This window comes from Pseudomonas sp. 51_B, from assembly GCF_017491595.1.
Lineage (GTDB): Bacteria > Pseudomonadota > Gammaproteobacteria > Pseudomonadales > Pseudomonadaceae > Aquipseudomonas > Aquipseudomonas promysalinigenes.
In genome coordinates this window covers 395,041-452,711 of sequence record NZ_JAFGYW010000002.1, presented here as the reverse complement: position 1 = coordinate 452,711, position 57,671 = coordinate 395,041, and the positions used below count along the sequence as shown (strand labels likewise).

The 57,671-nt window shown below is 59.4% G+C and carries 47 protein-coding genes and 1 pseudogene (2 of these 48 only partly in view); 34 read left to right on the top strand and 14 right to left on the bottom strand.

Going from position 1 to position 57,671, the window contains the following annotated elements; genetic code table 11:
- The 9 genes from mdcA to madM form a co-directional block, all read left to right on the top strand.
- Positions 1 to 1,550, top strand: the 3' portion of a protein-coding gene (gene mdcA / locus J5M56_RS05135; protein WP_207870130.1) for a malonate decarboxylase subunit alpha. It extends 112 nt beyond the left edge of the window; 1,550 of the gene's 1,662 nt are visible here — the last part of the coding sequence; the start codon falls outside the window, past its left edge; its stop codon occupies positions 1,548 to 1,550.
- On the top strand, positions 1,551 to 2,435 hold the full coding sequence (locus J5M56_RS05130) for a triphosphoribosyl-dephospho-CoA synthase (RefSeq protein ID WP_207870128.1): 885 nt from the start codon (positions 1,551 to 1,553) through the stop codon (positions 2,433 to 2,435).
- Between the two features lies 1 nt (position 2,436).
- Positions 2,437 to 2,736, top strand: a complete 300-nt coding sequence (locus J5M56_RS05125) for a malonate decarboxylase subunit delta (protein WP_186477174.1) — start codon at positions 2,437 to 2,439, stop codon at positions 2,734 to 2,736.
- Positions 2,729 to 3,577: a biotin-independent malonate decarboxylase subunit beta gene (locus tag J5M56_RS05120; RefSeq protein WP_207870126.1), complete on the top strand. Its 849-nt coding sequence runs from the start codon at positions 2,729 to 2,731 to the stop codon at positions 3,575 to 3,577. The genes J5M56_RS05125 and J5M56_RS05120 overlap by 8 nt, the downstream gene beginning before the upstream one ends.
- Positions 3,574 to 4,365, top strand: a complete 792-nt coding sequence (gene mdcE, locus J5M56_RS05115) for a biotin-independent malonate decarboxylase subunit gamma (protein ID WP_207870124.1) — start codon at positions 3,574 to 3,576, stop codon at positions 4,363 to 4,365. Before J5M56_RS05120 ends, mdcE begins: the two co-directional genes overlap by 4 nt.
- A gap of 1 nt (position 4,366) precedes the next feature.
- Complete coding sequence (locus J5M56_RS05110; protein WP_207870122.1) at positions 4,367 to 4,981, top strand: malonate decarboxylase holo-ACP synthase; 615 nt, start codon at positions 4,367 to 4,369, stop codon at positions 4,979 to 4,981.
- Positions 4,978 to 5,895: a malonate decarboxylase subunit epsilon gene (mdcH, locus tag J5M56_RS05105; protein ID WP_207870119.1), complete on the top strand. Its 918-nt coding sequence runs from the start codon at positions 4,978 to 4,980 to the stop codon at positions 5,893 to 5,895. Before J5M56_RS05110 ends, mdcH begins: the two co-directional genes overlap by 4 nt.
- A 63-nt stretch (positions 5,896 to 5,958) precedes the next feature.
- On the top strand, positions 5,959 to 6,360 hold the full coding sequence (madL, locus tag J5M56_RS05100) for a malonate transporter subunit MadL (protein WP_207870117.1): 402 nt from the start codon (positions 5,959 to 5,961) through the stop codon (positions 6,358 to 6,360).
- 5 nt (positions 6,361 to 6,365) lie between these two features.
- Positions 6,366 to 7,130 (top strand): malonate transporter subunit MadM, encoded by a 765-nt coding sequence (madM, locus tag J5M56_RS05095; protein ID WP_186477180.1) that lies wholly within the window; start codon positions 6,366 to 6,368, stop codon positions 7,128 to 7,130.
- An 18-nt stretch (positions 7,131 to 7,148) separates the two neighbouring features.
- Here the strand turns inward: madM and J5M56_RS05090 are convergent, their stop codons facing one another.
- Positions 7,149 to 8,063 (bottom strand): LysR family transcriptional regulator, encoded by a 915-nt coding sequence (locus tag J5M56_RS05090; protein ID WP_186477181.1) that lies wholly within the window; start codon positions 8,061 to 8,063, stop codon positions 7,149 to 7,151.
- A gap of 250 nt (positions 8,064 to 8,313) precedes the next feature.
- Here J5M56_RS05090 and J5M56_RS05085 point away from each other — a divergent pair, with 250 nt between their 5' ends.
- The 3 genes from J5M56_RS05085 (at position 8,314) to J5M56_RS05075 (ending at position 12,150) form a co-directional block, all read left to right on the top strand.
- Positions 8,314 to 9,669 carry a PAS domain-containing methyl-accepting chemotaxis protein gene (locus J5M56_RS05085; protein ID WP_207870115.1) on the top strand — a complete coding sequence of 452 codons (1,356 nt, stop codon included), beginning with the start codon at positions 8,314 to 8,316 and terminating at the stop codon, positions 9,667 to 9,669.
- A 153-nt stretch (positions 9,670 to 9,822) separates the two neighbouring features.
- On the top strand, positions 9,823 to 10,671 hold the full coding sequence (locus tag J5M56_RS05080; RefSeq protein ID WP_060476458.1) for a helix-turn-helix transcriptional regulator: 849 nt from the start codon (positions 9,823 to 9,825) through the stop codon (positions 10,669 to 10,671).
- Between the two features lie 84 nt (positions 10,672 to 10,755).
- Positions 10,756 to 12,150: an aspartate aminotransferase family protein gene (locus J5M56_RS05075; RefSeq protein WP_186477183.1), complete on the top strand. Its 1,395-nt coding sequence runs from the start codon at positions 10,756 to 10,758 to the stop codon at positions 12,148 to 12,150.
- 92 nt (positions 12,151 to 12,242) lie between these two features.
- On the opposite strand, the gene J5M56_RS05070 is transcribed toward J5M56_RS05075, so the two are convergent.
- Positions 12,243 to 14,243, bottom strand: coding sequence for a U32 family peptidase (locus J5M56_RS05070; protein WP_207870113.1), 2,001 nt, complete (start codon positions 14,241 to 14,243; stop codon positions 12,243 to 12,245).
- Positions 14,244 to 14,339: 96 nt separating this feature from the next.
- Here J5M56_RS05070 and J5M56_RS05065 point away from each other — a divergent pair, with 96 nt between their 5' ends.
- From J5M56_RS05065 to J5M56_RS04970, 20 genes are all read left to right on the top strand, one after another.
- Positions 14,340 to 14,609 carry a hypothetical protein gene (locus J5M56_RS05065; protein ID WP_207870111.1) on the top strand — a complete coding sequence of 90 codons (270 nt, stop codon included), beginning with the start codon at positions 14,340 to 14,342 and terminating at the stop codon, positions 14,607 to 14,609.
- A 517-nt stretch (positions 14,610 to 15,126) separates the two neighbouring features.
- Positions 15,127 to 15,630: a type VI secretion system contractile sheath small subunit gene (gene tssB, locus J5M56_RS05060; RefSeq protein ID WP_207870109.1), complete on the top strand. Its 504-nt coding sequence runs from the start codon at positions 15,127 to 15,129 to the stop codon at positions 15,628 to 15,630.
- Between the two features lie 33 nt (positions 15,631 to 15,663).
- Entirely contained in the window at positions 15,664 to 17,202 is a 1,539-nt protein-coding gene (tssC, locus tag J5M56_RS05055) for a type VI secretion system contractile sheath large subunit (RefSeq protein WP_186477187.1), read from the top strand.
- Between the two features lie 23 nt (positions 17,203 to 17,225).
- On the top strand, positions 17,226 to 18,581 hold the full coding sequence (gene tssK, locus J5M56_RS05050) for a type VI secretion system baseplate subunit TssK (RefSeq protein ID WP_207870106.1): 1,356 nt from the start codon (positions 17,226 to 17,228) through the stop codon (positions 18,579 to 18,581).
- A complete protein-coding gene (gene tssL / locus J5M56_RS05045) occupies positions 18,578 to 19,258 on the top strand; it encodes a type VI secretion system protein TssL, short form (protein WP_207870102.1) in 681 nt (226 codons plus the stop codon). The genes tssK and tssL overlap by 4 nt, the downstream gene beginning before the upstream one ends.
- A gap of 1,007 nt (positions 19,259 to 20,265) precedes the next feature.
- Positions 20,266 to 20,994: an OmpA family protein gene (locus J5M56_RS26705; RefSeq protein WP_243430504.1), complete on the top strand. Its 729-nt coding sequence runs from the start codon at positions 20,266 to 20,268 to the stop codon at positions 20,992 to 20,994.
- 16 nt (positions 20,995 to 21,010) lie between these two features.
- The gene (locus tag J5M56_RS05035; protein WP_186477191.1) at positions 21,011 to 21,514 is read left to right on the top strand and encodes an Hcp family type VI secretion system effector; all 504 of its coding nucleotides are present in this window, start codon (positions 21,011 to 21,013) and stop codon (positions 21,512 to 21,514) included.
- A 150-nt stretch (positions 21,515 to 21,664) separates the two neighbouring features.
- The gene (gene tssH / locus J5M56_RS05030; RefSeq protein WP_207870100.1) at positions 21,665 to 24,319 is read left to right on the top strand and encodes a type VI secretion system ATPase TssH; all 2,655 of its coding nucleotides are present in this window, start codon (positions 21,665 to 21,667) and stop codon (positions 24,317 to 24,319) included.
- A gap of 2 nt (positions 24,320 to 24,321) precedes the next feature.
- Positions 24,322 to 26,826 (top strand): type VI secretion system tip protein VgrG, encoded by a 2,505-nt coding sequence (gene vgrG, locus J5M56_RS05025; RefSeq protein ID WP_207870091.1) that lies wholly within the window; start codon positions 24,322 to 24,324, stop codon positions 26,824 to 26,826.
- 17 nt (positions 26,827 to 26,843) lie between these two features.
- On the top strand, positions 26,844 to 29,114 hold the full coding sequence (locus J5M56_RS05020) for a hypothetical protein (protein ID WP_207870089.1): 2,271 nt from the start codon (positions 26,844 to 26,846) through the stop codon (positions 29,112 to 29,114).
- A gap of 21 nt (positions 29,115 to 29,135) precedes the next feature.
- The gene (locus J5M56_RS05015; protein ID WP_207870087.1) at positions 29,136 to 30,152 is read left to right on the top strand and encodes an SUMF1/EgtB/PvdO family nonheme iron enzyme; all 1,017 of its coding nucleotides are present in this window, start codon (positions 29,136 to 29,138) and stop codon (positions 30,150 to 30,152) included.
- An 83-nt stretch (positions 30,153 to 30,235) separates the two neighbouring features.
- Positions 30,236 to 30,499 (top strand): PAAR domain-containing protein, encoded by a 264-nt coding sequence (locus J5M56_RS05010; protein ID WP_186477196.1) that lies wholly within the window; start codon positions 30,236 to 30,238, stop codon positions 30,497 to 30,499.
- 73 nt (positions 30,500 to 30,572) lie between these two features.
- Positions 30,573 to 31,706, top strand: a complete 1,134-nt coding sequence (locus J5M56_RS05005; RefSeq protein WP_207870083.1) for a hypothetical protein — start codon at positions 30,573 to 30,575, stop codon at positions 31,704 to 31,706.
- 343 nt (positions 31,707 to 32,049) lie between these two features.
- Complete coding sequence (locus J5M56_RS05000; RefSeq protein WP_243430503.1) at positions 32,050 to 35,049, top strand: ImcF-related family protein; 3,000 nt, start codon at positions 32,050 to 32,052, stop codon at positions 35,047 to 35,049.
- A complete protein-coding gene (gene tssA, locus J5M56_RS04995; RefSeq protein ID WP_207870081.1) occupies positions 35,046 to 36,632 on the top strand; it encodes a type VI secretion system protein TssA in 1,587 nt (528 codons plus the stop codon). Before J5M56_RS05000 ends, tssA (J5M56_RS04995) begins: the two co-directional genes overlap by 4 nt.
- 23 nt (positions 36,633 to 36,655) lie before the next feature.
- The gene (gene tssF, locus J5M56_RS04990; protein ID WP_207870077.1) at positions 36,656 to 38,425 is read left to right on the top strand and encodes a type VI secretion system baseplate subunit TssF; all 1,770 of its coding nucleotides are present in this window, start codon (positions 36,656 to 36,658) and stop codon (positions 38,423 to 38,425) included.
- Positions 38,389 to 39,486 carry a type VI secretion system baseplate subunit TssG gene (gene tssG / locus J5M56_RS04985; protein ID WP_207870159.1) on the top strand — a complete coding sequence of 366 codons (1,098 nt, stop codon included), beginning with the start codon at positions 38,389 to 38,391 and terminating at the stop codon, positions 39,484 to 39,486. Before tssF ends, tssG begins: the two co-directional genes overlap by 37 nt.
- The gene (tssJ, locus tag J5M56_RS04980; RefSeq protein WP_207870075.1) at positions 39,467 to 40,003 is read left to right on the top strand and encodes a type VI secretion system lipoprotein TssJ; all 537 of its coding nucleotides are present in this window, start codon (positions 39,467 to 39,469) and stop codon (positions 40,001 to 40,003) included. The genes tssG and tssJ overlap by 20 nt, the downstream gene beginning before the upstream one ends.
- A 4-nt stretch (positions 40,004 to 40,007) precedes the next feature.
- Positions 40,008 to 40,448, top strand: a complete 441-nt coding sequence (gene tssE, locus J5M56_RS04975; RefSeq protein WP_207870073.1) for a type VI secretion system baseplate subunit TssE — start codon at positions 40,008 to 40,010, stop codon at positions 40,446 to 40,448.
- A 21-nt stretch (positions 40,449 to 40,469) separates the two neighbouring features.
- Positions 40,470 to 41,636, top strand: coding sequence for an OmpA family protein (locus tag J5M56_RS04970; RefSeq protein WP_207870071.1), 1,167 nt, complete (start codon positions 40,470 to 40,472; stop codon positions 41,634 to 41,636).
- A gap of 84 nt (positions 41,637 to 41,720) precedes the next feature.
- Here the strand turns inward: J5M56_RS04970 and J5M56_RS27215 are convergent.
- From J5M56_RS27215 to J5M56_RS04960, 3 genes and pseudogenes are all read right to left on the bottom strand, one after another.
- Positions 41,721 to 41,976 (bottom strand): annotated as a pseudogene (locus J5M56_RS27215) (hypothetical protein); the annotation flags it as partial.
- A gap of 72 nt (positions 41,977 to 42,048) precedes the next feature.
- Positions 42,049 to 44,145: a TonB-dependent receptor gene (locus tag J5M56_RS04965; RefSeq protein ID WP_207870069.1), complete on the bottom strand. Its 2,097-nt coding sequence runs from the start codon at positions 44,143 to 44,145 to the stop codon at positions 42,049 to 42,051.
- A 74-nt stretch (positions 44,146 to 44,219) separates the two neighbouring features.
- Entirely contained in the window at positions 44,220 to 44,579 is a 360-nt protein-coding gene (locus J5M56_RS04960) for a RidA family protein (RefSeq protein WP_207870067.1), read from the bottom strand.
- Between the two features lie 140 nt (positions 44,580 to 44,719).
- Between J5M56_RS04960 and J5M56_RS04955 the strand changes: the two genes are divergently transcribed.
- Positions 44,720 to 45,415 (top strand): tRNA (adenine(22)-N(1))-methyltransferase TrmK, encoded by a 696-nt coding sequence (locus J5M56_RS04955; protein WP_060476621.1) that lies wholly within the window; start codon positions 44,720 to 44,722, stop codon positions 45,413 to 45,415.
- Between the two features lies 1 nt (position 45,416).
- Here the strand turns inward: J5M56_RS04955 and J5M56_RS04950 are convergent, their stop codons facing one another.
- A complete protein-coding gene (locus J5M56_RS04950) occupies positions 45,417 to 45,677 on the bottom strand; it encodes a DUF2790 domain-containing protein (protein ID WP_207870065.1) in 261 nt (86 codons plus the stop codon).
- A gap of 123 nt (positions 45,678 to 45,800) precedes the next feature.
- Here J5M56_RS04950 and J5M56_RS04945 point away from each other — a divergent pair, with 123 nt between their 5' ends.
- Entirely contained in the window at positions 45,801 to 46,733 is a 933-nt protein-coding gene (locus tag J5M56_RS04945) for a LysR family transcriptional regulator (protein ID WP_207870063.1), read from the top strand.
- 81 nt (positions 46,734 to 46,814) lie between these two features.
- Here the strand turns inward: J5M56_RS04945 and J5M56_RS04940 are convergent, their stop codons facing one another.
- The 8 genes from J5M56_RS04940 to tssM form a co-directional block, all read right to left on the bottom strand.
- Positions 46,815 to 47,120 carry a hypothetical protein gene (locus J5M56_RS04940; protein WP_060476452.1) on the bottom strand — a complete coding sequence of 102 codons (306 nt, stop codon included), beginning with the start codon at positions 47,118 to 47,120 and terminating at the stop codon, positions 46,815 to 46,817.
- A gap of 213 nt (positions 47,121 to 47,333) precedes the next feature.
- A complete protein-coding gene (locus J5M56_RS04935) occupies positions 47,334 to 48,632 on the bottom strand; it encodes an MFS transporter (protein WP_060476451.1) in 1,299 nt (432 codons plus the stop codon).
- A gap of 326 nt (positions 48,633 to 48,958) precedes the next feature.
- Positions 48,959 to 50,101 (bottom strand): HlyD family secretion protein, encoded by a 1,143-nt coding sequence (locus J5M56_RS04930; protein WP_207870061.1) that lies wholly within the window; start codon positions 50,099 to 50,101, stop codon positions 48,959 to 48,961.
- Positions 50,098 to 51,747: an MFS transporter gene (locus tag J5M56_RS04925; protein ID WP_207870059.1), complete on the bottom strand. Its 1,650-nt coding sequence runs from the start codon at positions 51,745 to 51,747 to the stop codon at positions 50,098 to 50,100. The genes J5M56_RS04930 and J5M56_RS04925 overlap by 4 nt, the downstream gene beginning before the upstream one ends.
- A gap of 117 nt (positions 51,748 to 51,864) precedes the next feature.
- Complete coding sequence (locus J5M56_RS04920) at positions 51,865 to 54,393, bottom strand: excinuclease ABC subunit UvrA (protein ID WP_207870057.1); 2,529 nt, start codon at positions 54,391 to 54,393, stop codon at positions 51,865 to 51,867.
- A gap of 109 nt (positions 54,394 to 54,502) precedes the next feature.
- The gene (gene tssA, locus J5M56_RS04915; protein ID WP_207870055.1) at positions 54,503 to 55,597 is read right to left on the bottom strand and encodes a type VI secretion system protein TssA; all 1,095 of its coding nucleotides are present in this window, start codon (positions 55,595 to 55,597) and stop codon (positions 54,503 to 54,505) included.
- 95 nt (positions 55,598 to 55,692) lie between these two features.
- On the bottom strand, positions 55,693 to 56,211 hold the full coding sequence (locus J5M56_RS04910; RefSeq protein WP_060476446.1) for a type VI secretion system tube protein Hcp: 519 nt from the start codon (positions 56,209 to 56,211) through the stop codon (positions 55,693 to 55,695).
- A 143-nt stretch (positions 56,212 to 56,354) separates the two neighbouring features.
- On the bottom strand, positions 56,355 to 57,671 hold the 3' portion of the coding sequence (gene tssM, locus J5M56_RS04905; RefSeq protein ID WP_207870053.1) for a type VI secretion system membrane subunit TssM. Its footprint extends 1,176 nt past the window's final position; only the last 1,317 of its 2,493 coding nucleotides appear in the window; the start codon falls outside the window, past its right edge; it ends in the stop codon at positions 56,355 to 56,357.

The following is a 57,671-nucleotide window of genomic DNA, read 5'->3' as shown; positions in this document are numbered from 1 at the left end:
GGATCACCGAAGCCCTGGAATTGTTGATCGCACCAGGCGACCGCGTGGTGCTGGAAGGCAACAACCAGAAGCAGGCCGATTTTCTTTCCCGTTCGATGGCCAAGGCAGACCCTGAGCGCCTGCACGACCTGCACATGATCATGCCTAGCGTCAGCCGTGCCGAGCACCTGGACCTGTTCGAGCGCGGCATCGCCCGCAAGCTCGATTTCTCCTTTGCAGGCCCACAGAGCCTGCGCATTGGCCAATTGCTGGAAGACGGCCTGCTCGAAGTGGGCGCTATCCACACCTACATCGAGTTGTACTCGCGGTTGCTGGTCGACCTTATTCCCAATGTCACGCTGGTGGCAGGCTTCATGGCTGACCGCCAGGGCAACCTGTATACCGGCCCTAGCACCGAAGATACCCCGGCGCTGGTCGAGCCGGCTGCTTTCAGTGACGGTTTGGTGATCGCCCAGGTCAACCAATTGGTCGAGCGCGTGGACGATCTGCCGCGCGTGGACATTCCTGCGTCCTGGGTCGACTTCGTGGTGGTGGCGGACCAGCCGTTCTACATAGAGCCGCTGTTCACTCGCGACCCGCGTCATATCAAGCCGGTCCACGTGCTGATGGCGATGATGGCCATCCGCGGAATCTACGAAAAGCATCAGGTCCAGTCGCTGAACCACGGCATCGGCTTCAACACTGCCGCCATCGAATTGATCCTGCCGACCTACGGCGAGTCGCTGGGGCTAAAAGGCAAGATCTGCCGCAACTGGACCCTCAACCCACACCCGACCCTGATTCCGGCCATCGAAAGCGGGTGGGTCCAGAGCGTGCACTGCTTTGGCACGGAACTTGGGATGGAAGACTACATTGCCCAACGCCCGGATGTGTTCTTCACCGGCCGCGACGGCTCCATGCGCTCGAACCGGATGATGTGCCAGCTGGCCGGGCAATACGCAGTGGACCTGTTCATCGGCGCCACCCTGCAGGTCGATGGCGATGGCCACTCCTCGACCGTCACCCGCGGCCGCCTGGCAGGCTTCGGCGGTGCGCCGAACATGGGCCACGACCCACGTGGCCGGCGCCATGCGACCCCCGCCTGGTTGGACATGACAGTGCCTGACACCCTGCTCGAACGGGGCCGCAAGCTGGTGGTGCAGATGGTCGAAACCTACCAGGAGGGGGGCAAACCTACTTTCGTCGAAACCCTCGACGCGGTGCAAGTCGCGAAAAAGACTGGCATGCCTCTGGCGCCGGTCATGATCTACGGCGACGACGTCACCCACTTGCTCACCGAGGAGGGCATCGCCTACCTGTACAAGGCGCGCAGCCTAGAGGAGCGCCAGCAAATGATCGCGGCCGTGGCCGGGGTCACTGCCATCGGCTTGCGCCACGACCCCAAAGACACCTTGCGCATGCGCCAGCAGGGCCTGATCGCGCTGCCCGAGGACCTTGGCATCCGCCGTACCGATGCCAGCCGCGAACTGCTCGCGGCGCGCAGTATTGCCGACCTGGTCGAGTGGTCTGGGGGCCTCTATAACCCGCCAGCACGTTTCAGGAGTTGGTGAATGAGCGCATACCCGAATCTTTCAGCAGCGGCTTGCGCCGTGATCAGGCCGCTACGCCGCCCCCAGCTCGGCCTGGCTGACCAACTGGCCGACCTGGCGGTGCAAGCCCTGATAGATGAAGCCGAGCTGTCGCCCAAACCAGGCCTGGTCGATCGTCGCAGCAGTGGCGCCCACAGTGACATGACGCTGGGCCTGATGCACGCCTCGGCGCTGGCCGTGTGGCCTTGCCTGCGGCAAATGGCCCAGGCCGCCGAGTATCACAGCGAAATTGGCCTGGCGCTGCGCGCTGAGTTGGGCCGCCTGGGCCGCGAGGGCGAAGCGGCCATGCTCGCCACTACTGGGGGTGTCAATACCCACCGCGGCGCAATCTGGGCGCTGGGGCTGCTGGTCGCAGCCCAAGCGCTACAGCCCCAGGCCGATGCCATGGCAGTGGCGGCTTGTGCCGGGCGCATCGCCCTGATCGATGACCCGGCGGCGCCGAGTCAGAGCAGCCACGGTGCCCAGGTACGCCAGCGCTATGGCGCCAGCGGCGCCCGCGAGCAGGCCCAACAAGGTTTCCCGACTGCCCTGGAACATGGCCTGCCGCAACTGCGCCGCAGTCGTGCCAGCGGGGCCAGTGAAAGCCAGGCCCGGGTCGATGCCTTGCTGGCGATCATGGCCGCGCTCAGTGATACCTGCGTGCTCTGGCGCGCCGGCCCGCAAGGCCTGCACCAGGTGCAAAGCGGTGCCCGTGCGGTGCTCCAAGCTGGGGGCAGCGCCACGCTGCAAGGCCGGCGCAGGTTGCGCCAACTGGACGCGCAACTGTTGCAACTCAACGCCTCACCGGGCGGCGCCGCCGATCTGCTAGCGGCCTGCCTGTTTCTCGACAAAGCCGGGAGCCTGTGACATGGAAACCTTGAATTTTCAATTCCCCGCCGCCCAACCCGGTCGCGGTCGGACGCTGGTCGGCTGTGTCAGCTCGGGCGACCTCGAAGTGCTGATCGAGCCTGGCCTGGCTGGCAGTCTGGACATCCAGGTGGTGACGTCGGTGAACGGCAGCGCTGCGCGCTGGCAGCAGTTGTTCGACCGCCTGTTCCAAGGCCGCGCATTACCGGCGGTGAAGATCGATATCCATGATTTCGGCGCCACGCCTGGGGTTGTTCGCCTGCGCCTGGAGCAAGGCTTGGAGGAGATAGCCCATGACTGACAACGCCCGTCTGCTGCAAAGCCGCAGCTTCGTCGAACTCGGTGCCCGCCAGCGTGCCCGCGCGTTGCTTGATGCGGGCAGTTTCCGAGAGTTGCTTGGGCCATTCGAGCGCCTCATGTCCCCCTGGCTGCCGCTTCAGGGCATCGTGCCCCAGGCCGACGACGGCGTGGTGATTGCCAAGGGCCTGCTCGCAGGTCGGCCTGCCGTGGTGGCGGCCATCGAGGGCGCGTTTCAGGGTGGCAGTATGGGGGAGGTGGGTGGCGCCAAAATCGCAGGCGCCTTGGAACTGGCTATCGAAGACAATCGTAATGGCATCCCTACCTGCGCCGTGCTGTTACTGGAAACCGGCGGGGTAAGGCTGCAGGAAGCCAATCTTGGCCTGGCAGCCATTGCCGAAATTCAGGCAGCGATCGTCGAACTACGGGGCTATCAACCGGTGATTGGCCTGGTAGCAGGCGCGGTGGGGTGCTTCGGCGGTATGTCCATCGCGGCGGGGTTGTGCAGCCATCTGTTGGTCACCCGCGAGGCTCGCTTGGGGCTCAACGGCCCACAGGTGATCGAGCAGGAAGCCGGCATTGTCGAGTACGACGCCAAAGACCGGCCGTTCATCTGGAGCCTGACCGGAGGCGAGCAGCGTTACGCCAGCGGTTTGGTGGATGCCTATGTGGCCGATGACGTCGAGCGCATCCGCGAGCAGCTGCTGCAACTGCTGGATAAGCCATCGGCAGATCGCGCTGGCCGCCATGCCTGGTTCCTGCAGCGCTTGGCCAGCCTGGGCGGCGACTGCCCTCAGCTGGACGCGGCTGCCGTGCGTGCCCTTTACCAAGGAGAAGCCCAATGAACCGTGCCTTGAATTGGCTGCCAGGCCTTGCTGGTGGTGAGCCGCTGGCAGGTTACCCACCGTCAGTGCAGGTGGTCGATGGCGAGCTGGATAACCGCCCGGCGCGCTTCATCGCTGTAGTCCCCGATGCCCACAACCCTTTCCCGCGGGCGCGTGCCGGTGAAGTCGGCCTGCTCGAAGGCTGGGGCTTGGCCAAGGCTGTGGCCGATGCCGTCGAACAAGACCGCGCAGGCCAGAAGCGGGCCATCGTCGCAGTCATCGATGTCCCCAGCCAGGCCTACGGCCGCCGTGAGGAGGCTTTGGGTATTCACCAGGCTTTGGCCGGGGCGGTGCAGGCCTATGCGCAGGCTCGTCTGGCCGGGCATCCGGTGATCGGCTTGCTGGTCGGCAAGGCCATGTCAGGTGCCTTCCTGGCCCATGGCTACCAGGCGCAACGGCTGATCGCACTGGATGATAGCGGGGTCATGGTGCATGCCATGGGCAAGGCCGCGGCAGCGCGCATTACCCTGCGCAGTGTCGAACAGCTCGAGGCGCTGGCCGCCGAGGTACCGCCGATGGCGTATGACCTGGCCAGTTATGCCTCCTTGGGCTTGCTCTGGCGGCGCCCGCAGGTCGAGCGTGCCGACGCACCCACTGCCGCTGACATTGCCCAGGTGCGCGCTTGCCTGAGCGAGGCTGTGCGCGACATTGGCCAGTCGACTGATCTCACATCCAGGCTCGCCGGCGAACACCGCAAAGCTTCCCGTGAAGTGCGGGCACGCCTGCGCAGCCAGTGGCAGGAGGCCTGAGATGAACCTGCCACAACCCCATGACCTGCTCTGGGGCATGCCGGCGGCCGGCCTGCCTGACGATGCCCCAGCCTGGGCGGTGCAGGCACTGACCGCCGGGCAGCCAGTGGTAGTCAGGCGTGCCAGCTGCGACGCGGGTTGGGTGGCTGTGGGCGTACGCGGGCAGGGGCGCGCGCAGCGCTTGGGCGTGGTGATGCGCTTGGGTGATATCCAGCGGCAAGTGCGGCCAGAGGCACTGCGCTGGTCGGCGCCAAGCCCCTGGCCTGCGCTTGAGGCGCTGGCCTCGGTGGCAGCCGTGCTGGATGCCAGCGGGCTGGCCTGGGGGCCAACCGGCGGCGTCGGCTACCAACTGGCGACCGGTTGCCCGGTCGTGCATCAGGCCAGCGACCTCGACCTGTTGGTACGTACCCCGCAATCGATGAACCGTGCCAAGGCGCGCGAGCTGCTGGATATCTTCGCCTGCGGCCCATGCCGTATCGATGTGCAATTAGAGACCCCGGCAGGGGCCGTCGCCCTGCGTGAGTGGGCCGGCCAGGCGCGCCGAGTGTTGCTCAAGTCAGCCTTGGGCCCGCGCCTTGTGCAAAATCCTTGGCACCCCATGGAGTGCGCAGCGTGAGCAGCCTTTGGGCGTTTCCCGGCCAGGGCGCGCAGCAGCCCGGCATGCTGCAGCGTCTGCCGGAGGGCGGCGCAGCGGTACTGGAAGAGGCCAGCGATGTGCTGGGCGAGGATGTTTCGACGCTCGATAGCGCTCAGGCTTTGCAGTCTACCCGTGCCGTGCAGCTCTGCCTGCTGCTGGCCGGGGTTGCCTGGGCGCGGTGGCTGCTGCAGCGCAGCCCCGCCGCGGATTACGTTGCCGGGTTGTCCATCGGTGCGTACCCGGCCGCGGTAACGGCCGGGGCGCTGGCATTGGCCGATACGGTACGCCTGGTCGCCCTTCGCGGCGAACTGATGCAACGTGCCTACCCGCAAGGCTACGGCATGACTGCACTGAGCGGCCTTGACCTGGCATCGGCCGAACGCCTGCTGGCCGAAGTCGGCGGTGAGGTGTACCTGGCCAACCTCAATAGCGACAACCAGATCGTCATAGCCGGCAGTGACACCGCCATGGCCGAGGTCGCGGCCCGGGCCCGCGCGCGCGGGCAGGGCGTGGCCCGGCGCTTGGCGGTGAGCGTACCCTCACACTGCGCCTTGCTCGACGGCCCAGCCCAACAACTGGCGACGGCCTTTGCCGGTATCGAGTTACGCCGCCCGCGCATCAGCTACCTGAGCGGTAGCACTGCGCGCCCCATCCACGACCCGCAACGCCTGCGCGATGACCTGGCCGGCAACATGGCCCGGCTGGTCGACTGGCGTGCTACGTTGCGCAACGCCTATGAACGCGGTGTGCGCCTGCACCTGGAAATGCCACCGGGCAGCGTGCTCAGCGGCCTGGCCCGGCCGGTGTTCGAGCAAGGCAGGGTGTTGGCGCTTGACGCCACGCGCTGGGACACCGTCGATGCGCTGATGCGCCAGGAGGTGGGCCGATACTGAGCGGTGCCGTGTTTTTCGAAGGACAACAACAAGCAACTTCGACCCAACGCGAGGACAATAACAATGATTATCTACGGTGTAGCTTTGCTGGCCTTGTGCACCTTGGTCGGCCTGTTCATCGGCGAGCTGCTGGGCAAGCTTTTGGGCGTGCCTGCCAATGTCGGCGGTGTGGGCATCGCCATGCTGCTGCTGATCTTCATAGGCAGTTACCTCAACAAACGGGGCCTGATAACGGCCAAATCCGAACAAGGCGTGGAGTTCTGGAGCGCCATCTACATCCCCATCGTGGTGGCCATGGCCGCGCAGCAGAATGTATTCGGTGCCCTGTCGGGTGGGCCGATGGCAGTGCTTGCCGGCACCGCCGCCGTGGTGGCCAGTTTCGCCATGGTGCCGTCGCTGGACCGCCTGGGCCAAAAAAAGCCTGAGCCGGTTGCCGACAAACCTCTGACCACGCCACAACGGTGACCGCCATGTACGAATCGATGATGAAAGTGATCAGTGGCTACGGCCTGGTGAGCGGCTTTGCAGTGATTGGCGTGACCATGTGGCTGTCTTACTGGCTGTCGGCAAAGCTGACCCATGGCCGCCTGCACGGCTCGGCCATCGCTATCTTTCTGGGCCTTGTGCTCAGTTACTTTGGCGGCGCAATAACAGGTGGCCAGAAAGGCCTGGTGGATATTCCGCTGCTTTCGGGTATTGGATTATTGGGCGGTGCGATGTTGCGAGACTTCGCAATCGTTGCCACGGCCTTTGGTGTGAACATCGAAGAGCTCAAGCGTGCCGGTGTTTCTGGCATCATTTCGTTGTTCTTCGGCATTGGGGTGTCATTCGTGGCGGGCGTGGGGGTTGCGCTGGCCTTCGGTTACACCGATGCGGTCAGCCTGACCACCATCGGCACGGGCGCAGTGACCTATATCGTTGGCCCGGTAACCGGTGCGGCCATCGGCGCCAGTTCCGAAGTCATGGCCTTGTCGATTGCCGCAGGGCTGGTCAAAGCCATCTTGGTGATGATAGCCACACCCTTCGTGGCGCCGATGATCGGCTTGAACAACCCGCGCACCGCCGTGATTTTCGGCGGCTTGATGGGCACCTCAAGTGGTGTGGCTGGTGGGCTGGCCGCCACCGACCCGAAACTGGTGCCTTACGGTTGCCTGACTGCAGCGTTCTACACGGCGTTGGGTTGCCTGCTTGGGCCTTCGTTGTTGTTCTTCATCATGCGTGCGGTAGCTGCATGAGCCCAGCGCTGCTGCGGCTCAGGCCAAGGCGGCGCTGTACATCCGGCACTCGGCCAGCAAGGCCAGCAGGTTCGGTTCGCGCTCGCGTGCCTTGAGGAATACCACACCAATATGCTGCTGCAGGCGGTAGCGCGCCTGCAGGGCTATCAGCTTGACCCGGTTTTCGTACACGGCTGCGATACGCCCCGGTAACAGTGCAAAGCCTACGCCTGAGCTGACCATGCTCAGCAGGGTGAAGATGTCGTTAACCTGCATCGCCACCTTCGGTTCGAAACCTGCCTGCTGGAACACCCGCGCACCGTCGCGATGGGTGGCGAAGCCGGGAGTCAGGGTGATGAAGGTGGAGTCGGCCAGGTCCGCCAGGTCCACCTCTTGTTGCTCGGCGAACGGCGAGTCGGTAGGCACCGCGAGGAAGATATCGTCGCAGAACAGCGCCAGCTGTTCGCAGGCCGGATCTGCCGCGCCGTCGTCCAGCGATACCAGAATGGCTTCCAGTTCGTGGTTTTTCAGGCGCTGCAACAGGTCGACATTCGAGCCCAGGGTCAGGTCGATGTTCAGCTCGCTGCGCCGAAGCTTCAAGCCCATCACCAGCTTCGGTACGGTCTTGACGGTCAGCGAGTACAGCGCGCCAAGACGAAAACGCTCGGCATAGAAACCAGCCGCCTCGCGGGTGTGGCGCACCATCTGTTCGGCGTCCTGAATCAGCTGCCGGGCTTTTTTCTCCAGTACGTAGGCGCTTTCCAAGGGGATCAACTGGCGGCCTTCGTGCTTGAACAGCGGGCAGCGCAGGGCACTTTCCAGGGAATGGATGGCCCGGTGTACGCTGACCGCACTGGTCGACAGGTCGGCGGCCGCCCGGCCGAGGTTGCCGCTGCGCATGAAGGCCAGAAAGGTCTCGAGCTTTTTCAGAGTCAGTTCTTCGTCGATCAGCATGCCGATTGGGCCAGCGCGGTTAGGGGGCCTTGATCATGCCACAGGCGTAAGCCTGACAGCGTCATCGAAATCAGCCATGTGCCCGTCGGGACTTGCATGGCGAACTGGCCCACCGTCGCCCTCGCCGGATGCCAGGGTGGGCGATTCAATGACGTCAAATAATAATCCGCCCCGTTACCATTCAGGCGCGCGATGGCGCGCCGATAGCAAGTTACGTCGAATCCCTTGACGGTTACTCCGAGGTCACTCCATGTTCAATAAATCACTCAAAGATGAACTAGAGGCCAGGAAGGCTGAAGTCCAAAGTTACAAGGGATTGTTCGAAGCGCTGGGTCGCTCCATGGCGGTTGTGGAGTTTGGCCTGGATGGGAAGGTGCTGCGAGCCAATGACAATTTTCTCGCCACCATGGGCTATGCCGCCGAGCAATTGCTCGGCAAATCGCATCGAGACTTCTGCACGCCTGCGCTGGTTGGCAGTGCCGATTACAGCCAGTTCTGGTCTGAGCTGCGCGCTGGTAAGTTCGTGTCGGGGACGTTCCAGCGTGTCAACGCGTCGGGGAAGAACGTCTGGCTGGAAGCCAGTTACAACCCTGTGCTGGACGAGCGCGGCCGGGTGAGCAAGATCGTCAAATATGCCTTGGACGTCACCGAGAACGTGGGTCAGCAAGCGCTGACGCGCGGTAAGCTTGCGGCGCTCGACCGCGCCATGGCCGTGATCGAGTTCGACCTCGATGGCAATATCCTTTGGGCCAACGACAATTTCCTGAGGACCATGGGCTATGGCCTGAACGAGCTCAAAGGCAAGCACCACCGCCTGTTCTGTGAAGCCAGCCTGGTCGGTAGCAGCGAATACAGCGACTTCTGGCGTCGGTTGAACACGGGTGAGTTCTTCAGTGGTCAGTTCAAACGCCTTGGTAAGCACGGTCGAGTGGTTTGGCTGGAAGCGACCTACAACCCGGTGTACGACGCCGCTGGCAAGTTGTCGAAAATCGTCAAGTTCGCCAGTGATATCACCGAGCGCGTCGAGCGCTTTGAAGAAGATTCTCGCAGTGCTTCCCGGGCGTACCATATTTCCGCTGAAACCGAGAGGGTGGCCGAACACGGTGCTCAAGTCATTGGCGATACAGCCAAGGAGATGCGTCAGATCGCTGAAAAAATCGGCGCTTCCGCCAGGCTGGTTGGGCAACTGGGGGACCGCTCCGAACAGATCACGGCCATCGTCAATACCATTCGTGGCATTGCCGACCAGACAAACCTGCTCGCACTCAATGCGGCGATCGAAGCGGCGCGGGCAGGCGACCAAGGCCGAGGCTTTGCGGTCGTAGCCGATGAGGTCCGGCAACTGGCCGGACGCACCAGCCGCTCCACGGCAGAAATTGCCGAAATGATCGGCAAGATCCTTGCTGAAACCCGTGATGCCGTCGCTAGCATGAACGCCACCCAGGAAGGCGCCCAACGCGGCGTGATGCTGGCCGATCAGGCAGGCGCTGTGATCGTGCAGATTCGTAGTGGCACCAGCGATGCCGTAGAAGCGGTAAGTATGTTCGCATCCAAGCTCGATGAGTCAGACGTGATCCCCAAAACAGCGGTTGGCTGGGTCGGGTAAACGGCGGTTGCGGGTGCGCACTGCATGCTTTCAGTGCGCACTCGACTGCCACCTGAAGCTGCTGGCTGTAGCTCACCCCGAAGGGTGATGGTCGGCATCTGCGGCCCCATGCAAGAATGCCAACCATAACAACCCCGGCATGGGACCACGACAATGAGCAAAGACCGGCTGAAATCGCCCGACTGGTACGCGCAAATGGCCCGTGTCGTCGACGCTCAGGGCTCTGCGGGGTTCGTCGAGGCGTTGTTCGCCGCCCTCAAGCTCATCGCGCCGTGCCAGGCCATTACCGTATTTCTCTACCCCCGCAAAGGCTTGCCCTCGGCATTGTTCGAAAAGGACGAGGAGGGCCCTTGGCTGCCGGAAGGCAACATCCACAAGTACCTCGAAGGTTACTACCTGCTGTGCCCGTTCTACCGCGCGTGCATGGAGGGCATCGCCCCTGGCTGCTACCGCCTGAGCGATGTAGCCCCTGACCACTTCAAGCGCAGCGAGTACTACCTGGCGTTCTATCAGCACGCGCACCTGGAAGACGAGCTCAATTTCATCGTGCCACTCGACGAGCACCTGACCATCGCCGTCGCCCTGGGCAGCACCGGCCGGTTGGATCGCCAGCAGGTCAATGACTTGAAGTGCGTGGCACCGTGGGTGGTCGCGACGGTGCGCCGGCAGTGGAGCCACCTGGACGTCGACGCCCTGGGCGGGCGTTTCGAAAGCGCGCTGGGCCGCCAAATCAGCGCCGCCCTGAACAATTTCGGCTCCTCGGTGCTCACCGAGCGCGAGTGCCACATCGCCCAGTATCTGCTGCGCGGCCACTCGACCCGCTCGTTGGCCGAACGCCTGGGCATCAGTGAAGACACGGTGAAAACTCACCGCAAGAACCTTTACACCAAGCTCGATATCGCCAAGCAATCCGAACTGTTTTCACTGTTCATCGACTCACTTGCCCAAGCGCAGGAAGGGCTGAGCAAAGACCCACTGGAAAGCTACCTGCGCAGGCGCTGAAGGCGCCATTTCAGCCAACCCGTTTTTACTGTCAGCGGCCTGGCAGGGCCAACTGCACGCCGCGTTTTACCCCGGAGAACAACAATGAACGCACCGTTTCAAGCCAAGCTGCACACCCTGCGTGAAACCCGTGATTACCAGGCGGGCGACGCTGCGCACCACATCCACGCTTTCCTCGATCAAAAAGCGCTGAACGCCGAGGGCCCGCGAGTGATGGTTGGTGGCGAACGTTTGCATTTGTGGGACAGCGACGGCAAGCGTTACCTGGATGGTATGTCTGGCCTGTGGTGCACCCAGCTCGGCTATGGCCGCAAGGACCTGACGGCAGCGGCCGCTGCGCAGATGGACCAACTGGCCTACTACAACATGTTCTTCCACACCACCCACCCGGCGGTGATCGAACTGTCCGAGCTGTTGTTCAGCCTGCTGCCAGGCCACTACAGCCACGCCATCTATACCAACTCAGGCTCCGAAGCCAACGAAGTGCTGATCCGCACCGTGCGGCGTTATTGGCAGGTGGTCGGGCAGCCCAGCAAGAAGATCATGATCGGCCGCTGGAACGGCTACCACGGCTCCACCTTGGCCGCCACTGCGCTGGGCGGCATGAAGTTCATGCACGAGATGGGCGGCTTGATCCCGGATGTGGCGCACATCGATGAGCCTTACTGGTATGCCGCAGGGGGAGATTTGACCCCGGCCGAGTTCGGCCGCCGCTGCGCCCTGCAACTGGAGGAGAAAATCCTTGAGCTGGGTGCCGAGAACGTTGCCGGCTTCATCGCCGAGCCGTTCCAGGGCGCGGGCGGCATGATTTTCCCGCCAGAAAGCTACTGGCCCGAAATCCAACGGATCTGCCGTCAATACGATGTGCTGCTGTGTGCCGATGAGGTCATCGGCGGTTTTGGCCGCACTGGCGAGTGGTTCGCCCACGAATACTTTGGCTTCGAGCCGGACACCTTGTCGATCGCCAAAGGACTGACCTCAGGTTACGTGCCAATGGGCGGCCTGGTGCTGAGCAAGCGTATTGCCCAGGCCCTGGTGGAGCGCGGCGGCGTGTTCGCCCATGGCCTGACCTATTCCGGGCACCCGGTGGCGGCTGCGGTGGCCATCGCCAACCTCAAGGCCCTGCGCGATGAAGGCATCGTGCGCCAGGTCAAGGAAGACACAGGCCCGTACCTGCAGCGCATTCTGCGCGAAGTGTTCGCCAACCATCCGCTGATCGGTCAGGTACAGGGCGCAGGCCTGGTGGCGGCGCTGCAGTTTACCGAGGACAAGGGCAGCCGGAAACGTTACGCCAATGAAAACGATTTGGCCTGGCAGTGCCGCACCTATGGCTTCGAGGAGGGGGTGATCATCCGTTCCACCCTGGGGCGGATGATCATGGCGCCGGCCTTGGTGGCCAACCACAGTGAGCTGGATGAACTGGTGGAAAAAACCCGCCTTGCAGTGGATCGCACCGCCCGAGGGTTAGGGGTTCTCTGAGGTCGAAGCGGGGCCGCCGCGGGGCCCATTCGCGGCTCAAGCCACTCCTAAAAGGAGCGTTTCAAGGTGCGAATGGGCCTGAAGGGCGGTGATCAATGCGGTGCGCGCGGTATGGTCTTGAGCAGGTCTTCGGGACTGATGTGCCCGACAACCTGCGCCACCGCGCTGCCTGGGGTCGGCAGGTCGATGATATGGCTCTTCATCTTGCCGATGACATGCATTTCGCACGGCTTGCAGTCGAACTTCAATGTCAGCACTTCATCGCCCTGGATCAGCTGCATAGGCGCCACCTTGGTACGTACACCGGTCACACCCTTGGCCTGTTTGGGGCACAGGTTGAACGAGAAGCGCAGGCAGTGCTTGGTGATCATCACCGGCACTTCGCCGTGTTCTTCGTGGGCTTCATAGGCGGCGTCGATCAACTGCACACCATGGCGGTGGTAGAAGTCGCGGGCCTTCTGGTTGTAGACGTTGGCCAGGAACGACAGGTGCGACTCCGGGTACACCGGAGGCGGCGAGGTTTCGGCCTTGCGCCCGCCACGGGGGTGGGCCTTCACGCGGGCGTCGGTCAGCGCTTCGATGGCTTCACGGCGCAGGGCCTTGAGCTGCGAGTTAGGGATGAAGAATGCCTGCGGCGCGTCCAGCTCGATAGCGGTAGCGTGGTACATCGTGGTGCCCAGCTGGCCCAGCAGGTCGTGCAACTGCTCCAGTGCCTGCTGTGGCTTGTTGGCAACGCCGAACGGGCCATTCAGGGCCACCTGCACGCTGACGCCTTCTTCGCTGCTGACGCTCAGCATCAGCCGTTGCTCGCACAGTACTGCATGCCATTGCACGCCAACCCGGCGCTCGGACGAGGTGCGTTGCAGCGCCTGCTGCCAGTTGTGGTCGAGGTTGCGTGAAAGCGGGTGGTTCGGCCGCAGCTTGTGCAGGCCTTCGGGCATCTCATTAGGTTCGACGCGGTAGCGATAGCGCTTCTGGCCGTCTTCCTCGAACTCGCCACGGGGCTCGGCGATGTTGGCGCGAAACCCCACCACTTCACGCTTGACCAGCACATTGAGGCCGTCACCGTTGGTCAACGGCACTTGGGTGACCACGTGCAAGTCACGCTTGCCGACTTTTTCCACCACGCCAACTTCAAGGCCGGTGAAGGTCGGCGAGTCGAAGGCGCCGATGTCGACTTTGCGGTCAGTAACGAAATAATCGGTGCTGCCACGGTGGAAGGTCTTGTCCGGGTCGGGCAGGAAAAAATGCTCGGTGCGGCCGCTGGAAGCGCGGGCCAGTTCTGGTCGCCCTTCGAGAATGGCATCGAGCTCTTTACGGTAATGGGCAGTGATGTTTTTCACATACCCCATGTCCTTGTACCGACCCTCGATCTTGAACGAGCGCACGCCTGCATCCACCAGGTCCGCCAGGTTGGCGGTCTGGTTGTTGTCTTTCATCGACAGCAGGTGCTTCTCGAACGCCACGACGCGGCCTTGGTCGTCCTTGAGGGTATACGGCAGGCGGCAAGCCTGGGAGCAGTCACCGCGGTTGGCGCTGCGCCCGGTCTGGGCATGGGAGATGTTGCACTGGCCCGAGAACGCCACGCACAACGCACCGTGGATGAAGAATTCGATGGCCGCGTCGGTTTCGCTGGCGATGGCGCGAATCTGTTGCAGGTTCAGCTCGCGGGCCAGCACCAGTTGGGAGAACCCGGCCTGGTCGAGGAACTTGGCCCGCTCCAGGGTGCGAATGTCGGTCTGGGTGCTGGCATGCAGTTCGATCGGCGGGATATCCAGCTCCATCACCCCCAGGTCCTGCACGATCAGGGCGTCGACGCCAGCGTCGTAGAGCTGGTGGATCAGCTTGCGCGCCGGCTCCAGTTCGTTGTCGTGCAGGATGGTGTTGATGGTGGTGAACACCCGGGCGTGATAGCGATGAGCGAACTCGACCAGTTCGGCGATATCACCGACTTCATTGCAGGCATTGTGGCGAGCACCGAAGCTCGGGCCACCGATGTAGATGGCATCAGCACCGTGCAGGATCGCCTCGCGGGCGATGGCGACGTCACGGGCGGGGCTGAGCAGTTCCAGGTGATTCTTTGGCAGGGACATGGCGTTATAGGTTCGGGCTGTCACGGTTTAGGGCGGCATTGTAGCGGTGAAATGCCTGCCTGACACCTTCGGGTGCCAGGAGGTGCATCGGCCGTTGTGACGCATTTAGCGGGGAAGGGCGCCGGCGCTCAGCTCAAAGTCGGCGCAGGCCCGCTGGGAGATTCCAGATTTTCAGCAAGACGGTTTGGCACCTTTGCTGATGCGTTCGCTATGGTTTTTCATCAGGGCGAACGCCGCGTGGGCGAGTTTCTGGCGAGGATTACCAGCGCTTGGATCGTTGCCTTTTCACTGTTTCGCTACCGCTCGTTGTCCCTCTTTCCCGCGCGTGACTTGCTGGCTGCCGTCCCCTTTTTGCTGGGCGGCTGAATAGAACACGGGTAATTATCCCTACAGAACTTTTCTAAAATTCTTGGAGTTGCCAGCGTGAATAGCGCAGAGGGAAATCAAGATTGAGATAGTGAATGCGTACCATTGGGCTGTAATCAAACTAAATGTTTCTGGTTTTTATTGTAGGATGCTTCCGAAATTTTTAGGTTGTATGGATTTCACGTAGAGTTTGTGCATCTGTGGCATTTTTTATCGACTTGGGCGTGTATTGATCTAGATCAATGCGCTGTCGGTTGCGGTCATTGGTATTTTGTGAAAAAGCGCGGTTGGTCTGACAGCAAAAAAGTCCGGTTCCTTCACTCCAAAGCCAGCTTTTGTAGGACGTTTCCTAGTTTTCCTTGAGGGGTGGCGGAACACATAAAAGTCGTTCAAATTTACTAAGGAAATATTTCGGGATGCCGGAAGTCGAGGCGTCATTGCTGAGTTGAGTCCTGTTTTATCAGGTGCATGAACTTGACTCGGGGCATCTATGTCGGGTACTGGTTTGGGGGGAATCATGGCTTCAAATAGCTTTCAGAATGAAGTGCCCAAGGCACGCGTCAATATCAAACTGGACCTGCATACGGGTGGCGCTCAGCGTAAGGTGGAGCTTCCGCTCAAGCTACTGCTGATGGGGGACTATAGCAACGGCAAAGAGCAACGCCCGCTGTCAGAGCGTCCGAAGGTAAATATCAACAAGAATAATTTTGACAGTGTGCTGTCAGAGCTTTCTCCGAGTCTCAAGCTAATCGTTGAAGATACGCTATCGGGGGGCGGAAGTGAGGCGCCGGTCGAGCTGAACTTCAAGCGCATGAAGGACTTCGAGCCAGAGCAGGTTGCGCGGCAGATGCCGCAACTGCGTGCACTGTTGGCTATGCGGAATTTACTGCGCGAGTTGAAGGCCAACTTGTTGGATAACGCAACGTTCCGTATAGAGCTGGAGCGGATACTCAAAGACGAAGTGCTGAGTGACGAGCTGCGTGAGGAACTGGCGGCCCTGCCACCTCAAAACGATCGCTAGAAATCCATCCAATCGATTGACGGGAAGCTAATAATGTCCGAAGAACAATCTTCTGCGCAATCGCGTGGCGCCATCGTGCAGGTGGAAGAAAGCCAGAGCGTTTATCATGCGCTGTTCGAAAGAATAAATCTTGAGCCACTTGATCAAATGGGAGGCATTGAAGCGTTCCAAAGTGTCGAGGCGCTATCGGATGCGACGCCTAATGAGCGCGTTACTGCATCTGTCAGCGTTTTCCTCGATCGGCTCAAGCGTGTCTCTCCGAAGGTGGAGCGGCTGGATAGAGCGCTGCTGGATGAACACATTGCCTTGATTGATGCCCAGATCAGCAGTCAGTTGGACGCAGTCATGCATCACCCGGATTTCCAGCGGGTCGAATCCATCTGGCGTGGAGCGAAGTCGTTGATCGATCAGACGGATTTTCGTCAAAACGTCCGGGTCGAGCTGCTGGATATCAGTAAGCAGGATTTAGCGCAGGACTTTGAGGACGCACCGGAGATCGCTCAAAGCGGTATGTATCTGCATACCTATACCCAGGAGTACGACACGCCCGGCGGTGAGCCCATCGCGGCGGCGGTTTCGAACTACGAGTTTGGGCGCGGGCCGCAAGACATAGCGCTGTTGCGGAATATTTCGAAGGTGGCTGCCGCAGCCCATATGCCTTTCTTGTGCTCAGTGGGTGCTGCGTTCTTCGGGAAGAACACCATGGAGGAAGTGGCTGCTATCAAGGATATCGGCAACTACATGGATCGTGCGGAGTACATCAAATGGCACGCGTTCGCTCAGAGCGATGACGCTCGTTATGTGGGCGCAACAATGCCAAGCACCCTGGGTCGTCTACCTTACGGGCCTGACACCAATCCGGTTCGGCTGTTCAATTATGTAGAGCGCGTCAAGGGGCCGGACCATAGCAAATATTTGTGGGTAAGCTCGACATTCGCGTTCGCGGCGAACATGGTTAAAAGCTTTATCGCCAATGGTTGGTGTGTACAAATTCGAGGTCCGCAGTCAGGAGGAGCGGTCACAAACCTGCCGATCCATTTGTACGACATGGGGACAGGCAGTCAAGTCAAGATTCCCTCGGAAGTGATGATTCCAGAAACACGCGAATTCGAGTTCGCCAATTTGGGCTTGATTCCGCTCTCCTATTATAAGAATCGTGATTACGCCTGCTTCTTCTCGGCCAATTCGGCCCACAAGCCCGCTATTTATGATACTGCAGAGGCCACGGCGAATAGTCGCATCAACGCGCGGTTGCCCTATGTGTTTCTGCTTTCTCGCATTGCGCACTATTTGAAGCTGATTCAGCGCGAGAACATCGGTACAACCAAAGACCGTCGCCTGTTGGAGTTGGAGCTCAATAGGTGGATAAGCGGCCTGGTCACCGAAATGACCGATCCAGGAGATGACCTGCAGGCCTCTCACCCATTGAGGGAAGCAAAAGTGGTTGTCGAAGACATTGACGACAATCCAGGCTTCTTCAGGGTCAAGTTGTTTGCTGTGCCGCATTTCCAGGTTGAGGGCATGGACATCAACTTGTCATTGGTTTCGCAGATGCCAAAAGCCAAATCTTAAGTGCGGCCTCAGGAGTACATGACGTGAAAATCGACCGGCCTTTGTGGGCGTCGGGCGTGGTGTTATCTGCCCAGCAGTTTCAGCAGCAGGCCCGCTTCGAGTCCTGGACTAATCAAAGTATTGCCTCGCGGGTCTTGGTCCATCCTTGGGGTGTCCAGTGTGTAGCGTTTGATGCGGATGCACTGCAGTTGGGCAAATTTATGGCCACCCGGCTTAAGTTGTGCTTCCCCGATGGGACTTTGATTGACACGGATCGGTTGGATCGACTTCCTGGTGCTCTTGAGCTGTCTCGGGTATTGCCCGGTGATATCCAAACCGCCACGGTGGTGCTCGCTTTGCCGCTTGAACAGGCCAATGGCAACAACTGCCTGTTCGAAGACGGCAGAGCTGAGCGCCCCGTCAGGTACCGCCAAGTCTGGCGAGATACTCAAGATCTCTACTCAGACGAAATGCAGTCAATCAGCGTGCTCGAACATGCGTTGAGCCTGCGTCTGGATGCTGACGATAACTCAGATTACCTCACGTGCCCGGTGGCTCGCTTGGTGCGCGTCGGCGCAGAAAGCTGGGATCTCGATGAAAGCTACATTCCGCCCCTGCTGAGGTTTGATGCGCATGCTGGGTTGCTACTGCAACTCGAAAACTTGCTGACGCAGCTGTCCGCCAAACGTGAGCGGCTGATGGGGATGCGCCGGGAGAGCAATCAGCGCATGGCGGATTTTGCTGTAGCGGATGTCACGTTGTTCTGGTTACTCCATTCGTTGAATACCTATCAGCCTGTGTTGGCTGACCTTAAAGCTTATCCTGCGCGGCACCCGGAGCAGGTATATCAGCAGTTGATAAAGCTCGCAGGTGGCCTGCTCACCTTCTCGTTGGACCAGGGCATCGAGGATATCCCTGCCTACCAGCATGAAGATCTTGAGGCCGTTTTCCCTCCATTGATGCGCACCCTTTCCACGTTGCTGGAGGCAAGCCTGCCGTCGCGCGTTCTGGCGCTGGTGCTGGAGGCGCGTAGTGCCAACCGTTGGCAGGTTCCCCTCGGCGACCCACGCCTGCTCGAACCTGAAGGGGCTGATTTCTACCTATCTGTTCGCTGCCGGCTTCCAGCAGTTCAAGTACAGAGCCAGTTTCCTCGACTGTGCAAGATTGGCTCCCCTGACGATGTGGACCATCTTGTCAATGCGGCCCTCGATGGCGTTCCTCTGAAGCCTTTGAGTCACGTCCCGGCAGCGATACCGCTACGCCTGGAGAATCAGTACTTTGCCCTCGACCTCAGTCATGAAAAAGGCCGCGCCATGTTGGCCGACGGGGTCTGTGCGCTCTATGTCCCGAGTGTGTTTCAGGAGGTCAAGCTCGAACTGTTCGCGGTGCTTCGCTCATGAACCGTACGGCACAGAAGAGCATTCCAGCCAAGGTGGATATCGACGCGTTGCTGCAGGACACCTATCTGCTGGTCGTCGAACTGCGACACGGTACCGACGCGCACAGTAGTCCGCAGCTTTGGTCACGCTGCGTTGCTGATGTAGAGCATGTGCGCGACACGCTTCATGAGGATGGGCTGGATGGTCGTAGCATCGACCTGATCAGTCATGCGCAATGTGCATTGCTGGATGAAACGGTTCTCGCTTGCGCCGAAGGTCGGGCTCATGAGGACTGGGCGATGGAAACACTGCAGGCAAAGTTTTTCAGTAGCCATCAAGCAGGTGAGTCGCTCTACGAAGATATGCGCACTGTGCTGCGTGAAGCCTCCGTGCACCCTTACGTGCTCACTGTCTTCCAGCGGGTGCTGATGCTTGGCTTCCTGGGGCGCTACCGAGAGGTCAATCACCCGGAGCGGCAGCAGTTGTTGGCTGCAATATCCGCACAGGTGGCGCCTCTGGATACAAGCCAGTCGCTGGTCATCCAGGTAGGCAATGGCCCACGGATACCGATGTGGGGGTGGTTACAGTCGCCTTTGCTCCACGTCGTGCTGGCGGCAGTCCTGCTGGTGGGCGCTTGGTGGTGGCTAGATCATGCGCTAGGTCAGGCAGTGGCCTCACTTTTGCGGGTGCACGAATGAGCGTCGTGCCACAGATACAGAAGCAAGGGCTTTGGCTATGGGCCGGCGCTTTGTCCTTGCTGCTGATTGCCACGTTGCCGTTGGCTATCGAGGGGCAGGCAGTAGCTGTTCTGGTGGTTGTTGCCGTGATGATGATGCACTGGCGCCGCAGCCAGCATGCTGGCGATAAAAGTACACAGATGCAGCGGGTTAGTGGTATCACCCTCCCTGTCGCGTCCTACCGTCATCCCGTTGTTCTGGTGGTCGGCGATTGCCTGGCTGAGCTGTTTGAAACCTCGCCTACTGAGCCATTGATGCTGCGGGCAACAGCGCAGGGGTGCTATGTACCAGTACCCGACCTTCTGCAGTTGCCCATAACGGTCGCTGATCTGTTGTTGGAGCGTCCAGAGTGGGACGGGCAGCTTAGTGTGATGTGGGTTGTAAATCCGAAAGCCCACACTGATCGCGCAGTGCTAACGAACCAGCTGCGCAGCGTATGCAACCAGATTGCGATGTTGGGAAGGCGAGGCACACCGCTGTCGCTGCTGATTGTGGGCTATTTCCACAGCGCAAGCGGAGTTACCCCCTGGTTCAGTTGGGAGCCTGATGAGTCGGGTGTGCGAGTGCGAGATTCGGGGGAGTGCCTGATTCTCTCCGAATGGCAGCGAAGGAACACGGATCAGGGGGAAGAAGCCGCGCGGATGCGAGCGACGGTGCAGTTGAATGCTGCAGTGGGTTGGCTGAATGAGGTGTGCTCGCCGGGAATAAGCGTACGCGGTCCCCGTCAGAGGATGGTAACGGCTGTCGCCGTTGCGGTTGCACTCATACCTGAGGCAGGCCGATCTCGAGAAGGCAACCTGTGGCACCGTTGGTTGCAGGAGCGTACCGGGCTCGCTCTCATTTGCAGTGGAGCTGATCGTAGAACTGGGCCGTTACCGTTTCCGGACCCTTTGCTCCACTTGTTGCCCGGTAGGGCTCTGAACAATCGGCGAAGCCGGGCAGTGCTGATTGGAATTTGGTTGTTTGCATTGACAGCCTCCATCGCACTGATCAGCTCTGCCCGGCAGAACACACTGCTGATACGGCAGGTTACCGATGACTTGCGACGCTATAGCACTGCTTCGCTGAGTACTGAAACGGACAGAATCTCGCTACGCCAGGAGGCACTGCTTGCGCTTCGCCAGGATGCGCAGCGCCTGGATCACTACTATCGCCAAGGCGAGCCGTGGTCACTGGGTATCGGGCTGTATCAGGGCGAAAGACTGCGACTGCCATTGTTGGCTGCGATCGACGGCCACCGTATCCCGACATTGCCTCAGGGTATACCCGACAAGCCTCGTACCATTCGCCTGGACAGCCTGTCGCTATTCAACAGTGGCAGCGCACAACTCAAGCCAGCGTCGACCAAGTTCCTGGTGAATGCGTTGGCGGGCATCAAGGCCAAGCCAGGCTGGTTGATCGTGATCACGGGCCATACCGATGCCACAGGTAGCGACGAACAGAATCTGCGCTTGTCGCGAGCACGTGCGGCGGCGGTGCATGACTGGATCCAACGCATGGGTGACATCCCCGGCAACTGCTTCGCAGTACAGGGCTTGGGGGCGGCTGAGCCCATTGCAAGCAATGACACGCAACAAGGACGGTCGGCCAATCGCCGAGTTGAAATTCGCCTGGTACCGGAGGTGGGGGCTTGTCAGCCCTCGGCTACGGCCTCAGGGCTGCAACCCCTGTCGCACTCTGCGACGCCCAATAGTTGAAATGAGGAACTTGTAAATGGCTATTCCTATTTATCTGTGGCTGAAAGACGATGGCGGTGCTGATATCAAAGGCTCTGTCAACGTACAAGATCGCGAAGGCAGCATTGAGGTGGTCGCCCAGGATCACAAACTCTACATTCCTACAGATAACAATACTGGCAAGTTAACCGGCACACGTATTCATACACCTTTTATTTTCACTAAGGAGTTAGACGCGTCCAGTACTTACCTCTACAAGGCTGTGGCGACTGGGCAGACGCTGAAAGAGGCCGAGTTCAAATGGTACAAAATCAACGATGCCGGGCAGGAAGTTGAGTATTTCAACCTAACGTTAGAAAACGTCAAGGTCGTGACAGTCGAACTAAAAATGCATGACGTCAAAGACCCAGCGAAAGAAAAACACAACCATCTGGAATTGGTCGAGCTGCGATACGAAAGGATTACGTGGGCATACAAGGACGGAAACATCATTCATTCGGATTCGTGGAATGAACGACCTAGTGCTGCCGCCGCTGGATGATACGTGGTCGTCAGCCTTGGCCGGCTGACGGTCTTCCAGTGTCTTGGGTTGAGCGTCCGTGCGCGGGCGTTCAGCCAAATACACCTCCGATATACAGACACGGTCGAATGCGTGGCGCCACGTTGACCATTGACGACAAGGATGCCCTGTATGGCACACGATCCTACTCGCTTGCTTCGCCGCCTCAATTCATATTGCACTCAAGCACTCACGGCGGCGGCATCTCTTTGCCAGGTTCGAGGGCACAGTCATATCACTATTGAACATTGGCTGTTAAAGCTCTTTGAACAGGGTGAAGGTGATCTGGTGATAATCGCCCGCCGATACGACTGGGACGTCGACGCCCTGTGGCAGGGGGTGCTTGAACACTTCGATACTTTGCCGCGCAACCTATTCAGCAAACCTCAACTGAGCCGCGAGCTGCAGCAACTGATCACAAATGCCTGGCTTCTGGCATCGCTGGATCGCGACTGTGAGCAATTGCGATCTGTTCACTTGCTGGGTGCATTATTTGAAACACCAAGCTTGCTCAAGTGTTCAGCCGCTTGGCCTCTATCGAGCATCGGTCCAACGCAATTGAAGCAAATGGAAGCGCTGCTTGAATTCGATTCGGAAGAAGGTCAACCGGAGCATTCATCACTGTTCAAGCCCCAGGTGTCCGGAGAGGCCAAGGCAGCAGTCGCCTTGAGGGATGACGAAGCGTTGGTCGCTCTCTTGGACCAGTTTAGCCATGACGTCACCGCCAAGGCAGCAGCGGGGCAGATTGATCCGGTGTTCGGCCGTGACGATGAAATTCGCCAAGTGGTCGATGTACTGAGCCGTCGGCGCAAGAACAACCCTATTCTGGTGGGCGACCCAGGCGTTGGAAAAACAGCCTTGGTCGAAGGGCTTGCTCTACGCATCGCCAACGCAGACGTCCCTGATAGTTTGAAACCGGTGAGCATCCGAACGCTGGATTTGGGGTTGCTGCAGGCAGGTGCTGGGGTCAAAGGCGAGTTCGAGCAACGGCTGAAAAACGTCATCGATGCCGTGCAGCGATCAGAGACACCGGTGCTGTTGTTCATTGACGAAGCACATACCTTGATCGGCGCTGGCAACCAGGCAGGGGCAGCAGATGCCGCGAATCTGTTGAAGCCCGCCTTGGCGCGTGGGGAGCTGCGCACCATCGCTGCCACGACCTGGAGTGAATACAAACAGTACTTCGAGCGCGATGCGGCGCTCGAACGGCGCTTCCAGATGATCAAGGTCGATGAGCCGGATGATGCCACTGCTTGCTTGATGCTCCGAGGGCTCAAGGCCCGCTATGCCAGCTACCACGGCGTCCACGTTCAGGACGCCGCAGTGCAGGCAGCCGTCAGTTTGTCCAGGCGCTTTCTGACTGGGCGTCGTTTGCCCGATAAAGCCGTAGACCTGATTGACACTGCATGCGCGCGTGTTCGCATGAGTTTGGATTGCGAGCCTCATGCTCTTGTCCTTCTGAAGTCTCAGCAGGCGGCGCTGACCGCAGAGCGACTGGCGCTCGAAGAGGATGCCCAGCTTACCGGCGATGCATGTGAGCCTCGTCTTGAGAAGATCAAGGCGCAACTGGCTCAACTTGATAGTCAGCAGTCCACGTTGGAGCTGCAGTACCAGCAAGAGCTCGACGTCACCCTCCAGCTGCTCAATGCTCGTCAGGCCGAGCAGGTCGACACAGCCGCCTGTACTCAGCTTCATCAAGACCTCAGCCACGTGCAGGGGAGCCGACCACTTTTGTCGCTCGACGTAGGTGCCCGCAGTGTGGCTGAGGTGATCGCGGACTGGACGGGCGTACCTCTTGGCAACTTGCTGAAGGACGAACAGGCAAGCTTGTTGAACCTGGAAAATCAGTTGGCCGAGCGTGTAGTGGGTCAAGAGCCAGCCCTGCTTGCACTCGCCCAACGGCTACGTGCCGCTCGAACGGGCCTCACCGACGACAAGGCTCCGATGGGCGTCTTCCTGTTGGTGGGCACCAGCGGCATCGGCAAGACGGAGACGGCGCATGCATTGGCCCATACTCTGTTCGGTGGCGAAAAGTCGTTGATCACGCTGAACATGTCCGAGTATCAGGAGGCGCACACCGTCAGCCAACTCAAGGGCTCTCCGCCTGGTTATGTGGGTTACGGCCAGGGGGGTGTACTCACCGAGGCCGTGCGTCAACGCCCGTATAGCGTCGTGTTGCTGGATGAAGTCGAGAAGGCCCACCGCGATGTGGTCAACCTGTTCTATCAGGTGTTCGACCGCGGCTTTATGCGCGATGGCGAAGGCAGGGAGATCGATTTTCGCAACACCGTCATCCTCATGACTTCTAACCTGGGCAGTGACCTGCTGCAAGGCTGTATCGAGCAGCAGCCAGACGCTTCGCAAGCGACACTGCATGAACTGTTGCGCCCAGTGTTACGCGAGCATTTCCAGCCTGCGTTGCTGGCGCGTTTCCAGACGTTGATCTTCCGGCCACTGGGAGCTGATGCGCTCAAGCGCATTGTTGCGATCAAGCTCGATCAAGTCGCCAGGCGCCTGTTACGGCATTACGGCCTGCAATGTGAAATCGAGGACTCGCTTTATGAAGCGCTGGTCGCCGCCTGCCTTCTGCCGGATACCGGTGCCCGCAACATCGATAGCTTGCTGAACCAGCAGATTCTGCCGGTGCTCAGCCAGCAGATGCTGCAGCGTCAGGCCCTTGGCCAGCCGATTCAATCCGTGACGCTTGGGTATTGCGAAGATGCTGGGATCAGCTTGAGCTTTTCGGATGAACACGATCCAGCGCTGCTGGCTGTCGAGAGGGCCTGAACATGGCAACTCCGATAGTTGGCTCCATCCATAATCATTACCAGCTTGAAGTCGAGGGGCTTGCCGTTGAACTCGACGTGCTTTCGTTCCAAGGCGAGGAGTGGCTGAGCCAACCGTTCAAGTACACCGTTGCGTTTACCTCCATGGAGCAGGATATCGACGCTGCGCAGATCCTTGGGAAGGATGCCAGCTTCCATCTGGGCGCTTCACGACTGACCGCGCAGCTTCCGATCCCGCAGGGGGGAGCACGCACACTGCACGGCGTCATTACGGGGTTCAAGCGCGTGTCCGGCTCCAGGGATGAAGCCCGCTACGAGGTAACGCTCGAAGCGCGGCTAGCATTGCTCGGGCGTGGCAAGCAGTACCGGATCTACCAACATCAGTCGGTACCGGAAATCGTCGAAAGCATCTTGCGTAGTCGCCACCGGTTCGAAGGGCAGCACTTTTCGTTTGACCAGCTACGCGAATACCCCAAGCGCGAGCAGGTCATGCAGTACGGGGAGAGCGATCTCGCCTTCATCAGCCGTCTGCTGGCGGAGGTCGGCATCTGGTATCGCTTCACCCACGATGATCGCCTGTCCATTGATGTGGTCGAGTTTCATGACCATCAACGTCATTACCAGTTCGGCGTAAAACTGCCGCATCGCCCCCTGTCGGGATTGAGCAGTAACGGGCAGGAAGGCGTATGGGCATTGCAGGTTCAGCATCAAGTGGTGGAGCAACATATCAATGTGCGTGCCTACCACCACCGGGATGCGGCTGCCTTTCTGGACGGCGAGGTGGATCACAGCCGGGGGGCAACCCCCACTTACGGCGAAGGCTATCACTACGGCGAACCCTATACCGCGCTGGGTGACGCCATTGACCAGGACGAGGAGCTGCTCAGCGAAAGTGGCTACTTTTATGCCCGCCTGAATCATGAACGCTTTCTCAATGATCAGACACGTTGCAACGGCATCAGCAGCAGCGTGACCCTGGCTCCGGGCCAAGTGTTGACGGTCTTCGATGGGGCGCCTCTGGTTTTCGAGCCTGGGGTCGTCATCACGCATCTGACCGTTGAGGCGGCACGCGACCGTAGTTTGGAAGTTGTGTTTGACGCGATTCCATACTCGGAGGCGATATGCTTTCGACCGACATTGTTGGACAAGCCGCAGATCGCTGGCACGGTGCCGGCGCGGGTCACCAGTACTCAGCAGAATGATCCTTACGGCCATATCGATATGGAGGGGCGCTACCGGGTCAACTTCCTGTTCGACCGGGACACCTGGCGAGCGGGCGAGGAGAGTGTCTGGCTACGACTGGCACGCCCCTACGCCGGTGACACCCATGGCCTGCACCTGCCGCTGATCTGCGGTACTGAAGTGGCGGTGGCGTTCGAGCAAGGTGATCCAGACCGGCCCTACATCGCCCATGCCTTGCACGACAGTGAACATCCCGACCACGTGACGCTGCGTAACTACAAACGCAATGTGCTGCGAACGCCGGCCAACAACAAGTTGCGCATGGATGACACCCGCGGGCAGGAGCACGTCAAGCTCAGCACCGAGCACAGTGGCAAGACTCAACTAAATCTCGGGCATCTGGTCGATGCCGAGCGCCGGCCTCGCGGGGAGGGCGCGGAACTGCGCACCGATGGGCATGCCGCGATCCGTGGTGGCAGTGGCATTTTCATTAGTGCTGATGCTCAGCCTCAAGCCCAAGGGACAATGCTGGAGATGGGAGCAGCGTTGGCTCAGCTCAATAACGCTCTGGCATTGGTGAACGCACTGGCGCAAAGCGCAGCTGTGTCGGGAGCATTACCAGCTGATAATCAGGCCCAACAGAGCCTACGTGAGGCTTTGGCGCGGCTCAAAGATGCGGGACTCCTTGCCTCGGCACCTGCCGGGATAGCTATGGTTACACCTGCAAACATCCAACTATCGGCAGAAAACTCTATTACAGCTACGGCTGGTGATAGTGCTGACTTCAGCTTATTCAAACGTTTTAGCGTGGCCGCAGGTGAGGCAATCAGTCTGTTCGCCCAAAAGTTAGGGCTCAAATTAATTGCGGCTCGTGGCCCTGTGGACATTCAGGCACAAAGCGATGCGATGACGCTACAAGCAGACAAGGAACTTGCTTTAAATAGCAGCAATGGCGAGATCGTGCTCAATGCCCAACACGGCATCACTCTGGTTAGCAGAGGTGCCTATATCAAGATAAAAGACGGATCTGTTGAGATCGGTGCCCCGGGTGAACTGCATATCAAGAATGACAATATCGCTTGGGGAGGCACTGCCTCATTGGAGAAGGCCCTGGCACCGATGATTCTGGAAGATCCTGTTTACAGCAATCCCATGCAAGGTGGCTTTCAAGTTAGAGATAAAGTCAGTGACAAGCCAAAACCTTACGTACGGTATCGAATTGAAGCTGCCGATGGCAGCGTGCTGAGAGGCGTGACAGATGGGAATGGTTATACACAATCCCACTATGGAATGGATCTTCAAAGCATAAAGTTATTCTTTGAGTAACTTCGGAGTGATAGGAAATGGGCGGAGCGGATATCCCAGTAGCAGAGGGCAGGGTTTGCAAAAATAAACCCGTTGTAGTGGCTCATCATCAATCGATACAGTGTTATTTTTGTCCGGAAACCGAAGAGTTGGTTTTTATTGCTGACAGTGAGGCTGCAGAGTTTGAAGCGCATTGGAAGGAAATGCAGCAGTGCGTAACTGATTTTCACCAGGAAAAAATTAATTACTCCGCTGCAATTGAAAAATATGGAATTGCTGCAGAAACCACAGCAGCGCCTGATGCGTCATTTCATGACGCTGTAGTGCGAGCTGAGGAAAATTTGGAATTGAAGCGAGAAAAGTTAAAAGAAAAAATTGGTGAGTTTTCTACCCAGGACATGAAATATGATGACGTTGTGGAGCTTATTCCTGTTAGTGGTCAGTCTGCTAAAAGAAAAGCTGGTGAAAAACGAGCGCCTGTAGTTTATGTAAAAAAAGGTTACTACAGTAAAGGCAAGGAGGGGAGAAAACTCCATACTGTGTCGTTGAAAAGTGGTGACAAAAAAGGCGGCGCTGAAAGTATCTTTGAGCGACGCAGTGATGGAAAAATTCGACGCATAGACGACAAGAAGCTTAAGAGGCAACTTGCCGGATTGGATTGGCCAAAAATAAAATTTGATCTAAAGGATGTTGTTAAATGGGCAGGCCTTGGTTTTGATCCTGAGGCGCTGAATATGGATTGTTCACTTTTTGACTGGGCAGATAGCTGGAACGCTGCCGCACAAGGTGAGGCAACGTGGGGGGATCATATTGATTTTGAGGGCGGAGCACAGTTTATGCGCTTTGTTTCCAATTTCGGCGCTAATGTTGAAATTGATCCACGTACGCAACAATTCTCCATCAAAGCAGAGGGGGGCGGCAGCTTAACTGCGGCTGCCGGCATAGCGTCCTTTTCATTTTACGCCCCGGATCGCATCGGATGGAGGCTTGCAGTTAATGCCTCTGATGAGAACGAGGTCCCGTTTGATTTAGGGATGATTCGCCTAAGTTTGAACGTTCGCTTGGCCGCATTTATTGGAGCGACGCTTCAGGTGGAGGCTCAATTCCAGGTGGTCAGGAGTGGTGACCAGCAAACCGTCATGGGCCAACCTGGTCGTTTGAGACCTTTCAGTGAAAGAAAAAGCAAAGCTTACGATTTTCATAAGCAGATGAGCAGTGAAGATGAAGGGATAAAACTTTCGGCAGAAGCTTTTGCGGGTGCGAGGGCGGAAGGAGCACTGACGGGATCACTGCAATGGTTGAAGCCGACAGCGGCAGGGGAAACAAATGGCGGCATATTGGAGACTACTGGAAAGTACGTCGATTTTTGTAAAATAGGACCCAGTATTGCAGGGTTGGCGGGGGTGGGTGCCGGCTTAAGTTTTCATTGCACTTTTATTAATGGGAAGTTTTGTTTTCATTTTGCAGCCTCTCTATGCAAAGGTGCGGGTGCCAAAGGTGGCTTTATTTGTGAGGTGAATGGTAATGCCTTTTTGGAGTTTGGTGATTGGTTGATTTATCAACTGAATGAAAGGAGTTATGGTTTTTTTAGAGTTATGGATAAGGTCGCATTTGATGTGTATACGAAGTGTTGTGTTATGCAAATGGAGGTCGTTGAAGCTAATGTATATGAGTATTACTCATTCGCAAAAGATGCGATTGAAAGAATTACAGATGATTTCACAAAGCAGGTTGACGAATTGGCTGGTGAGACGAAGAGGAGTATTAATGCTTCGAAGCGACGGAATCAGTTAGCTAAAAATGTTATCACCCGGCAGTTAGATCTGTTGCGCTACACACCTGAAGCTAAGGGTATATTGCTTTACCTGCTAACGCGTCATGGTAAGTGGGATAGTATGGATCCAGGAAACATGGGGTTTCTCGATCGCTACGGCGAACGAAAAGAGGCGGTGCTTTGTGTGCTTAGAAGTATTCAGTGTAAACCAGAGTGGCGTAAAGTATTGTCTCGTGTTAGTGCGGATGGGATTGGCCCATCAGAGGGGGGATACGATGAGTTGGACGCCGTCGATCGGCATGAGCGAAGCTTGATAGACTTTCTTAAGTTAGGGAAGGATCGAGATGGAGAATTCTATGAAATAAAATATAAGCGAAGCGAATTGGCCATTATTTATGATCGCTTGAAGGAGTTCAGTTCCTCTGGTTACGCGCTCGCTATGAATGATACGGTCTATTATAAGCTAAGCGTTGGTCGTAATCCGAATTACCCGCGACGCTGCAAGTTTGGTCCTTGTGGTGCGGATATTGTTTGATTGAATCTAATTGGAGTGGACGTGAAGATTTTCAAGGTGTCTATATTTTTTTTGGTCTTTTTGAGTTTGTCAGGCTGTGACCAATTGGGGAGTGGAGTTGATCATAAGGAGCTCGGGATAACTCCGGTAGAGATTAAGCATTTTGTCGAAGAAGTAAAAAGGAACTTGGTGTTTGTTGAAGGTGGTGAATACTTGATGGGGGATTATGGCTTAGAGTATGGGCCGGAGCAAATGCCCTATGATGGTGATGGAGACAGTCGGCCAGTACATAAGGTCAAATTGAGCACCTTTTCGATTGCAAGATTTAAGATCTCAAATAAAGAGTTTGAGATGTATCTTAAGGGCAATGGTCTGAATTTGCGTTCTTTTGAGAATGGGGCATTGCAGAAGAAATGGAAGAACATTCATGCTTTACCTAATTTGCCAGCGCATATGGACTGGTATGAGGCCGACCGCTATTGCAATTGGCTGGCTAAAGTATCCAGTCTTCCTTTCTCATTACCCACTGAGGCCCAGTGGGAGTACGCGGCACGCAGTCGCGGGCAGTTTTTGATGGTGGCCACTGATGACGGTACTTATAAGCAGACAAATGATGATTTTACTGAATATGGGGGAGGGCCTAAAGGAATTAACATTTCTACTTATCGAGATCGTGAGGAGTTTGCTAGACAAATGGGGTGGAGCACGGCCGGTCTTACCCCCTTGCCGGTAGACAGGTTTCCTCCCAATCCGTTGGGCCTTTATGCCATGTCGGATAATGGGCTGGAGTGGGTTAAGGATTGGTATGACGAAAATTATTATCAGTACTCCCCAGAAATTGACCCCCAGGGGCCGGAGACACCCGTTACCAAGGACTACTATGGCCGGGATACAAAAGTTGTACGTGGTCAGGCATATGCCAATCCAAGCTGGGGAGGAGGAGTGAATGTGCACAGAACCGCTGAGAATCCGCATGGTTATGCATCCGAAGATAGAATGATTGTGTTGGGCGATAAAACGGCTAGGTGTGTTGTTAATAGTTACAATCGGATTGAGTAGCGGTGAGCTCTGTATTTCAGGGGTATTTAAATACAGGCTGCCTGAAGAGCGGGTAATGATTTTATTATTTGGTGCTTAATGATATGCGTGGAGTTATTCGTGTTGGCGACAACCTGTCTTCGGGAGGCAAGGTACTTGCCGGCACCAGTGGATTGAAATTCATGCAGCTCGATGTCGCTTGCGTAGGTGATGCTGTTTTTTGTCCACTACCTGGGCACGGCGTGAATGAAATAGCAGAGGGGGATACAGGTTCGAAAGTTAAAGGTCGGCCCATTGCTTTGGACGGTCATTGCTGTTCCTGTGGTTGTGAATTAATCACGTCGCTCCCTCAAGCAGGTAGGCTGTGAGATGGCAGTTGACCTGAACTCATTACCCGAGAGGCGATTGCTACCCCGGCAACCTCGACACTGGCGATGGGGTGTGGTCATCTTGCTTTGTTCGCTCGTCGTTGGCGGGTTGGTGGTCCTGCTTTGGCGGGTGGACAGTTGGCATACATCATTGTGGTTTTGGATCTGCGCGTTATTAGGAGTTTTGATTGCCGGGTTATTGTTCTACGCACTGCGTTTGTTGGCGTACGAGAAGCATCGAGATTATATAGAGAGCTGGAATGAGAGTCGCGATGAGTTGGAGCGGTCACTCATTCGGCGCGGCCAGCGTACGGTTGCAGTACTGGCCGTATCCTATTGTTCCGGGGCGGGTAGTAATAAGCTGGCTCAGGCCTTGCGTTTGGGTAGTAAGCCTCTACAGCCTATTTATCTGGAAGGACCAGCTTTGACAATGCGGTTGAGCCAATTAAAACCGTCGGTAAAAAATCACTCAAAGTCCGAATACGCTAAGCGTTTACGTGGATTTTTACAAAAAGTCGTACGTGGGTTGGAGTCTGATTTAGAGATCGGGGCGCGCGGTCTTGCTGTGGATGTTCGTATCAGGCATAACCAAGTGCTCAGCAATGAGGAGATTCTGTCTATTTGGTCTGCAGTTATCACCAACCCCCGCTTAACTGATAGCGTGGTCTTTGCAATGGACGATGATGGCGTAATGTGGCTGGACACTTGGTTGGATGCGCCGGAACGACATCAACTGTTAGTGTCCGTAGAAATTAACCTTTTTCTAAACCCCGTTGCTGAACAGGCCGAGACCGTGACTGCTGTGTTGTTGGGCTCTTCGCAGTGGTCTAATACGCAAAAAAATGATTCGATCGCCCTGGTCCATCGCCCTGTCCAACTTGAGTGCGCTGGTCGCTCTATCAAGGATGCAGTTACGGATGCATTTCGTTGGGGGCAACTGCGTGCCGGAGAAGAAACGTACTTCAGTTGGCAGGCTCAGGTGCCTGGTGACGTTTTACGTGAGACAAGTATCGCTGTGAATGCGGCACGTTTCCCTTTTAACGTGGCCAGGTGTCATCGATTGGATGATTCGTTTGGTTTGCCTGGATGTGCAGTAGGTAATGTCGCATTAATCGTTGCTAGTGAGTGTGCTAAGGCGGAGGACGTTCCGCAGGTGGTCCTGCTACATGATGGCTCTTCTCAAATTTTTGTTGTCCGGCCTGCATGAGATCTTGAAATAGGGATTGATCGTGAATAAGAAGAGAATCAGCGTCTGGATAGTGATCCTGTGTTTGCTCGTTGCGGGTGGGGTATTGATCTGGGTCGATAATCCCGTAGTGCAGGTGAGGAGTGAGACTGCACGCTTGCAATGGTCAGCAGTGTTGTTGACCGGCTGTTTGATATTTTTCTTTCTCGATGGCGTCGGCGAATTGGCTATCCGAATGTTGGGCGCGAGAGATTTTATTGCTCTGACGGGACAAAAGCTCGGAGCCAACTGGACTCTTTCGACTGGGAGTAACGTGGTTTCTAAGGCTGAGGCTCCATTCGGCGTACCCGAGTTGAGGGCGCATTTGAAGGGACGCTACGGCTTCTTCTGGCGGCGCAAAATTCGACTGTTGTTGGTGGTCGGTGAGTTTGAGCAGATCGAGGCGATTGCCCCTGGGTTAAGCGAGCAGCGTTGGCTGGAAGGGCAAAACACCGTGCTGCTGTGGGCCGGCAGCATCCAAGGTGAACCGCAAGACGCGTTGCTTTTGCAGTGGCGCGGCCTATGCCGCAACCGTGCGCTCGATGGGGTGGTCTGGGCGTTGAACAAAGACCAAAGCAATAACGTGAGCGCGATGAACGACAGCGTTCGTCGTTTGCAGAGTCTGGCCAAAACCCTTCGCTGCCAATTGCTGCTGCATGTGTGGCAGGTCTGCGACAGTATGTGGCCGCAGCACACGCGCGAAATCGGAGCGGTAGGCTGCATGCTCCCGGTACCATTATCGCCAGTGCGGCTCGCCGACCACTTAGGCATGCTCGCACAACCCTTACGTGAGCAGGGTCTATCGCAGCTTCAAAAAGACTCTGATCATGATTTCTTGCTTCGATTGTCACGCGATGTGGCGACCGAGGGTGTCTCCGGATGGTGCGCTGCATTGTCCGCGCTGTTCCGGCGACGCGACGTCTGGTTGCGTGGAGTGTGGTTCAGCTTACCGCTGCCACTCCAGAACAACCGTCGCGTGGATCATCACTGGCCTGAAGACCCTGCCTGGTCAGGAATACTCGACGATCGCTCCACCCAAGCCCGGCGACTGGGCTGGCACCCCGCCAGAGTCGCCTACGTTTCTGCGCTCGGCCTCGCTTTCATTTGGGGCATCGGCTTGCTGTTGTCGTTTGCGAGCAACCGTGCCGAGGTCGGTCAGACAGCGGCGGCGTACAGGCCTTTGCAGCAGCCTGTAGCAGGTACAGACACTAAACACGCACTGGGCGAGCTGGTACGCGAACTCTCCCGCCTGGACTATCGATCAGAACACGGCGCACCGTGGTATCAGCGCTTTGGCCTGAACCGGTCGCACGAGCTGCGTGAAGCAGTGTGGCCGCTCTACACGCAGGCCAATAACCAGCTGCTCCGTGACCCCGCCGTCTCCGAACTGGAAAAACGGCTCAAAGCATTGGTCAACTTATCCCCAGCGAGCCCCCAACGCGCCAAGCGGGCACAGCAGACGTACAACTACCTCAAAGCCTATCTGATGTTGGCGCGACCGGAAAAAGCTGACGCTGCTTTCTTGGTTAAGATCCTAGGCGCTGTGGAACCGGCGCTGTGGTCGTTCTTCGGCCAGCATCTGCCCGAGCACCCTGACTGGGCGATCAAGCCCGACCTCAGGTTGATCGCCCAAACACGCCAGGTGCTGCTGCGTGAACTGGGGCAACGAAAAGCTGAAAGCAGCTTGTACCAGCAGGTGCTCGACAACGCGGCGAACCACTACCCAGCATTGGGTCTGCAAGAGATGGTCGGTGGCACGGATGCGGGCGCGCTGTTCTCCACTGCTGAACATGTCCCTGGTGTATTTACCCGCCAAGCGTGGGAAGGGCAGGTTCGTGCAGCCATCGAGGACGCAGCGCAGGCGCGCCGCGAAGAGATCGACTGGGTACTCAGCGACAACCCCAACGACATTGCCAAAGAGTTGAGCCCCGACGAACTCAGGGAGCGGCTGACCACCCGCTACTTCCAGGATTACAGCAGTGCCTGGCTGGGCTTCCTCAACAGCCTGCGCTGGCAGCAAGGCCATGGCCTGAGCGATGTGATTGCACAGTTGACGCTGATGAGTGACGTGCGTCAGTCACCGCTGATCGCTTTGATGAACACGTTGAGCTATCAAGGCCAGGCCGGCGTCCGTGGCCAGGCCCTGGCCGATTCCCTGATCGAATCAGCACAGAAGCTGGTAGGACAAAAAGCAGCGCCGATCGTCGATCAACTTCCCCAAACACCCAGCGGCCCGCTCGACAATACCTTTGGCCCCTTGATGGCGTTGCTGGGCAAGGAGTCTGAAGGGCGATCAGTCGATGGCCGCCTGAGCCTGCAAGCCTTCCTTATCCGGGTCACCGGCGTGCGCTTGAGGTTGCAACAGGTCGTCAATGCGCCCGACCCCGAGGCGATGATTCAAACCTTGGCGCAAACGGTATTCCAAGGCAAGGGCGCGGACCTGACCGATACCCAGGCCTATGGCAACCTGATCGCCGCCAGCCTCGGCGCTGACTGGGGGCCAGCGGCTAATACGTTGTTCGTGCAGCCGCTGGATCAGGCCTGGCAACAGATTCTGCAGCCGTCGTCGGCCGGCCTCAACCGGGCCTGGCAGCGCGCGATCGTCGATGAATGGCAAGGCGCTTTCAGCGGCCGTTATCCCATCGCCGCCACCAGCAGTGATGCTTCCTTGCCCATGCTGGGGCAGATGATCCGTGCCGATTCCGGGCGGATCGAGCAGTTCCTGGCTCAGCAGCTCACGGGGCTTCTGCGCAAGGAAGGCAGCCGCTGGGTGGCCGACGCGCGACAGAGCCAGGGCCTGCGTTTCAACCCGGACTTTCTCACAGCGATCAACCAACTGAGCCAGCTGGCCGATGTGCTGTACACCGATGGCGGTATGGGCTTGAGCTTCGAGCTGCAAGGCAAGCCTGTACGTGATGTGGTGCAGACCACCTTCGTACTCAACGGTGAAAAGCATCACTACTTCAACCAGCGAGAAAGTTGGCAACGCTTCCAGTGGCCCGGGCAGGGTGACCATCCGGGCATCAGCCTGACGTGGAGCAGTGTCCATACCGGCGAACGCCTGTTTGCCGACTACCAGGGCACTTGGGGGCTGATTCGTCTGCTGGAGCAGGCCAATGTCACGGCGCTGGACGACGGCGACAGTCGTTTTCAGGTCGTGCTGGATGCGCCGGATGGCCTGGGCCTCACTTGGCATTTGCGCACGGAGTTGGGCGAAGGCCCGTTGGCACTGCTCAAGTTGCGCGGGTTCAGCCTGCCGCGAGAGATCTTTCTGATAGATGGCCGCGATACCCCGCAGTACTCGCAAGCTGGGGGTTATGAATGAGCCTGAAAAGACTGGTAGAGAGCTGCTTGCCCACAAGCGAGCCGCTGGTCATTGCCCGCAAGCACAGCGAATGCTGGGAACCTTGGCTAACACCCATCAGCGATGATGCACCAGTGGGCGAGGATCCAGGTTACGACGACGATTTCCAGCGCATGCGCGAAGAGGTCAACAAACTCTCCGGGGCGGATGTGGACCTGGTTGCGCAACTGGCGCAGAAGCTGCTCCAGCAGTCCTGCAAAGACCTTCGTGTTGCCACTTACTACCTCTGGGCACGTTTGCACAGGGACGGTGAGGCAGGCCTGGCTGATGGGTTGAACTTGCTGGCTGCGCTGATGGAGCGTTACGCCTGCGATATCCTGCCGGTGCGTGCCAATAGCCGCAAGATGGCCTTGGAGTGGCTTGCTGGCAACCGAGTGTTGGCAAGCTTGTCGCTGTACCCTCAGGTGGTCAAGGCCGAAGCCGAGCGGACGGTAGCTGCCCTGGTATGGTTTGAACACGGTTTCAGCAATTGGCCGCAAGAGCAGCGCCCGCGACTGGACGCCTTGTACAGTGCTCTCATTGCTCGCCTCGCTGTGTCGGGTGGCGTTGATGCAGTCGTCCCGCAGGTCAGTACTGATGCAGCCGTGGGCGGTAACGCCACAGGCCCGAGCCCATCGCCCATCAAGTCCGGACGAGATTTGCTGGACAGTGGCCGGGGGCTGGCAAGCTACCTGCGTAAGCAACCAGAGGGGTGGCTGGCAGCACATCGGCTGATGAAAAGCTTGCGTTGGGACACCGTGCATCAGGTGCCGCCGCACGATGCACAAGGGATTACCCGGCTGGCACCGCCTCGCGGCGAGTATCGCGCGCAGCTCAAGCGCCTGCACCTGCAGCAAAACTGGAGCGAGCTGATTGACCAGGTGGAGGGGATGTACGCCGAAGGCGTGAACCACTTCTGGCTGGATCTGCAATGGTATCTGCACCAGGCCCTGAGCAAATCAGCAGAGCCCCAGAACAGCTGGGCGAATGTCCTCAAACATGATCTGGGCATGCTTCTGCTGCGTCTGCCAGGGGTGGAAATGCTCCATTGGAATGACGGCTCGGCATTCGCCGATGAAGCCACGCGTCAGTGGATCAACCAGCAAGTCAGTGGTAACCGCCCGGAACAGTGGCTGCCCGCAGCTACGCCTGCCACATCGACGGGGGCATGCGAAATACTCGCCTTGGAGCCCGAAGCACTGGCACAAGCGGATGCCGACGGTGTCGAGCAGGCGCTGGCCTGGTTGGCGAGCCGGCCGGATGTACAGACCGGGCGGCAGCAGTGGCTCCTGCGTTTGCTAATGGCGCGTGTGGCCGAGCAGTTTGGCAAGGCTGAGCTGGCCATTCATTTGTTCACGGAGCTGGACACTGCCGCGCAACGTCACACGCTTGCCGACTGGGAGCCGGATCTGCTTTTCGAGGTCAAGGCGCGTCTACTCAAACTCCTGCGTTTGAAGGCCCAGCGCAACGAGGCCGACAAGCCTGCCTTGGCGCGACAAATGGAAAACCAGCTCGCCGCGCTCGTATCAATCGACCCAGTACGTGCTGCGGTGTTGTGCAGCTGACCCACATCGATCAGGAATCTGTTTTGAATACGGACAACCCAACTCTGCGTTACTTCGACGCTGAAATGCGCTACTTGCGCGAAGCGGGCAAAGAGTTTGCCCAGGCATTTCCAGACCGTGCGGCGCAACTCAATCTGGACAAACCCGGCGCTGAAGACCCCTATGTGGAGCGCTTGTTCGAGGGCTTCGCATTCTTGATGGGGCGTCTACGCGAAAAACTGGACGACGACTTGCCTGAGCTGACAGAGGGGTTGGTCAGCCTGTTATGGCCGCATTACTTACGCACCATACCCTCGCTGGCCATCGTTGAACTGATGCCTGATGTCAGTCAGATGAAAGGCAGTGAGGTGGTCGCAAGTGGCTTTCAGGTGCTGTCACAGCCGGTGGGGCAGCATCGCACTCGATGTCGCTACTCGACCACGCAGGATTTGACGCTGCGGCCACTTCAGCTTGATAACGTGCGCCTTGATCATGAGCCAGACGGATGTGCTGTTCTGCGCCTACGATTTGCATGTGGAACATTGGTCGATGGGCATCAGCTGGACCTCGCGCAGATACCGTTGTATCTGAATGCCGATGCCGCGCTTGCCAGTGTGTTGCATCAAGCGCTGACCTTGAACGTGCAGTCGCTCTATGTGCGCGTGCCGGGCAGAGCGGATCGGCAAGGATTCGCAGGGTATTTCAAGCCCAAGGGCTTTGCTGAAGACGATCGGCTTTGGCCTAAGGGCGAGAGTGCGTTCAGCGGTTATCAATTGCTGCTTGAGTACTTCACGTTCCGAGAGAAGTTCATGTTCGTGACGCTCTGCGGCCTGGAGTCGATAACGCTGCCTGCGGGCGCGCCGTGGTTCGAGCTTGAAGTCGTGCTCGGCGAGTCCTGGTCACATGCTGCCACGCCCACAGCAGAGCACATTCGTTTGCACGCTGTCCCGGTGATCAACCTGTTTGCACTGGAAGCGGATCCCCTCACCTTGGACCCCCTGCAGAATGAGTATCTGCTCAGGCCAATGCGCTTGCAGGACGGTCATACCGAGATCTATTCGGTCGACAGGGTTTCAGGGGCAAAAGATAGCGTGCGTCAGGACTATGTGCCTTTCAGTAGCTTCCGCCACAAAGGGGGGATGCTGCGCGACGAAGCCCCCGAACGCTACTTTCATACGCGCCTGAGGCGTGGAGCCAATGGCCTTCATGACACGTGGCTGATTCTCGGTGGGGAGGGCTTTGACAAGGATGTTCTGCTCAAGCGCAAAAGCCTGTCGCTGCGCCTGACCGGTACCAATGGTCAACTTCCGCGCAAAGCACTGCGCAGTACATTGCTCGATTCAGCGGCGCAGTCCACACAGGCAGGCTTGCGCGTACGCAATCTGACTGCGCCGACCCTGCCGTGTTACCCGCCAAACCGTGATCGTTTCCACTGGCGTGTGCTCAGTCACCTTGGATCGAATTTTCTGCCGATGCTCAACAGTGCTGAAGTACTGCGCGGCACGCTGGCTTTGTATGAATGGACAGGTAGCGAAACGAATCGACGGCGCTTGGAGGCGATTATCGACGTCAAGCATCACCTGATTCAGCGATTCGAAAAGGGCTTTCTGTTACGAGGCGTGGATATCGAGGTGACTGTCGATAGCAATGGTTTTTCGGGGGAGGGGGACATCTACCTGTTCGGTGAAATGCTCAGCCGGTTCTTCGCCCTGTATGCGGATATTCACTTGTGCACGCAACTGACCATGATGCTGCAACCAACGGGGAGGTGCCTGCGATGGAGCGAACATCACAGTCAGCGTATTCCCGGTTGAAGGCAGAGGGCATTCTCCAAGTACTGGCGGAGCAGGCGTCAACGGCGAATGTCTACCGCTTTTGCCAAGTACTGGAGCAGGTGCTGGACGAACAGCCACCGTTGGGGAGTACAGCGCACCCGGGCGACGACCGGGTTCGGTTCCGCCCGGACCCTGGAATGGGATTTCCGGCAGGTGAGTTGAAGGGCCTCGAAATCGATGAGGCGTTTCCTGAGCAACCCTTGACGGTGCGTACTCGGCTGCTGGGTTTGTATGGGGTCGACTCTCCTTTGCCAACGGCCTATCTGGACGATATCGCCCAACGGCGCGAAGGCCATGAGGCGTTAGAACATTTCCTCGACATCTTCAACCACCGGATATTCACGCAGTTCTACCGAATCTGGCGCAAGTATTCCTACCCGGCTACGTTCGAGCCGGGCGGGCGCGATGTCACATCACAGTGCTTACTGGGTTTGATCGGGCTGGGAATCCCTGGTACGGCCGCGCGCATTGCCACACCCATGTCACGTTTCCTGGCCTTGCTCAGTGTGATGCGTCTACCCACGCGTAACGCCGAGGGCATTGGTGCACTGGTGAAACTGCTGGCGCCGCAGACAGAGGTGCAGGTGACTGGGCATTGGCCGCAGAGAGTACCGCTTGCGCAGCCTGCCAGTCTTTCGCCCGAGCGTCCGGTGATGCTGGGGCAAGGCATGCCGTTAGGTGCTGTCGGTCACGATGCGAACAGCCAACTGCGCCTGCGGCTGTGTACCGAGGACCAGGATGAAGCGCGCGAGTGGCTTCCCGGTGGTCGGCTGATCGCCGATCTGCGCGTGTTACTGGAGGTGTACTTGGGTTGGCGCTGTACAGCGCTGCTGCAGCTCATTATTGCGCGAGAAATGGTGCCGGTTCCGGTATTGGGACGTACCCAGTCGATGCTGGGAATGACTGCTGTATTGAAACGAGCAAAGGGCGTTCACCCAATGGCTCAAGAAGACACGATCACGATCAATCTGGGCCGATACCGAGGCCTGCAATTGAACCCTTGCCGCAGAGAGGTACAGCATGTGGCGTACGCGTTTTAAGGCCTTCACAGCGTCCACTCTGATTGGTGTATTGAGTGGGTGTGGTCTTGCACAGAAGGTGGCGGATGGCACGGCATCTACCACGCATGCAATTTTTTACAAGCAAGTCAGAACGCTGCATCTGGACTTCAATGGCCGTTCAGCGATCAATACCAATGCCCAAGAGATGAGCGGACTGTCGGTCCCGGTTCTGGTGCGGGTTTACCAGTTGAGGGGCAGCCAGACGTTGCAGAATGCCACTTATGACGAACTGGTGAAGCAAGACGAGCGAGTGCTTCGTGATGATCTGCTCGATCAGCGCGTCGTGGTGATCAAGCCCGGTGAGGCAGCGCAGCTCAATACACCACTGCAAGCCCAAGCCAAGTATGTCGGTGTAGTCGCTTTGTTCAGAAGTCCGGATGTTCTGCAAGATACGTGGCGGCTTGTGCTGGACCGTGACGACCTCGACCCGGATCAGGCCCGCGTGATTGAGTTGGGCGATAACCGATTGACGCTTCGACCGCAAGCAGAGGACTGAGAGCATGTTCCCGACCAGCCCCTCTCTCTACGAGATCCTGTTGCAGAACTTCAGCGGTGAGTTGGAGCTGGACCAGGCCAGTGAAGAAGACCAGTTGACCCTCTCGGTGCTGGACAATGTCCAGCGCATTCTCAACAGCCGTGCCGGTTCGCTCTCGCATCTGCCGGATTATGGCTTGCCGGACATGGGCACGGTACTGCAAGGGTTACCTGCCTCGGCCCATGGTTTGATGCATGACATCGCACGAACGTTGCGTCGTTATGAGCCACGCCTGGCCGAGGTGAGCATCGCGCTGCTACCTCAGTCTCGCCCTGGCCACCTTGAATACGCCCTTGAGGTACTCATCAAGGGCGGCGGCCGGGTGACCTTTGGCACCACACTCGGGGCTGAGGGCCGGGCTGTGGTGCGTCACCTCAAGCAGGAAGGCTACCTGCCCAAGTACTAGACAGACAACCGAGGGGGTCGGATGACGGCGCTTTATGAAATGCGTGTTCGCCTGGGCGCAGATCCGGGCAACCTTGATGAGTTCAAGCTGCTGCACGGTGAGTTGGCAAAGCTCAATCACCCTGCCTGCCCAGACGTGGATTGGGCAAAGGTCGAGGGGTTGTCCTTGCGCCTCTTCGAGCTGAACGGGGTTGAGCTGCAGACAGCAGTGGCGTTCGTGCTTGCGCGCAGCTACCGCACGGGGCTGGCGGGCTTGACGGAAGGGCTGGCACTGCTCTCGACGCTGACCGATCAGTGGCCACGCTTGTGGCCAGTACAGGCATCAGCTCGCCTCGATCTCATGGCATGGCTGTTTGCTCAGTTGCATCCCTTGGTTCGCAGGGTGGAATGGGGCAGGTCAAGTTCGGCGGCGTTGGGCGAGCTGATGGTTGAGTTGAACCGGCTGGAGCAGCGTTTGGAGCGCCTTGGTCACGCGCCATTGGTTTCGCTACAGGTGTTTCGAAACCAGATAGTCAGCCTCCTGCAGCGCGTATCTGGAAGCATGGCGGCGCCGATGCCGCTTTTGTCTCAGCCATCGATATCGTTTGCTGAACCATCGGTCAGTCCTCATATCGCCTCTGTTTTGCCTGCACCGTCGTCCTACACGTTTGTTGTTGAGCATCCTGCGCAAACGCGCGCTGTACTGCCGTGGCTGCTGACCCTGATGGTCACCATTGCATTTTTGGGTTGGTTAGGGTGGCAACAATGGGCATCCACACAAGTCAACGAGCCTCCTGCCCCTGAGCCAATCCAGCTCGACAGCCTAAACCTGTTCGACCCCGGCAGCGCCGAACTGAAACCCGGCTCTACCAGGTTGCTGGTCAATGCCCTGGTGGGCATCAAGGCTCAGCCTGGTTGGCTCATCGTGATTACGGGACACGCGGATGCGCGGGGTGATGCGGCCAAGAACCTTGATCTTTCTCGTGCCCGTGCTTCTGCAGTGCGCGACTGGATGCAGCGCATGGGCGATATCCCGGACAGTTGCTTTGCAGTTCAGGGTGTCGCGGCCAGTCAGCCGGTGACAAGTAACGACACCCTGAAGGGCCGAGCGCAGAATCGTCGTGTGGATATTCGCTTGGTCCCTGAAGGTAGTGGTTGCGGTGAGCTAGAGGCTGCAGGGCGTTCGCTTGGCAGCGATGAGGCGGCGTGACGATGAACGGGTGGCGTCTTTGGAGTGTCAGGGCACTGGACGCAATTGGGAGTGCAAGTGCGGCCCTTAGCAGCAGCCTCTATGGCTTTTCCGGTGGTTGCTCAGTTGCAAGTCATCGATGACATAAACCTGGAACCCAAGCTATAGGCCAGCTCAGCTAAGTCCATGAGATAGCTGTTAGTCGCCTCAACAGCACTGGCGGTGTTCGGCGATTGCGGCTTCAGCCATTTTTTTTTACGAGCTTGGAATTTTTTAGGCTGACAACTTCAACGCGGTCATCGTGATGATAGAAGGGGGTGGGGCGATGTCTCCCACGGTCTTTACTGCTCTGAACAGCCAGACTCGGGTGGTAGTCCCACCACCCCTTCAAGTCGAAACATACAAGCGGGTTCACCCGCAAAGGGCTCTTCACCTAGAACTGATATTCCATCCCAGCCCCCGCGTACCACGACCGGCCCGGCGCTGCCTCGTAGTAGCGGCCATTGCCATCGCCGACGATTACCGACCCGACGTACTGACGGTCCAGCAGGTTATCCAGGCGCACCACTTGGTGGAAGGTCCAAGGCCCGACTTGCTGCTGCAAGCGCGTGCGCCAGTTGAACACCGCGTATCCCGGCGCCGCATGCTGGTCATTGGTGTCTTCGACATACACCTTGCTCCGGTATTGCCCTTCAAGGCCCATGCTGACGCCCTCGCGAGGCTTCCACACCAGCTCCCCGAACAGGCTGCTGCGCGGCACGCCAGGCAGCTGATTGCCTTTGTCGATGGTCGTGCTGCCTTGGGTAAAGGCCTGATCATAAGTGGCATCGAGCAAGGTGAAGGCCAGGTTGGCCTGCCACTGCTCATTCAGTTCGCGTTCAACGCCAAGCTCCAGGCCCCGGCGCAGGGTTTTGCCGGCGTTGCGGTAGCTGGTGCGGCCATCGGTGGAGGCGGCTACCACGATCTCGTCCTTGGTGCGGATCTCGAATATGGCGGCGTTGACCCGCGTGCGTTGATCCGGCCGCATCTTCAAGCCCAGCTCGTACTGAACACTGGTGGCCGGCTCAAGGCCGAAGTTGAAGCCCTCCAGTGCACCAGGGGCATAGGCCATCTCGGCCTGGGTGGGGGTTTCAAAGGCCTTGCCAGCGCTGATATAGCCGTGCAGGTCCGGGGTGAAGGCATACATCACCGACAGCGTCGGCGTGGTGCGCTGGTACTTCTTCGAACCGCTGGCGTCGCCGTTGGCCAGGAAGCGGTCGTCTACCTGCAGGCGCATGCTGCTGTGGCGCAGGCCGGCATCGACGGTCCAGCGCTCGAGTTCCCAATGCGCTTGTACGTAAGGGTCCAGGCTAGTGGCGGTGTCCTGTTCATTACGGCGCAGCTCGCCCTTCACGCCCAAAGTGTCGCCGCTGAAGTTCTGAAAGCCGCGGCGGTCGTCCCGGCTGCGGTCGTAGTCGGCACCCACCGTCAGCCTCAGGTTGCCGGGCGCCACGCTGATCGGCTGGATCCAGCGCAGGGTGCCACCATGGAACTCACGGTCGAAATCCACCACGCCGCCGCCACGGTTGTTGGCAGCCGTGCCCTTTGGGATCGACAGGTACTGAATAACGCTACGTTTGCCGCCATACAGGTTGAACTGCAAAGTGGCATCGCCAATGTAGCGCTCATAGTTCATGCCCACCTGCTGCTGGTGGATGCTCTTGCGGGTGTTGTACTGCTCGGCGCGCGCAGCGACCGAGCGCGGCGCGTGCTGATAGGCCTCCCAGGTCTGCCCCAAAGGGTCCTGAGTGCCATTTTGCTCCAAGGTGCTGACAACCAACGCCAGACGGCTGTCCTCGTCGGGTTTGACATGCACCTTGGCGAAGGTCTGGTCGCGGCGCGCTGCACTGTGGTCGCGGTAGCCATCGGTGTCCATGCGCGAGGCATCGAGCACGAAGCCTGCCTGCTCGGTGCCGCCTTCACTATAGAGGTGGTTCTTGTTGTAGCCATCGCTGCCGACGGTGGTTTCGGCGCCAACCTTGGGCGGGCCTGAGCCGTCGCGGGTGAACATCTGGATCACGCCGCCGGCATTGCTGCCATAAATGGCCGAGGCAGGGCCGCGCAGCACCTCGATACGGTCAGCCACATCCAGGTTCAACGACGCGGCCTGGCCTTGCCCGTCCGGTGTGCTGGCCGGGATGCCGTCGCTGAGCAGTTTGATGCCACGGATGCCAAAGGCAGCGCGGGCACCATAGCCACGTGAAGAAATCTGCAGGTCCTGGGCGTAGTTCTGGCGGTTCTGCACCACCAGCCCAGGTACGCGGTTGAGCGCCTCGGACAGGTTGACGCCCAGTTGGCCATCGGCGATCTGCTGGCGGTCCACGGTATCGATGGAGTAGGGCAGGTCGAAGCTGGGGTTGGGCGCATAGGTGCCGGTGACCACCACCGGCTCGAGCACGTTGAAGGTGCTGGCGGTTTCGGCCTGGGCGAGCGGGCACAGCCCAGGTAGCAGGGCAATCAGGGCCTTGCGGCGAAAAAAGGGGGAATGCATGCAGCGTCCTGCGTGGGTGGCTTCAAGGGCTTGGGAGGCAAAACCGCCAAGCCCCAGCCACAGTTCGAATCGGGTTAACGTTTGGCCGCCATGGCCGTGACTTCCACACGCATCTCAGGATAGGCGAGGGCCGCCACGCCAACTGCCGCACGCACTGGCCATGGTTTGCTGAAGAAACGTTGGTACACCTCGTTGAAGGCCGGGCGGTCGGCCATGTCGGTCAGGTAGATGGTCAGGTGCATGACCCGGTCCATACCGCTGCCGGCCCCTTCCAGCGCCTCTTTGAGCGCCTGCAGCATGCTTTCGCTCTGCTCAGTGATGTCACCCTCCAGGTTGGTCGGGATCTGGGTGGTCACCAGAATGCCATTGTACTGGGCTACATCGGAGGAAATGGAGTCGGCGTCGGAATCGGGCGTATAGATGAGCTCTGCCATGGGTACATGCCTTGCTACGGAAGGAAAGCTGCAAGCCTACGCGAGCAGGCCGCGAGGGTCGAGCCGTTGGGCCTGTATGCATTGAAATACCACGCCTGGGCCGTCAGAATCGCCGGCGACTTTGAGCAAGGGGGCTGGTGTTGAACGAAAAGACATTATCGATGCGCCTGGAGCGTGTGGCGGCCCATGTACCGCAAGGCGCGCGTCTGGCTGACATCGGCTCGGACCATGGCTACCTGCCGGTGGCCCTGGCCTTGCGCGGTGGTATCACCGCCGCGGTAGCCGGGGAGGTGGCGCAAGTGCCTTATGCATCGGCCCTGCGCAACGTGGCCCGCAACGGCTTGACCCAGGTGGTGACCGTGCGCCTGGCCGACGGCCTGGAGGCCCTGCAGCCTACCGACTGCATCAGCGCCATTACCCTGTGCGGTATGGGCGGCAAAACCATGTGCGAAATTCTTGAGCGTGGTAAAGCCCGGCTCAACGGCACCGAGCGCCTGGTCCTGCAGCCCAATGGCGATGAGCGCGAACTGCGCGAGTGGCTGATGCGCAACGGCTACCAGATCGTCAGCGAGGAGTTGCTGCGGGAAAACCGTTTCGACTATGAAATCATCGTCGCCGAGCCCGGCGAAGGGGTGACCTACAGCGCTGAAGAGTTGTACTTCGGGCCGCTGCTGATGCGCGAAAAAGCCCCGGCATTTTTGCACAAATGGCAACGCATGCTGCGCCAGAAACAACAAAGCCTGGCCAACTTCGAGCGGGCACGCGAAGCTGTGGCGGCGGAAAAACGGGAAGATTTTGCCCAGCAGATTGGCTGGATCAACGCGGTACTGGCCTGACTCACTGCTGCGAGCAGTTGCCCATTTCCCGGTAGTCCACGGCATGTTCCTGGCCTTGGTGATCGACATAGACCATATGCGCCGTACCGACCTGGCAGCGCGCCGCGTTGCTGGCCGGGGTGATCGATATCACCTTGGCGATATCCAGCGGCATGCCATAGGAATACGGCTTGGCGTCTGTATCGCCCGTGGATGAGCCGGCCAACGCGCCGAATGAGGCAAGCGCCGACGACAGCGCGGCTACAGCGATGGAAACTTTCATGGCGTACTCCTTTTGCACGGTTGCGCCATCATGCATTCATTGGTGATTTTCAATAAATGCCCTAACTCGTGATAGATTCTTGCCTTGAGCGTATGAATCCGACTGATCGAGGAATTAGGCCCGATGGATATGCTGCACGCCATGCGTACGTTTGCCCGTGTAGTGGAATGCGGCAGCTTCGCTGCAGCCGCCAACGCCCTCGACATCTCTGCGGCACAGGTGTCGCGCATCGTCGCTGAACTTGAAAACCAGTTACAGACCCGCCTGCTGCACCGCACCACGCGGCGCCTGCGCATGAGCGAGGCGGGTGAGCGCTTCCTGGAGCGGGCGCGGCAAATCATGGCGCTGACCGACGAAGCCATGGAAGAAGCGCGCGGGGCACACCTCACCCCACGGGGGCGCTTGCGGCTGCACTGCCCACATGGTTTGGGCATGCTGCTGATGCCGCTGGTGGCCGACTACAACACACTCTACCCAGACGTGGCGATAGAGCTGACGCTGTCCCAGCGCAACCCCGACCCCCTTGCAGAAGGGCACGATGTGGTCATCACCGTTGACCAGGCCTTGCCCGACTCGCAACTGATCGCAGTACCGTTGGGCACCATCTTCAGTATTCCCTGTGCCGCGCCCAGCTACCTCGCAAACCATGGCGTGCCCGAGCGGCCGGCAGACCTGCACGAGCACCGCTGCCTACGCATGGCGTATCCCATGCATGAAGGTGATTGGGTGTTTCCCCAAGGCGTGGATCATTGCGTGATCGCTCCGCGCGACAGCTTCCTGACCAATGTGGCGGATGCGATGCTGGTTGCCACCGAACTGGGTATGGGCATAGGTCTGCTGCCGTTCTACACCGCCAGCCAGTCCATCGAGCAAGGGCGCCTGCGCCGCTTACTGGCGCCGTACCGCCTCCGCGAAAACGCGCTTTATGCCATTTACCCTTCCCGGCACTACCTTGACGCCAAGGTCAGGACCTGGATCGACTACCTCAAGGAACGCCTGCCGGAGCTGTTCGAAGCCCACGCAAGGATTGTCGAGGAACCGCGATACTGGAGCTGAAACGGCCACCCAGCGGTGAACCCCGCTGAAGTGGCCGTGTTCGTGATTAGAGTCGCCCAGAGCCGGGCGAGGGGCAGTCGGTTAGCGGCTGTCCTGGTCTTCAGCGGTACCGCCGCTGTGGCCTGCGCCGGAGCCCGTGGCTTCACCGGTGCTGTTCGAGCCGCCGGCTGCACCATCGGCGGCATCGGTGTTGCTGCCGGTATCGCTGCTGTCGTTGTCTTTGGTACCACCCGGGCTGTTGACGCTGCTACCTTCGCCGGCGGTCTTGCCGCCGCGCTCGTCGACTTTCGGGTGGCTGTCGGTATTGGTCATGTCCGTAGCGGCGTAGCTGGTCGTGGTGGCGAGGCCTACGGCTAGGGCGAGCAACATCGAGTGAACGCGGGTCATGGCACGTCTCCTGTAAGGATGATCTGTCATTGCTTTGGCCCACGTGCGTGCCAGGGGTGCCCGATAGGCGACGGGCGGTAGCAATCAATGCCCAGTCCGTGACAACTCCTCATACTGGGCTGATGGCAAAGCCTGACCCGGTGTTCGCGGCTGCCCCCAATTCAGGCAAGGTCGACCTTGAGGGGGCAGCGTTACGCTTTAACGACCCTTCGGCTACCTGGCGTCTGGCTGCGCTGCCGTTTCACTGGCCTGTGCAGGCTGAAGCGGTGGGTGCTCCTGCGCCGCATGCATCAGGTCTTCGGTCACCCGTAATTCGGCACCGGTCGGTGAGAAGGTGGTCGAAGCTGTGAACGGCGCAGGGTGCTCAGCGGCCGGCCGCTTACCACGCCGCCAGAGGAAGAAACACACCATGCCCAGGTTGACCACGGCAAAGGCCCAGAACAGCCCTACCTCGCCATACTCAGTCATGGCCGGCGAAATGGCCAACGGCGCCATTGCCGAGCCCAGTGAGTTGATCAGCAGCAACCCTTGGATCATCGGCACCAGCGCATCGGACGGCGCTCGGTCGGCTGCATGGCTGACCGCCACAGGGTACAGGGCGAACACACCGCCCCCGAGCAGGAACAGCATCGCCGGCAGCAGCGCAGAATGCGAAGGCAGGAACACCGTCACCAGCGACAGCACCATGCAAAGCGCGGCCAAGGCGATCAGAACATCCTGGCGGTCCTTACGGTCGGACCAGCGCCCCACCGGATATTGCAGCAGCATGGCGCCAAGGATCACCCAGGCCATCATGTTGCCGACCTCGCCAACATCCAGGCCGATGCGCTGTAAGTACAGCGGCAACAGCGCGTAGATGCCGGCAATCACCACACCCGAGCCGAAGCAGCCGACCAGCCCCGAGGGTGCCACGCCCAACAGTTGCCGAGGCTTGAGCGGCTCGACCTGGTCCAGCAGCGGCGATACCCGCGGCAGAATCACGATCGGCAGCACCGACAGCGCCGCCAGCATGCCGGCGAGCATGAACGGGGCACTTTCGCCCAACTGGGTGATTTCGCCAAGGCCTGCCTGGGCGATCACACCTGCGCCGTAAAACGCGATCATGTACAGCGCCAGTAGGCGCCCACGGATCTTCGCGTCACCGGCCAGCAGCAACCAGCTTTCGATCACCAGGAAAACGCCCACTGCCGCCCAGCCGTTGATCAGGCGCAGTACCGACCACCAGGTGGTGTCGTAGAACAGACCTTGCAGCAAAATGGTTGCAGCGATCAGCGAGGCAAAGCTGGTGTAGGCACGGATATGGCCAATACGCAGGATCAACCGATCGTTGAAGATGGCGCCCAGGGTCAGGCCGATGAAGTAGGTCGACGAGACGATACCGATGGTCGTTGCCGATTCGCCGGCAGCGTCCAGGCGCAGGGTGGTAAGGGAAGACATAAAGCCGTTGCCCAGGGCAATGATGAACAGCCCGAGCAAGGGCGCCAGCGCCATGGCCAGCAAACGCGCAGACATACAAACCTCAAGTTGGAGTGGCGGTCAGAAAACGCCTTTTCGAACGCCCACGCAAAACGGCCCCATCGAGGGCCGAAAAAACTGCACGGATGTGCCTGGGCTGGATGCGACCTGGGCAAGACTCAACCGCTAGCCCCTGAAGGAAGTGGGCTGGGCGGGTTCGGTTGAGCCTATTTCACATGGGGGCATGTGTCAGGCCTGGACTGTGTCGTTGCTGCCGGTTGCCACCGTTCAAGGCGACGGGCGAAAAGGATGCGCGATTCTACGGCTTATGTACGATTTGCCCAAGAGGTCAATGCCTGCGACAGGACGCCGCAGGGTAGCAGTCAATGGTGCCCTGCAGGTTCGCGGGTGTCGATGCTCACTACCACCGACATCCCCGGGCGCAAACGTCCCGCCTCAGGCTGGTCGGGGTCGACGGTAATGCGCACTGGAATACGCTGGGCAATCTTCACGAAGTTACCGGTGGCGTTGTCGGCCTGGAGCAGGGCGAACTCGGAGCCGGTTGCCGGTGAAATCTGCTGCACGTGGCCATATAGCTTGTAGTGGTTCAAGGCGTCGACGGTAAAACTCACGGGTTGACCGATCCGCACATCGGCCATCTGGGTTTCCTTCATGTTGGCGACCACCCACAAGGTATCGGGCACCAGTGCCATCAATTGCGCGCCGGAGTTGACGTAGGCACCCAAACGCGTGCCAATCTGACCCAGCTGGCCATCGCGCGGTGCAGTGATACGGGTGTTGTCCAGGTCGATGCGAGCCAGCTCGACGGCCGCTTTGGCGTTTTCCACCGAGGCCTCCAGCGAAGCGCGGTTGACGATGACCGTTTCGCGGTCCTGGCGGGCGATTTCCAGCGCGGCCTTGGCCTGGGCCAGGCTGGCCACGGCGGCCGCTTCACTGGCCCGGGCAAGGTCCAGGGCGCTGCGAGACACCGACCCGTCGCTGACCAGCGCCTGGTTGCGGGCAAGGTCAGCCTTGGCCTTGTTGGCCTGCGCCGCTGCATCGTTGATCGCCGCCTGGCGCTGGGCGATGGTGGCTTGGGCACTGATGCGCTGCTGTTGGTTATTGGCCAGCGCCGCCTGTTGCTGTTGCAGCTGTGCGATGGCCTGGGCCAGGCGCTGGGTATAGATGCGGTCGTCCAGCTTCACCAATAAGTCGCCGGCTTTGACGAACTGAAAATCATGCACCGGCACCTGGACCACATAGCCGCTCAACTGCGGCCCAATGATCGTCACCTGGCCGCGCACCATGGCATTTTCGGTGCTTTCGATAGCCCTGCTGAAGGGCGGCAGGTTCCAGGCGTACAGCACGACCAGTACGCCTGCCAATGCCACGCAGGCAAAACTGATCGACGACAGAATACGTACCCGCCGCGTGCGCACAGGGCTTGTGGGTTCACTGGGTGGCGCGCTGCCCTCTGGGGTTTCGGCAAGGGCAGTGGTGGTGGTGCTGCGAGTATCTTCGGTCATTGACTGGCGGTACCGCTGGTGGCGTCGGGGGATGCAGCCTGGCGCGAGACATACCACAGCCAGGAACCGCGAAGGGTAATCCAGACCATGGTCAGCACGGCGATGCTGCCGATCAGCATGAATACATCGTTATAGGCCATCACATTGGCCTCGCGCGTGGCGGCGTTGGCCAACGCGCGCAGGCCTGCTTCGCTGCGCAGCGCCGGGTCGGCGAGCACCCTTGCATAGCCCGCGCCGCCACTTTGAACACGGGCGCTGACCAGCGGTTCCAGGAAGCTGAGGCGGTCCACCAGGTGGTTGGAATGATACTTCTCGCGCCAGGTCTGGAAGGTGCCCAGCAACGCTGCGCCGATCAACCCACCGAGGTTGTTGCAAATGCCGAACAGCACCGAGAAGCTCACCAGGTTGCGCGGGTTGGCGCGCACATGGCTGATGCCCAGGGCCATCGACGGGCCGAGGAAAAAGGTGCTGCCAAACGCCAGCAGGAATTGGCTCAGGTACATTTGCGCGGGGCGCGTGAGGTTACTGGAGTGGCTGTCCATGAACGCCCCCGTGGCCATCGCCAACAGCGAAACGAACAGCGGAATGATCAGGTGCTTTGGGCTGATGGTCAGCGCACTGCTGGCCAGGCCCGCAACGGCCCCCAGCAGCATGACCCAGTACAGGGGGCGCATCTGTTCGCTGCCCATGTTGAGCATTTGCAAAAAGCCCACTGCGCCGGTGGACTGCTCAGAGGTGACCATGCGAATCAGAATGACGCAAAGGCCCAGGCGAATGATCGCGCCGCTGCCCAACCAGCGGGTCATCAACAGTGGGTTCTGGCGGTTGTGCTCGATGGCAAGGCCGGTGAAGATCAGGGCGATGGAGCAGGCCAAGGCCACGCCAATCCATTGTGCTTCCAGCCACCAGTCGATACGCCCCAGGGACAGGGCGGCGCAAAGCAGGGCCACCCCGCTGGCCATCAAGGTGAAAGTGAGGAAGTCCAGCGGTTCGAAGGTTTTGAAGCGGTCCCCCGGTGGCAGCTTGAGTAACAGCACGCAGCCCAGTGCCGACAGTGCCAGCCCCAGTTCGAACAGGTACAGGCCACGCCATTGCGCCATTTGCAGCAGGTCTTCGGAGAAAATCCGCGCAAGCGGCAGCGCCAGCTGCGACGCGCCCAGGCCCAGCACCATGGCCTTGAGCCGCCAACGCTCGGGGAACGCTTGGATCATGTAATAAAGCCCAAGCGAACTCAGCGCGGCGCCCACCATGCCGTGGGCGGCGCGCACGGCGATGGCCGAGTTCAAGTCGTTGACCAGCAAGTGGGCGAAGGTCACCAGGACATACAGCACCAGAAACACTTCGGTAAAAGCGCGCAGGCCGAACTGCTGGCGGAACTTGACCAACAACAGGTTCATCGACACGTTGGTCATCACATAGGCCGCTGGCAGCCAGGCCATCTCGGCACTGGTCGCGCCTAGCGCGCCTTGCAGAAACACCAGGTTGGCAGTGACCAAAGCATTACCCAGGCCACCGGTGATCGCCACCAGCAGCCCGACCAACCCGAATGCCAGGCGCTTGGCCGGGGAATGCAGAGGCGTGGAAGGGGAGCCGGGGAGGCTGGGCTTTTCGTGGGGCAGCCACTGGCGCGGGGCGTATTTGTTCATGGCGCTGACTGTACTTCAGGGCTTGTGGCTGTGTGAACAGATGTTTGAGTCAAGGCTTTGGTGCGTTTGACCATGAGCGCAACCCCTCGGCGCTTTGTTGCGCTGGCCGAACGGTGCTCATGGTGTGCCGCCCAAGGCGCGCGCTAGAAACCCGGCTGTGCGGCTGTGTTCACACTCAGCCACCTGCTGTGGCGTACCACTTGCCACCACCTTGCCACCTGCGTCCCCGGCCCCTGGACCGATGTCGATCACCCAGTCACTCTGCGCCACCACGCGCATGTCGTGCTCGACCACCACGACGCTGTGCCCGGCCTCGACCAGGCGGTTGAGCTGTGCCAGTAAGCGATCGACATCCTGTGGATGCAGGCCATTGGTGGGTTCGTCCAGCACATACAAGGTCGCTGCGCGGGTCACCCGCTGCAGTTCGGTGGCCAGCTTGATCCGCTGCGCCTCGCCGCCGGAAAGCTCGGTGGCCGGCTGGCCCAGGCGCAAATAGCCCAGGCCGATATCCTGCAGAACTTCCAGGCAACGCCGCGCCGATGGTTGATCGGCAAACACCTGCAGCGCTTGCTCGACGGTCAGTTGCAGCACCTGGGCGATGTTCATCCCCTGCCAGGTGACTGCCAGCGTCTCGGGGTTGTAACGGGCGCCATGGCAGGTCGGGCAGGGGGCATAGACACTCGGCATGAACAGCAGCTCGATACTGACGAAGCCTTCGCCTTCGCAGTTTTCGCAACGCCCCTTGGCCACATTGAACGAAAAGCGCCCGGCATCGAAGCCGCAGGCCTTGGCCTGCTCAGTGGCGGCAAACAGTTTGCGCACGCCATCGAACAGCCCGGTATAGGTCGCAAGGTTCGAGCGTGGCGTGCGGCCGATGGGCTTCTGGTCGACCTGCACCAGCCGCTTGATGCTGCCAAGCCCCGCGCTGACGCGGCCGCTGCTGGGCGCCTCGGGTTCATCTTCAAGGCTGTACTCTGGCGTCTGATCTTGCTGTTTGGCCTGGCCCAAATGTGCACCCACCAGCTCCAGCAGGGCCTGGCTCACCAAGCTCGACTTGCCTGAGCCTGAAATGCCGGTTACCGATGTGAAGCAGCCCAAAGCAAAGCGCGCACTGACATTGTCGAGGTTGTTGCGCGTGATGCCATCAAGCACCAGCCAATCGTGGGGCTGGCGGGGCGTGCGCTCAGTAGGGCGCTGCTTGGCGAACAAGTAGGCAGCGGTGGGTGAGCCCTTGATCTGCGCCAGGCCACTAGGCGGGCCGCTGTACAGGACCTGCCCGCCATGTTCACCGGCCGCAGGGCCGACGTCCACCAACCAGTCGGCGCGGCGCATGGTATCCAAATCGTGCTCCACGACATACACCGAGTTGCCCGCCTGCTTGAGCCGCTGCAAGGCATCGAACAGCGCTTGGCTGTCCGCGGGATGCAAGCCGGCCGAAGGCTCGTCGAGCACATAGATCACCCCGAACAGCTGCGAGTTGAGCTGTGTGGCCAGGCGCAAGCGTTGCAGTTCGCCAAATGACAGGGTGGGTGTGCTGCGTTCAAGGGCCAGATAACCCAGGCCCAGGTCGATCAGGGTATCGATCCGCTCCAACAGTTCGTTGGCAATGCGTTGTGCAGCCAGGCGCTTTTCCAGTGTCAGCCCATCATCGTGCGCGTCCAGGTAGTCGGGAGCTGCCACTTGGCGCAGCACCTGGGCCAATGCCTGTAACGACAGCCGCGACAGCTCACCGATGTCACGCCCGGCGAACGTCACCTCAAGAGCCGCACGCTTGAGCCGCTTGCCCTGGCATGCAGGGCACGCGCTGGGCCGCATGAATTGCCCCACGCGTTTGCGCATCTGTGCGCTTTGCGAATGCATGAAGGTGTGCAGTACATAGCGCCGTGCGCCGCTGAAGGTGCCCTGATAACTCGGCTCCAGCTTACGCTTGAGCGCTGCACGGGTCTGTGCAGGTATCAGGCCCGCGTATACCGGCACGGTGGGCGTTTCTTCGGTGTAGAGAATCCAGTCGCGCTGTTCCTGGGGCAGTTCGCGCCACGGGATGTCGACGTCGTAGCCCAGGGTCACCAGGATGTCACGCAGGTTCTGCCCCTGCCAGGCCATCGGCCATGCCGCCACGGCACGCTCGCGGATGGTCAGTGACGGGTCGGGAACCATGGTCGCTTCGGTCACTTCATAAACCCGCCCCAGGCCATGGCACTGCGGGCAGGCGCCCTGGGGGGTATTGGGCGAGAAGTCCTCGGCGTACAGCATCGGCTGCCCGGCCGGATAGTGACCGGCGCGCGAATACAGCATACGGATCGAGCTGGACAGTGTAGTGACGCTGCCCACCGACGATCGGGCGCTGGGGGTACCACGCTGCTGTTGCAGGGCCACGGCCGGGGGCAGGCCTTCGATCGCGTCGACGTCCGGCACGCCCACCTGGTCGATCAGCCGCCGGGCGTAGGGGGCCACTGATTCGAAGTAGCGGCGCTGGGCTTCGGCATAGAGCGTGGAGAAGGCCAGGGAGGATTTGCCCGAGCCCGACACCCCGGTAAACACCACCAGCGCGTCACGGGGGATGTCGACGTCGACGTTCTTGAGGTTGTGTTCACGGGCACCGCGCACGCGGATGAACCCGTTGGGGGTGGGCTGGCGAGGCGACATAAAGCGGTCCTTGGCGGGTCGGAACGCTCAAGGTAGCAGTATTTGCCTGGGCTGTGACCGGCTAGTTCGCGGGTTTGTCCGCGAACGAGCCAACGCGGTCGCTAGAAAATCAGGACCGTTCGCGGGTGCCCAGCACATCGCGAATGTTGTCCACCACATTGCTGTCCTTGATCACGTCGCTCAGCCAGCCTTCCAGCGGCATGTTGCCCCATTTGATGGCGCGCTCGATCAGATAAGGGACCGGGCTTTGCGGCTCACTCTGCTTGAAGAACTGAGCGATGCCGGCGAGCATGGTGAAGGCTTCATCGCGGGTCAGTGGCGTGGTGCGCATGGGCGCCGGTGTGGCGCTTAGGGCGGGCGTGCTCATCGGTTCATCTGCCTCGCTGTGGTGGGCAGGAGTGCTGTCAGGGGTTGCTTCGGTCAATGCCGCAGGATGCAGTTCCACCCCGCGGTCCTTGAGCAATTTTTCAGCCAGCTGGCTTGCGCGCGTGAGCATGTCTGCAAGGCTCGCAAAGCTTGGAGCTTCATGCCCGAACAAGCGGTCGATGCTGGTTTGCAGCCGATTGCAGGCCTGCAGGCTGGCGGCCAGCTGCAAGGCCTTGTCGCGCAGGTGCTCAGTGTCGCTCAGTGCCACCGAGCGCTGGAAGATTTCGGCATTGATCTTGCCTTCGTTCAAGGCAGTTTGCATCGCCTTGGGGTTTTGCAATGCAAGGTTTTCTACATGGCGTGATTCGTCGTAGCGCAGCACGCCGAAATTCTGCCCTTGGGTAATGGGCAAGCCACCGGCAATGTCGGTGAGCGTGGTTTTGAGCCAGGAAAGCCGTGCAGCGCGCTCCTCCAGGCCGTCGTCAAGCGATGGGTAGGCGCTTTCCCAGAATGTGTCGAGAATGCGCTCGGTCAGTTCCAGGCCAAAGGTGATGCCGTCGAAGTGCTCGCGATGGGCCAGGCCTTCGCTGAGCCAGGCCACCAGCATCAAGTCTTTGCTCTGCTCGATCAAACCCTGAGCCGATAGCTGGATGACCTGTTCCCAATCGGCGGTTTTCAGGTCGGTCTGCCAGTCGCCTTGGGTCAGGTAGTCAGGGTCTGCCCGGCGGGCCTCCTTGATCTGATCGAACAAGGCGGAGAAGCTCAAGTCTTCGCCACTGCCACCGTCTATCGGTGCGGCCAGCTCGGCCAGCGAAAGGTCTTTGAGGATTTCAGGCATAAAACACTCTGTTCAGGCAAAGGAAGCGGCGTGCCGGGCCAGCCGGCACAACGCGGAACATGGGCCGCGCGCGCGGCCCATGCGCACATAGGTGCTTAGGCGAACACCTTGTTCGCGGTGCGGTCCCAGCCACCGACGATGTTGCCGCCGGCCTGGCCGTCGGTGCGGTTCTGTTGGGTGTAGGTGGTCTTGATGCGGGCGAAGTTGAAGCTGATCTCTTCGATCGGCAGGTCGCTCACGGCTTTGTCTTCGCCGCCCTGGTTGCCACCGGCGACGAAGCGCACGGACGACACGACCACTTCTTCCATGTCGATGGTCAGGTAGGTGACCTTGTCGCCACCGGCACGGTTGACGTTCAGCTTGAGTTTGGCGATGTGCTTGCCGGTGCAGCAGTGCTCGAACAGCTTGGCCGAGGCCTTGTCGACTGCCTTGCGGATCTTGAAGTCGCTCAGGGCAACACGCTCGGAGGAAGCACCGCCCGAGGAGCTTGCGGTAGCCGAGGTGGCCTGGGTGGCGCCGTACTCGTAGCCCAGCACTTCGATCCAGTCCTTGTGTTTTTCATCCAGTACTTCGCCTGGGATGCCGTCGATTTGGATATACGCGTCAAAAGCCATTGTGAAACTCTCCATTAACATCATTGAAGGGTTGCTCATGCACCCCTTGGTTTTGACCTCGCCGACCCAGTCGGCAGAGGTAGCTTGCCGCCCTCCGGGCTTCCTCCAGTGAGGCCCGGGTGGCCGGTTTTTGCAGTGCGGCCTCAGTTGAGGCCGCGAACTTCGATTTCTACCCGGCGGTTGGGCTCCAGGCACTTGATCAACTGCGCCCGGGGTTGCTGCATGTCGCAGTTGACCAGCGGCTTGCGGCTGCCTTCGCCCTGGGCTACCACCAGTTCGGCGGGCACCCCCTTGCCGACCAGGTAGGTGCGGATGGTCTGGGCGCGCTGCTTGGACACCTGCAGGTTGCCCTGGCTATCACCGAGTTGATCGGCGTGGCCCGAGATCACGATCTTGCCAATGTTGGGGGTGTTCAACAGTTTGCTGGCGATTGCGCTCAGCTGGCTCTGGCCCTCGTTCTTCAGGCTCTGGAAGTCCGCGCGACCGAAGGCAAACAGGGTGTCGGATTCAAGCGTGATGGTCTCGATCGCCCGCAGCGACTGAGCCCGCAGGCTGTCGATGTAGTTGCGCGAGCTGGACATCAGGAAGGCGTTGTCAAGAATGCGCGGTACATCCGGCTCGTGAATCTGGTCGCTGTAGAACGTGATCTGGCGGCTGGCATACAGGTAGTCCTGGTTAGCGCTTTGTGCGCCAGCTTCTGCCAGCGTCTTGCCGGTCTGGCGGGCGATGTCTGGGTACCAGTAGTCCGGCATGTGCGCTTTGAGGAAAGCCGGGTCGGCTTTTTCGCGCTGGGCTGGTGAAAGCATCACGTAGGTGTCCAATGTAGCCTTGCCGAAGTCTGCAATCGACTGTGCGCGGTTGTCCTGTGGCAGTGCCTGGGCCTGAACGCTATCGACACCGGTGACAGGCAGCAGCTCGCGGCTGTTGCGCTGGTAGACCTTGAGGGTGGTCAGCAGGTATAGGGTGCGGGTCAGATTATCCGCGGTGGGCTTGAGCATCACGCTCTGCAAAGTTGTGAAATAACGGCTGCGCAGGGTCGGTTCCACATCATGGCCTTTGTACAAGCCAAGGCGCATGCCGAGCGGGACTCCCTGATCGTGGTGCTGCCGATAATAGTGCGCAGTCCAGAAGCGCAGGCGGTCGAGGCTATGCCAAGCCGTGTATTGACCGTTCGCAACCTCATCAGCGGACTTGGCCTGGGCCAATTCGTCAGCGATGCTGGCTAGGGTGGCGCGGTTGTTCAGGTACGACCATCCCCACAGGCTGCACAGCACCAGGCCTGCGAGGCTCGCGGCGCCTATCCAGGCGGCCTTGCGCCGGCGTTCGCGATGGTTGCTGGTGTACAAAGCGACCAGATGCTGGTCGGGGATGATGACCTTGCGGAACAGGCTATTGATGAACAGAGGCGCTGCCTGGCCGGCGGTGCCGGTCGCGTCTGCGCTCTGTTCCAGGGCGAAGCG

Bases quoted from the DNA above. Each gene is read 5' to 3' on its own strand.
- J5M56_RS05070 (WP_207870113.1), bottom strand. From the start codon at position 14,243: ATGTCCCTGCCAAAGAATCACCTGGAACTGCTCAGCCCCGCCCGTGAC.
- J5M56_RS05080 (WP_060476458.1), top strand. From the start codon at position 9,823: ATGAGCAAAGACCGGCTGAAATCGCCCGACTGGTACGCGCAAATGGCC.
- J5M56_RS04965 (WP_207870069.1), bottom strand. From the start codon at position 44,145: ATGCATTCCCCCTTTTTTCGCCGCAAGGCCCTGATTGCCCTGCTACCT.
- J5M56_RS04960 (WP_207870067.1), bottom strand. From the start codon at position 44,579: ATGGCAGAGCTCATCTATACGCCCGATTCCGACGCCGACTCCATTTCC.
- J5M56_RS04945 (WP_207870063.1), top strand. From the start codon at position 45,801: ATGGATATGCTGCACGCCATGCGTACGTTTGCCCGTGTAGTGGAATGC.
- tssA (WP_207870081.1), top strand. From the start codon at position 35,046: ATGAGCCTGAAAAGACTGGTAGAGAGCTGCTTGCCCACAAGCGAGCCG.
- J5M56_RS04935 (WP_060476451.1), bottom strand. From the start codon at position 48,632: ATGTCTGCGCGTTTGCTGGCCATGGCGCTGGCGCCCTTGCTCGGGCTG.
- madM (WP_186477180.1), top strand. From the start codon at position 6,366: ATGTACGAATCGATGATGAAAGTGATCAGTGGCTACGGCCTGGTGAGC.
- J5M56_RS04950 (WP_207870065.1), bottom strand. From the start codon at position 45,677: ATGAAAGTTTCCATCGCTGTAGCCGCGCTGTCGTCGGCGCTTGCCTCA.
- tssC (WP_186477187.1), top strand. From the start codon at position 15,664: ATGTCCGAAGAACAATCTTCTGCGCAATCGCGTGGCGCCATCGTGCAG.
- J5M56_RS04925 (WP_207870059.1), bottom strand. From the start codon at position 51,747: ATGAACAAATACGCCCCGCGCCAGTGGCTGCCCCACGAAAAGCCCAGC.
- tssH (WP_207870100.1), top strand. From the start codon at position 21,665: ATGGCACACGATCCTACTCGCTTGCTTCGCCGCCTCAATTCATATTGC.
- J5M56_RS04970 (WP_207870071.1), top strand. From the start codon at position 40,470: ATGACGGCGCTTTATGAAATGCGTGTTCGCCTGGGCGCAGATCCGGGC.
- J5M56_RS05090 (WP_186477181.1), bottom strand. From the start codon at position 8,063: ATGCTGATCGACGAAGAACTGACTCTGAAAAAGCTCGAGACCTTTCTG.
- tssA (WP_207870055.1), bottom strand. From the start codon at position 55,597: ATGCCTGAAATCCTCAAAGACCTTTCGCTGGCCGAGCTGGCCGCACCG.
- J5M56_RS05020 (WP_207870089.1), top strand. From the start codon at position 26,844: ATGGGCGGAGCGGATATCCCAGTAGCAGAGGGCAGGGTTTGCAAAAAT.
- tssB (WP_207870109.1), top strand. From the start codon at position 15,127: ATGGCTTCAAATAGCTTTCAGAATGAAGTGCCCAAGGCACGCGTCAAT.
- J5M56_RS04940 (WP_060476452.1), bottom strand. From the start codon at position 47,120: ATGACCCGCGTTCACTCGATGTTGCTCGCCCTAGCCGTAGGCCTCGCC.
- J5M56_RS05075 (WP_186477183.1), top strand. From the start codon at position 10,756: ATGAACGCACCGTTTCAAGCCAAGCTGCACACCCTGCGTGAAACCCGT.
- tssG (WP_207870159.1), top strand. From the start codon at position 38,389: ATGGAGCGAACATCACAGTCAGCGTATTCCCGGTTGAAGGCAGAGGGC.
- J5M56_RS05035 (WP_186477191.1), top strand. From the start codon at position 21,011: ATGGCTATTCCTATTTATCTGTGGCTGAAAGACGATGGCGGTGCTGAT.
- J5M56_RS05110 (WP_207870122.1), top strand. From the start codon at position 4,367: ATGAACCTGCCACAACCCCATGACCTGCTCTGGGGCATGCCGGCGGCC.
- vgrG (WP_207870091.1), top strand. From the start codon at position 24,322: ATGGCAACTCCGATAGTTGGCTCCATCCATAATCATTACCAGCTTGAA.
- madL (WP_207870117.1), top strand. From the start codon at position 5,959: ATGATTATCTACGGTGTAGCTTTGCTGGCCTTGTGCACCTTGGTCGGC.
- J5M56_RS04930 (WP_207870061.1), bottom strand. From the start codon at position 50,101: ATGACCGAAGATACTCGCAGCACCACCACCACTGCCCTTGCCGAAACC.
- J5M56_RS04910 (WP_060476446.1), bottom strand. From the start codon at position 56,211: ATGGCTTTTGACGCGTATATCCAAATCGACGGCATCCCAGGCGAAGTA.
- J5M56_RS05120 (WP_207870126.1), top strand. From the start codon at position 2,729: ATGACTGACAACGCCCGTCTGCTGCAAAGCCGCAGCTTCGTCGAACTC.
- J5M56_RS05130 (WP_207870128.1), top strand. From the start codon at position 1,551: ATGAGCGCATACCCGAATCTTTCAGCAGCGGCTTGCGCCGTGATCAGG.
- J5M56_RS05010 (WP_186477196.1), top strand. From the start codon at position 30,236: ATGCGTGGAGTTATTCGTGTTGGCGACAACCTGTCTTCGGGAGGCAAG.
- tssL (WP_207870102.1), top strand. From the start codon at position 18,578: ATGAACCGTACGGCACAGAAGAGCATTCCAGCCAAGGTGGATATCGAC.
- mdcE (WP_207870124.1), top strand. From the start codon at position 3,574: ATGAACCGTGCCTTGAATTGGCTGCCAGGCCTTGCTGGTGGTGAGCCG.
- J5M56_RS04920 (WP_207870057.1), bottom strand. From the start codon at position 54,393: ATGTCGCCTCGCCAGCCCACCCCCAACGGGTTCATCCGCGTGCGCGGT.
- tssJ (WP_207870075.1), top strand. From the start codon at position 39,467: ATGTGGCGTACGCGTTTTAAGGCCTTCACAGCGTCCACTCTGATTGGT.
- J5M56_RS05085 (WP_207870115.1), top strand. From the start codon at position 8,314: ATGTTCAATAAATCACTCAAAGATGAACTAGAGGCCAGGAAGGCTGAA.
- J5M56_RS05125 (WP_186477174.1), top strand. From the start codon at position 2,437: ATGGAAACCTTGAATTTTCAATTCCCCGCCGCCCAACCCGGTCGCGGT.
- tssE (WP_207870073.1), top strand. From the start codon at position 40,008: ATGTTCCCGACCAGCCCCTCTCTCTACGAGATCCTGTTGCAGAACTTC.